Genomic DNA, 56101 nt, shown 5'->3' with positions numbered 1-56101 from the left:
GGCGCCGCGCCCTGCAGCACTTCCTGCAGCGCGTATCCCTCCAGCCTGGCGCCGTGCGAGAGCAGCTGGCGCGCCGCCAGGTTGGCGTAGACGATGGTGCGCTGGGTACGTTCGCCGACAGGTTCGGCCACCAGCAGCATGGCCACCGGCGTGTTCTGCACCATGGTGTCGAGCAGCAATTCGCGCTGGACCAGGTCGAGGCGCTGCGCGCGCAGCACGTCGCCGAGCGCATTGTGGGCGCGCACCAGGTCGGCCAGTTCGTCGTTCTGCGGCCAGTGCAGGCCGAACGAGAAATCGCCGTCGCGGTAGCTGGCCACGGTGCCTTCCAGCGCGCGCAGCAGCGACAGGATCGGCTGGATCTGGGCGCGCAGCGTGATCAGCGCGATCGGCACCACGCACAGCAGCGAGAGGCCGAGCACTAGCGGCGTGCGTCCCGGCAGCAGGCGGTCGAGCGTCAAGGCGATGACGATGCCGAGCGCGAGCAGCGTGCCGACCAGGGCCGACCAGCGCGTGGCCAGGGAAAGGCGCAGACCCTTGCGCCGCCCGGCGTCGCGCTGCGGGCTGCCTGCTTGCGAGCCGCCCGGTGGCAGGCTGCTATCGTCGCCCGCGTTTCCGGCGCGGTTCGTGGTCCCGCTATCGCTCGACCGGGCGTTGGCGCTTGCGCGTGCGCCGGCGCCTGTTTCCCTGTCGCCGCCCGCAGGTTCGCTGTCGCCAGCGTCGCGGCGCGCGTTCATGCCGCGCGTGCGATGCCGAGCCGTTCCATGCGCCGGTACAGCGCCTGGCGCGACAGGCCCAGTTCGGCCGCGGCCTGCGCCACCACGCCGCCGGCGCGCGCCAGCGCCGCCGCGATGGCTTCGCGGTCGGGTTCGGCATCCAGCCCGGCGCCGGCAGTGGAGCCGCCCGCGCCGGATCCGGCGGTGGCGGGCGCCGCGCCGGCCGCCGGCGGCAGCCCGAGGTCGGCCGCGCGGATCACGGCGCCCTGCGCCAGCAGGCCGGCGCGCGCCATCACGTTTTTCAATTCGCGCACGTTGCCGGGCCAGGCATGTGCCAGCAGTGCGCGTTCGGCGTCCGCATGCAGGGTTTTATCCGGCGCCAGCAGGGCCTGCGCCAGCGGCAGGATGTCGCCCGGGCGCGCCGCCAGCGCCGGCAGCTTCAGCTCGATCACGTTCAGGCGATAGAACAAATCTTCGCGGAAGCCGCCGCTGCGGATCATGGCGTGCAGGTCGGCGTTGGTGGCGCTGATCACGCGCACCTTCACCTGCCGCTCGCGGTTCGCGCCGAGCCGCTCGAAGCGGCCGGTTTCCAGCACGCGCAGCAGCTTCATCTGCCCGGCCGGCGGCAGGTTGCCGATCTCGTCGAGGAACAGGGTGCCGCCATCGGCCGCCTCGAACTTGCCCTCGCGCGCGCGGATGGCGCCGGTGTAGGCGCCGGCCTCGGCGCCGAACAGTTCCGCCTCGATCAGTTCCGAGGGCAGGGCGCCGCAGTTGAGCACCACGAAGGGGCCGTTCGCCACCGCCGAATTGGCCTGGATGATCTCGGCGATGCGCTCCTTGCCGCTGCCGTTGGGCCCGGTGATCAGGACCGGCACGTCGGCGCGCGCCACCTGGCAGGCCAGGTGCAACACGCGCTCGGTGGCCGGGTCGGCCCACACCAGGCCGCGCAGGTCGAAACCCTGCTCCAGTTCGCGCCGCGCGCGCCGTTCCTGGCGCAGGCGCCGGTTCAGCGCGCGGTTGGCCTGGCCCAGCTCGATCAGGTTGGTTACCGTCGACAGCAGCCGCTCGTCGTTCCACGGCTTGGGCAGATAGTCGGCGGCCCCGGCCTTGATCAAATCGACGGCCGCGTCCAGGTGGGTCCAGGCGGTCAGCAGGATCACCGGCAAGTCCGGGTGACGCGCGCGGATGGCGCGGAACAGCGCCACCCCTTCCTCGCCCGAGGTCGTATCCGCCGTAAAATTCATGTCCTGGATCACCAGGTCGACGTCCTCGCGTTCCAGCAGCGCCAGGCCTTCGTCGGGCGAGGCCGCGTGCAGGGCGGCGATGTCGTGCAGCGAGAACAGCACGTCGAGCGCGAGCCCGACGGCGGCGTTGTCATCGATGATCAGTACGGTGGGCATGACAATAGCTTAACACCGTATTCAGACGCTGCGCGTGGCCGTGGCCGGCGAGATGGCGGCGGCGCGCGCCGCCGGCCCCCAGGCGGCCAGCACGCCCAGCAGCCAGAACAGCAGGGCGCCGCCGATGAGGTAGCCGGCCGGCAGGCGCGCCATTTCCAGCTTGCTGACCAACAGCTGGTTCAGCGCCAGCCCGAGGGCAGCGCCGCCGAACACGCCGGCGCTGGTGATGACGAGGTTCTCGGCGATGAAGTAGCGCAGGATATCGATCTTGCGCGCACCGAGCGCGCGCCGCACGCCGATCTGCTTGCGGCGCTGCGTGACCCACAGGCTGGCCATGCCGACGATGCCCGAGCAGGTGATCAGGAGCAGCAGCAGGCTGACGGCGACCAGCATCCATTGCAGTGCGACGTCGCTGCGGTAGCGGTCCTTGCGGTCGCGGTCGACGGTGGTGGATTCCAGGATCATCGGCGTGGCCGAAGCAGCGCGCAATGTTCTTTCCGCTTCCTTCATCACGCGCTCGCGTTGGCCCGGCTCGGTGCGGATCGCATACAGGGTGGTGTTGCCGCCGTACAGGCGCGCCGGGATCAGGACCGACAGCTCGCCGTTCTCGTCTATCTGGGCACTTTGCGTCTGCAGGCGTTCTATCACGCCGACCACCCGCATGGGGGTGGCTTCCTCGCCGCGGCCGAAATACATGGCCTTGCCGATTGCGGACGCCCCGGGCCAGAGTTTGTCGGCCAGCACCTTGGTAACGATGACCTGCGGAGGCTGGTCGCGGTCCGCCAGCTCGTTGATGTCGACCCGTTCCTGCGGCAGGAAATCGCGTCCTTCGACAAGGCGCAGGCCGAAGGTCTCGATGACGGAATCGCCCGAGATGTACATCGAGGCCAGTGCGCTCTGGCGTTCCTGGCGGCGGTCGAGCATGACGCTGCTGTTCCAGCCACGCCGCGACAACGGCATCTGCGACACTTGCGCCACCGACGCCACGCCCGGCACGGCACGCAGCATGGCGGTCTCGCGCTTGATGGCCGCCAGGCGCTGTTCGGGGCCATCGCTGTCCAAGGTGCGTGCGGTGATGTAGAAGGTGGCGTGTTCGTCGGACAGGCCGGACGGCCGTGCGACCACGGCGCGCCGCTCGTTGACGATGTACAGGGCATTGGCCAGGATCGCCAGGCTGAGCGCGACCTGCAGCGCCACCAGCAGCGGGCCGGTCTTGTTGCGCAGCAGCGCCGACAGGATGGGACGGATTTCCATGCTCATGACGGTTCTCTCTTTCGACGGATCATTGCGATTTGAGTTGGATGGCCGGCGTCACCTGGCAGGCGCGCCAGGTCGGCAGCAGGCCGGCCAGCAGCGCCGCCGCTACCGACAGCACGAAAGTCATGCCCAGCATCTGCCAGTCCATGCGGGCGAGCGCCGCGGTACTGCTGCCCTGCATGCCGAGCAGCGCCAGCGCACCGAACGACAAGACCAGGCCGAGCACGCCGCCGGCCAGGCCCACCACGGCGGTCTCGACCAGGAACTGGCGGAAGATCTCGCGGCGCGAGGCGCCCAGTGCGCGCCGTACGCCGATCTCGGCGGCGCGCGCCGAAAACTTGGCCAGCAACAGGCCGATGGTATTCACCAGGCACAGCGCCAGGAAGCCGAAGGCCAGCCAGACCGACAGCTTGCTGTCGTTGCCGACGATTTTGAGCTTTTCCATCCACTCCATCACGTCGTACAGCTTGTTCGGCGCGTTGCGCTTGAAACGGCCCAGCTTGCGCTGCTCGCCGGTATAGCCGTCCAGCCAGGACTGCAGTTCGCTGCGGTCGGCCGAACTGGTCTCGAACCAGAATTGCAGCCAGGTACATTCCGAGGCGAGCAGGCTGGCGAAGCCGGGATCGCGCTTGCTGCTGCAGCTGATGCCGCCATTCAGGTCGGCTTCGTGGCGGATCGCGGTGGCAAATGGAATATAGAAATCGTCGGCGTCGCCGAATGTGTCGCCGCCGACCAGCTTGTAGTAGCGCGGGCGTGGATTCCATTTGTCGGCCACGCCGACCACGGTGAACGGCGCGCCCATCATGCGTAGGCGCTGTCCGATGGGGTTGCTATTCCCGAACAGCTTTTCCGCCATCGCGCGGCCGAGCACCATCACATCGGCCCCGCGCGCATCGTCGGCCTCGCTCCAGGCCTGGCCGTGCATCAGCGGCACGTTGAACATGGCGAAGAAATCGCGCGTGACGCCCATGCCGGTGGTATTCAGGGCGGGCAGGTCCTTGCGCGCCGGTTCCAGCGGCGCCGCTACCCCATACACCACCGTGCGCCGTTCGCCCTGGCCGCTTTTCAGCAGGTTGGATGCGTCGATGTAGCTCATCTGCATGTCGCCCGGGTCTACGCCCGGCGTATAGTCCTGCAGCGGTCCGTTGTCGAACTGCGGCACCAGCAGGCGGCTGCTCTTGTCGGGGATCGGATCGCCCGACATCATGTGCAGGATGGTCAGCGTCGACACGCTGGCGGCCACGCCGACGGCCAGCGTCAGCACCATCAGCGCGGTGAGAAAGCGGTTGCGGCGCAGGCTGCGCACGCCGAGCTTGAAGTAGTAGGCGAACATGACGGCAGCCTCAGACGGTGGCGGTGGCGGTGGCCAGCGACGGACCCTTGCGCACCAGGTCCGACACCTGGCCATCGATGATGTGGACGTTGCGCGTGGTGCGCACCGCCAGTTCCGGGTCGTGGGTCACCATCAGGATCGTGGTGCCGGCAGCGTTGATCTGTTCCAGCAGCTCCATCACGCCGCGCGCCATCTGCGTGTCCAGGTTGCCGGTCGGTTCGTCCGCCAGCAGCAGGCGCGGCGAGCCGGCCAGCGCGCGCGCGATCGCCACGCGCTGCTGCTGGCCGCCGGACAGCTCGGCCGGGTAATGCTTCATGCGCGAGGCCAGGCCGACGCGCGCCAGCGCATCCTCGATGCGTTCGCGGCGCTCGGCGGCGTTGAAGCCGCGGTAGCGCAGCGGCACGTCGACGTTGTCGAACAGGTTCAAATCCGGGATCAGATTGAAACCCTGGAAGATGAAGCCGATCTTTTCGTTGCGCAGGCGCGAGCGCGCGTCGTCGTCCAGGCCTTTCACGTTGACGCCGTCCAGCACGTACTCGCCCGCGGTGAATTCCTCCAGCAGTCCGGCGATGTTGAGGAAGCTGGTCTTGCCCGAGCCGGACGGGCCGGTGACGGTGACGAATTCGCCCGGGGCGACGGCGATCTCGAAGCCGCGCAGCGCGTGCGTCTCGATCATGTGGGTGCGGTACACCTTGCTCAGGTTGGTCATGCGCAGCATGGTCGGTCCTTTCAGTTGATTTATTGGTTGATCGAGACGCGCTCGGCCTTGTCGAAGGCGTCGGTGCCGGACACCACGACCCGGTCGCCCGCCTTCAGGCCGGACAGGATCTCCACCGCGGCGATGCTGGTGGCGCCCAGCCGGACCGGCGTTCTGGTGGCGATGCCGTCGCGCACCACGTAGGCATAGCGTCCGCCTTCGTTCTCGACGAAGGAGCCGCGCTGCAGCATCAGCACGTTCGGCTTTTCCTCGATCAAGAGACGCGCCGTCAGGCGCTGGCTCTGGCGCAGGCCGGTCGGCTGTTCGCCGTCGAAACGCACCCGCGCCAGCACCATGTTCTTCACCACTTCCGGCGACAGCGCCGACAGCTTGCCGGTGGCCGTGCCGGTCGGCAGCTGGATCTCGGCATGCATACCCAGCCCCATGTCGGCCACGTAGGTCTCCGGCACTTCCAGCTCGACCTCCAGCTTCGACAGGTCGACCAGCGTCATCAGCGGCGCGTTGGCGGCCACCACCATGCGGTTCTGCACGTTCAGGGTGCCGATGAAGCCGTCCACCGGCGCGCGCACCGTCAGTTCGTCGACGCGGCGCCGGGCCTCGCCCATCGACAGGCGCGCGCGTTCCAGCTCGCTGGTCTTGGTCTTCAAGGCCAGCTGCACGTCGTCGCCTTCCAGCGCCGCCGCCTGGGCCGCGTGGCGCGCGCGGATCTCGGCCGACTGCAGCGCGTCGCGCGCCTTCTGGTAGTCGATCTTGGCGATCACGCCGACCTGCGCCACGCTGTCGTAGCGCTCCAGCGTGCGCTGCGCCGACAGGCGGTCGATCTCGGCGGTGTCCGCATCCTTCTGCGCCAGCAGCTTCTGTTTCCTGGCCAGGATCTGCTGGCGCGCCACCTCGGCTTTCAATTGCTCGTAGGTCGAGGTCTCGCGCTTGAGGGCGTCGGACAGGTCGGGCGATTCCAGCACCGCCAGCGCCTGGCCCCGTTTGACGGTGTCGCCGGCGGCCACCTGCAGATTGACGGTGGCGGCGGCCTTGGCGTACAGCGTCGGGCTGACGGCGGCGACCACGCGGCCGTTGACCGAAGCGTCGCGCACCAGCGTGCCGCGCGTGACCTCGGCGATGCGCAGGCGCGCGGCGCTGACCGAGGCGTCGCTGCTGCGCCAGTTCGACAGCAGTGCGGCGGCCAGCGCGGCCACCAGGACGGCGGCGCCGACCCAGGCAGCGTGGCGTTTCAAGCGCCCGTTCGGCGGTGCGGCGATGGCCGTGTCTTGGTGGGAAGTGTCGCGGATCATGGCGGGAAGGTCGGGTTGTGGACACAGCGGTATTTGCAGGAAGCGTGCCAGATTGCCAAGTGCCTGATTTTTCACGCATATGGGCGGTGGACGTGCTGTCCTCCCCTGTCCGCGAACGCATGTGCGGACACGGGCGGACAGGTGCGGACAGGTGCGGGCGGAGGGCATGGGCATGATGGGCACGCATCATTCGGCCGCGTCCGGGGCTTGATATTCTGGAAATCGAACATCATTTCCTGCCATCATTATCTTGCGTCGGGAACACCGCATGAGTTCGACCGTCTTCCGCTTGTTGGGCGCGTGGCGTCCCGTGCTGTCCCGTCTTGCCGGCTGGCTCAAGCCGGCCGAGCCCGAGCCGCAGGATGTGCCGTTTTCCGAGGCGGACATCGCCCGGCTGTACGGCCTCGGTGCGCAGGACGCCGATGGCCTCGACGACCAGACCTGGCGCGACCTGCTGCTGGACCGCTACGGCGCCATCCTGTTCGAGGAGGTCAGCATCTTCGGGCGCCAGGCGCTGTACCGGCGCCTGCGTATCGGCAGCAGCGAAGCGGACCTCGCCACCCGGCGCGCGCGCATCGAGGCGCTGCTGGCCGACCCGGATGCGGCGGCGCGCCTGCAGCGCATGCTGCGTTCGCTGCGCCATGCGGACAGCGAGGTGGCGGGTCTGCTGTTCGACCCAGGCGAGCGCATGCCGGCGCCGCCCGCGTGGCTGCGCTGGTGGTTCTTGCTGCCCTTGGGCCTGCTCGCCTCGATCGCGGCGGCGCTGCTGGTGTCGCCGGCGGCCTGGCTGTCGACGGCGGCGGTGATGGCCGTGCTGGTGTCGGCCCAGATGCGCCACGGGGATGCGATCGGCGCATGGCAGCGCAAGACCCTGTCCCTGCAGATGCTGCTGCGCACCTGCTCGCTGCTGGATGCCGGGCAGGGCGGCTTCGCGCCTTCCCTGACGGCAGGGTTCGACGGACGCGGCGCCACGGCGGGACGCATCAACCGCAGCCTGCCGCCGTCCATGCTGGGCGGCCAGGTGCCGGGCATGCGCGAATACGGCGACTGGTTCTTGCTGGCCAACGTGCGCCATTTCTACAAGACGCTGGGGATCGTGTTCGCCTGGCGCGACTTCCTGGGCGAGTGCTATTCGCTGTGCGCCGACCTGGAGGCCGACCTGGCGCTGGTGCGGCACCTGCGCGGCCTGGGCGGCCGCGCCTGGTGCTGGGCGCAGCGCAGCGGCGCGCGCGCGCTGGCGCTGGAAGACGGCGTGCATCCGCTGATCGACGGCGGCATGGGCCTGTCGATCGCGCTGGACGGCAAGGGCGCCTTCATCTCCGGCCAGAACGGCGTGGGTAAAAGCACCTTGCTGCGCATGCTGGGCCTGAACCTGGCGGCGGCGCGCGCCTTCGGCTTCTGCTACGCGCGCCGCGCCAGCCTGCCGGCCCTACCGGTCTTTGCCAGCATGCAGAACGAGGATTCGCTGCTGGGCGGGCAGAGCCTGTACATCGCCGAACTGGCGCGCGCCCGCGCGCTGCTGGCGGCGGCGCAGGATGGCCGGCCGGTGGTCTGCCTGGTCGACGAGATTTTCCGCGGCACCAACTACGAGGAATCGGTCTCGGCCGCGGCGGCGGTGCTGGACGAACTGTCGCAGCACGCGCTGGTGGTGGTGTCGTCGCACAACCTGGTGCTGGGACCGCTGCTGGCGCACCGGCTGGCGCCGTGGCGGGTGGCGCGCGATGCCGGCGGCGCGCTGCGATTGGCACCCGGCGTGCTGGGGCGGACCAATGGCGTCGCACTGCTGGCCGACCATGGCTTTGCGGCGGCAGTGTGCGCCAAGGCGGCAAGCGTGGCCGGGTGGATGGCGGGGCAACGGCATGCGGAGGTCGGAGCCGATCTGCTGGCCCGGGCAAGTGGGAAGGGGAATGGCTTGGCGGCGTAGGTGTGGCTGAATATTCGATACAGCCTAATTTGTCACCCCATGTGAATCCGTCGTCCCCGCGCAGGCGCGGACCCATACAAAGTGTCCGAATTCTGGGATACCGGATTCTTTTGCTCGGCATGGGTCCCCGCCTGCGCGGGGACGACGGTTTTTAGGCCAGTAATATTATCTTGGACAGTAGTGTGCCTGCTCGGGGACGACGATTGTCACTTCTGCGGCTTCTGCTTTTGCGCATACGTCCCGACCAATTCCCCCTTGGCCAGCACGTGCCCCTGCATCGCTTCCAGCAGCTGGTCGCGGTCCGCGCCCCAGGGCACGTCCAGCATCCTGTCGAGCGCATACACCTGGAAGTGATAGTGGTGCGGCGCATCGCCCACCGGCGGCTGCGGGCCGCTCCAGCCGGTCGAGCCGTGCGTGTTACGGCCCTGCAGCACGCCGTCCGGCTCGGTCAGGCGCGGCTGCTCCTGCAGGCCCTCGGGCAGGCTGGTGACGGCGGCCGGGACGTTCCAGGCCAGCCAGTGCACCACCGGCGTGATCGGCTTGGCGTCCGGGTCTTCCATGATCACGGCGTAGGACTTGGCGTTCGCCACCGCCGTCCAGGACAGCGGCGGCGCGATGCCGTCGGCATATTCGCTGTACTTGGCCGGCATCGCGCCGTTCTGGCGGAAGCCGGCCGAGCTGACGGTCAGCTTGCCCGGCGACTGCGTCTGCGGGCGGGTGAACGCGACCGGCACGCCGCTGCCCTTGTTGGCCTGCTGCTGCATCGGGCCGGCCGGCGCCTTCAGTTCGCTGGCGGCGCGGCGCGCGTTGCCCGTATAGGCAATGCGGTAGATCACGCCGTTGGCGTCGTCCGCCATCAGCAGCGCGCCATCCTTCGCCGTCGCCAGGCCGACCGGGCGCGCGATGTGGGTCTGGCCGCCTTCGGTGAGGAAACCGGTGACGAAGGGTTCGATCGACTTCGCCTGCCCGCCCTGGAACCGCACGCGCACGATCTCGTAGCCGGACGCCTTCTTGCGGTTCCACGAGCCGCGCATGGTGACGAAGGCGTCGCCCTGGTAGTCGGCCGGGAAGGCGCCGGCCGTGCCGCCGCTGCGGTAGAACACGAACTGCATCGGCGCCGCGTGCGCGGTGTAGCCCAGCACCATCGGCGTGCTGTGCGCCTTCCAATCCTCTTTCTTGATCTCGCCGACCGGGGTGCTCTGCGGGTAGATCTTGCCGTCGGCATACACGTGCGGCCAGCCGTACTGCTTGCCGGTCTCGATCTTGTTGAGCTCTTCCGGCTGGTCGTCGTCGCCGAGGAAGTCGATGCCGTGGTCGAAGCCCCACAATTCCCCGGTCTGCGGCTGCCAGTCGAAGCCGATGGTGTTGCGCAGGCCGGTGGCGACGATGCTGCGGCTGCTGCCGTCCGGTTTTATGCGCAGGATGGTGGCGTTTTCCTGGTTGGTCTCGTTGCAGGTATTGCAGGTGCTGCCGACGCTCATGTACAGCATGCCGTCCGGACCGAAGGCGATGGTGCGGTTGGCGTGCTGGCCGGCGTCGGGCAGGTCGCCGGCCAGCAGCTTCAGCTCGCCCAGGCGGCCGTCGGCCTGGATGTCGGCCACGAACAGTTCGCGCACCGTCGCCAGGTACAGCTTGTTGTCCCTGATCGCCAGGCCGTGCGCGCCGGGGCGGGTGGCGACGATTTCCGGCGCGCCGTCGGCGCGGCCGTCGCCATTGGCGTCGCGCAGCAGCAGCACGTCGCCCTGGTCGCGCCGGCTGACGTAGACGTTGCCATTGGGCGCGACCGCGATGATGCGGGCATTTTTGAGGCCGGTGGCGAACGGCGTCACCGTGAAGCCGGCCGGCGCCTTGATGCCGGCCATGCGCTCGGGGGTCGGCTCGACCTTGTTCGGCTTGAAGATGTTGGCCTGGATGCTGGCCTGGCTGCCGTCGCCTTGCTGGGCCCAGGCGCAACCGACGGCCAGGCACAGCAGGGTCATGCTGATGGGGCGCTTCATCGCGTGCTCGCTTTCGGTAAAGGGAATCGGTGGAGGGGTGACCGGTCCAGCTTCCCAGAAGCGTGCAGTAATGTCTGTTGAATAACACACCAACTTGGGCCGAGGCCACATGCCCGCAAGCTTTTTCCAAAAATCGGGCTCTGACCCCGGTTTGATGGGGATCGTCAGCGGCGCGGGAGGGGTTTGCCTTTGGCGATGATTTCGTGGCAGTCGCCCTTGACGACGGCGTTGTCGTAGTCGGTCCAGCCGTAGCTGTCGACGTAGCGTTTATGGGGCTTGAAGGCGGGGTTGGCGAAGCTCCAGGACGGGCGCTCGTCGGGGAGGCGGATGGCGGCCAGGTCGAGCAGGGTGTGGAACATGTTTTCGGTGGAGAGCCGGGCGCGGCGGTGGCGGCGCAGCTGCTCGACCTTGTCCGGATGCTGTGCGGCGTACGCGTCCGAATACCAGGCGAAGGCGGGCACGTGGAATTCGTACTGGGTGTTGTGGCCGTGGAAGGCCAGCTTGCAACTGCCGTCGTACAGGGTCTGGCCGTGGTCGGCCACGTACAGCATCGCCGCCGGCTCGGACGTGGCCTTCAGCGTTTCCACCACATGGTCGAGGAACCAGTCGGTGTACAGGATCGCGCTGTCGTAGCTGTTGTTCATCGGCACCTTGATGCGCAGGTCGGTCTGGTCCGGCTTGTCGACACCGTACAGCGACGGCAGCCAGGTATCGAACTGCTTCGGGTAGCGGTGGCTGTAGTTCCAGTGGCTGCCCAGCGTGTGCAGCACGATCAGTTTCTTGCGCGCCGGGTCGGCCAGCGCGTGCCCGAGCGGCTGGAACAGCACGTCGTCGTAGGTCGAGCCGCCGGCGAAGCCGCCCAGGTTGAGGAAGTCGACCACGTCGGCTTCCTTGGCGAACACGGAGACCGGCGTATCGAACTTGCCGAACGAAATCTGGTTCGACAGCCAGAAGGTTTTGTAGCCGGCCTCCTTGAAGGCGGTGATGAAGGATTTTTCGGAAAAGCCATCCTTCAGGCTTTGCGTGGCCGGCTTGCGCGAGATGATCACCGGCACCGACAGGCGCGTGGCCGAGACCGAGGTGATCACGTCGGACAAGGGCACCAGGTTGGCCTGGCGCGACAGCAGCGGGTTGGTGTCGCGTGCGTAGCCGTTCAGGCGCCAGCGGTCGTAGCGCGAGGATTCGCCGATGACCATCACCACGACCTGCGGCGCGCCGGCGGGCAGGGCGGAGGTGGCGTGGAAGCGGAAATCGGCGCTGCGCCGGTTCAGGTCGGCCAGATAAGCGCGCTCCTTGTAGAAGTCGACGCCGCGCGCCATCAGGCCGAACGGCCAGGAGTGGGCGAACGCATCCAGGTCGAACGGCAACTGCGCCCAGTGCGGCAGTGGCGGCAGGGCCGGGCGCGGCGGCGCCGGAACCGGGGCGCTCGCCGCCAGCCTTGCCTGCGCCACGCCGGCGGCCGGCGGTGCGACCGGGGCCTTGACCAGCAACGCACGCGCCGGCGCCCCCGTGCGCGCGGCCGGTGCGTCCAGGGAGGGCGGCGCGATGCCGAATGCCAGTCCATAGGCGAACACCGCCGCCGCCGCACCGAGCACACCCAGTACCACCGGACGCGACACGTCGCCCCAGTCCAGGTCGCGCGTTCGCCATGCCGCGGCCCAGGTGGCGGCAAACCAGCCGAGCACGCCGGCGGCCGCGGCCGCCATCAGCCATACCTTGCTGCCCAAAAATTCCAGCGCCTCGGCCGGGCTGGTCTCGGCGATGATGCCGAGGTGGTGGGTCGAGATGCCCTGGCCGTAGAAGGCGTATAGGTACAGCTCGACCGGCAGCGCCAGGAAGGCCGGCAGCAGCAGCACGTGGAAATACGCGGGCCGCTTGCACAACGCCCAGATGGCGGTCCATGCCAGCAGTTCGATGCCGGCGACCTGGCCCGGATGCGCCACCGCGATGCCGAACAGGCGGCCGGCGAAAGGCATGCACGAGAGCAGCACATAGCTCAGCAGCACGGTGACATTGCGTGGACGCAGCAGGAGGGACATCGGATCGGGCGGTGGAATGGCGCAGGCGGATGCAGGCCAGCTATTATCCAGGGTTTGCTAGGTCGAGCGCTATTGCCTATGCACAACGGGAACGATAGGGCGACGGCGGTTTGTGTCGCCACTGCCACAATCCATGGCGGTTTACCATGATTTCGCTGCTGGCGGGCGCCACGATTGGCATGGCGGTTGACCGAGTTGCGCTTCAGGTCTATACTTTCGAGTTCTCGATTTATTCTGCACATCGTATACGTCAAATCGGCCGCTCCAATCGGTGAGCGGCTTTTGGCGCCTGTCATGTGACTGACGCGAGTCCCAGTTTCAGTCCCCGGAAGGTAGAAAGCCGGGTCATCAACGTAGTAACTTTGTTGGATTAAGAACGATGCCAACCATCAATCAACTGATTCGCAAGCCGCGTGAAGCCGCGGTTGTGAAGAGCAAGTCGCCGGCACTGGAAAACTGCCCGCAAAAGCGCGGTGTTTGCACCCGTGTCTACACGACGACCCCGAAGAAGCCGAACTCGGCGCTGCGTAAGGTCGCCAAGGTTCGCCTGACCAACGGTTTCGAAGTCATTTCGTACATCGGCGGCGAAGGCCACAACCTGCAGGAACACTCGGTCGTGCTGATCCGCGGCGGCCGTGTGAAGGACTTGCCGGGTGTGCGTTACCACATGGTCCGCGGTGCACTGGATACCCAGGGCGTCAAGGATCGTAAGCAGGCGCGTTCGAAGTACGGTGCCAAGCGCGCCAAGGCCGCCAAGAAGTAATTTGCCATTGTTGGCTTGATAAACGAGTTGAGCCGGCCGCAAGGCCGAGTAAGTGAAGGGCCATGAGGGCCTTTCGCGAGTGCGGAAAGCGCACTCAACTGAAGACAGGAAGGAATTGAAATGCCACGTCGTCGTGAAGTACCCAAGCGCGAGATTCTGCCGGATCCGAAATTCGGCAACACCGATGTCGCCAAGTTCGTCAACGTTCTGATGCTGTCCGGCAAGAAGTCGGTCGCAGAGAACATCATCTACGGTGCGTTCGAACACATCCAATCGAAGTCGGGCAAGGACCCGCTGGAAGTGTTCACGACCGCGATCAACAACTGCAAGCCGATGGTCGAGGTGAAGTCCCGCCGCGTCGGTGGCGCCAACTACCAGGTGCCAGTGGAAGTGCGTCCGGTCCGTCGTATGGCCCTGTCTATGCGTTGGTTGCGCGAAGCCGCAAACAAGCGTAGCGAAAAGTCCATGCCGCAACGTCTGGGTGGCGAGCTGCTGGAAGCGGCGGAAGGCCGCGGCGGCGCGATGAAGCGTCGTGACGAGGTGCACCGTATGGCTGAAGCGAACAAGGCGTTCTCGCACTTCCGCTTCTAATAAGTGGACAGACCCCAGGGGGAGCGTTCCCCCTGCGTGGGCATGTCCCAGCAGTATCCGTTGTTCAGGCCGGGCTCATTTTGATTTTCATATCCAAAATGCTGCTCGGTTTTGTCCATTCAAAGTTTAGGAAAAATTATGGCACGCAAGACCCCCATTGAGCGCTACCGCAACATCGGTATCTCCGCTCACATCGACGCCGGTAAGACCACCACCACCGAACGCGTCCTGTTCTACACCGGTGTGAACCACAAGATCGGCGAAGTGCACGATGGCGCCGCGACGATGGACTGGATGGAGCAGGAGCAGGAACGCGGCATTACCATTACCTCGGCAGCGACGACCTGCTTCTGGAAGGGTATGGCCAACAACTTCGAGCCGCACCACATCAACATCATCGACACCCCGGGCCACGTCGACTTCACCATCGAGGTGGAGCGTTCGATGCGCGTGCTGGACGGCGCTTGCATGGTCTACTGCGCCGTGGGCGGCGTGCAGCCGCAGTCGGAAACCGTGTGGCGCCAGGCCAACAAGTACAAGGTGCCGCGTCTGGCCTTCGTGAACAAGATGGACCGTACCGGTGCCAACTTCTTCAAGGTCTACGAGCAGATGCGCGCGCGCCTGAAGGCCAACCCGATCCCGCTGCAGATCCCGATCGGCGCCGAAGAGAACTTCCTGGGCGTGGTCGACCTGGTCAAGATGAAGGCGATCATCTGGGACGACGCGTCGCAGGGCATGAAGTTCGACTACCGCGACATCCCGGCCGAGCTGGTGGACACCGCCAACGAGTGGCGCGAGAAGCTGGTCGAGACCGCTGCCGAAGCGAACGAAGACCTGATGAACAAGTACCTGGAAGAAGGCGACCTCTCGGAAGAAGAGATCAAGTCGGCCCTGCGCCAGCGTACCATCGCGTCGGAAATCGTCCCGATGATGTGCGGCACCGCCTTCAAGAACAAGGGCGTGCAGGCCATGCTGGACGCGGTCATCGAGTACCTGCCGTCGCCGGTCGACATTCCGCCGGTCAGCGGTACCGACGAGGACGACCAGCCGGTCACCCGCCAGGCTTCGGACGACGAGAAATTCTCGGCGCTGGCATTCAAGATCATGACCGACCCGTTCGTCGGCCAGCTGATCTTCTTCCGTGTGTACTCGGGCATGATCAAGTCGGGCGATACCGTCTACAACCCGGTCAAGAACAAGAAGGAACGTCTCGGCCGTATCCTGCAGATGCACGCCAACCAGCGTGAAGAGATCAAGGAAGTGCGCGCCGGCGACATCGCCGCCGCCGTCGGCCTGAAGGACGCGACCACCGGCGAAACCCTGTGCGATCCGGCCTCGATCATCACCCTGGAAAAGATGGTGTTCCCGGAGCCGGTGATCCAGCAGGCAGTCGAGCCGAAGACCAAGGCCGACCAGGAAAAGATGGGCCTGGCGCTGAACCGCCTGGCGCAGGAAGATCCGTCGTTCCGCGTGCGTACCGACGAAGAATCGGGCCAGACCATCATCGGTGGTATGGGCGAGCTGCACCTGGAGATCATCGTCGACCGCATGAAGCGTGAATTCGGCGTGGAAGCGACCGTCGGCAAGCCGCAGGTGGCCTACCGCGAGACCATCCGCAAGTCGGTGTCGGACGTCGAAGGCAAGTTCGTCAAGCAGTCGGGCGGCCGCGGCCAGTACGGCCACGCCGTGCTGTCGATCGAACCGCAGGAACCGGGCAAGGGCTTCGAGTTCATCGACGCCATCAAGGGCGGCGTGATCCCGCGCGAATTCATCCCGGCGGTCGAGAAGGGTGTGCGCGAGACCCTGTCGAGCGGCGTGATGGCCGGCTACCCGGTGGTCGACGTCAAGGTGACGCTGACCTTCGGTTCGTACCACGACGTGGACTCGAACGAGAACGCGTTCCGCATGGCCGGTTCGATGGCATTCAAGGACGGCTGCCGCAAGGCCAACCCGGTCATCCTGGAGCCGATGATGGCCGTGGAAGTGGAAACGCCGGAAGACTACGCCGGTACCGTGATGGGCGACCTGTCGTCCCGCCGCGGCATGGTGCAGGGCATGGACGAAATCCCGGGCGGCGGCGGCAAGATCATCAAGGCCGAAGTCCCGCTGTCGGAAATGTTCGGTTACTCGACCGTGCTGCGTTCGGCAACCCAGGGCCGCGCGACCTACACGATGGAATTCAAGCACTATGCTGAAGCGCCGAAGCACGTGATGGACGCGATCGTCACTGCGAAAGCCAAGTAATACTTAGTCAGTTGAGGACAGAGCAAAGGCGATGACTTCTGCTCTGTCCCGCAAATATTGAAACTGCTGTCTCTTAAAGGAAGAATGAAATGGCAAAGGAAAAATTCGAACGGACCAAGCCGCACGTGAACGTCGGCACCATCGGTCACGTTGACCACGGCAAAACCACCCTGACGGCGGCAATCGCGACCGTCCTGGCGAAGAAATTCGGCGGCGAAGCCAAGGCCTACGACCAGATCGACGCGGCTCCGGAAGAAAAAGCACGCGGCATCACCATCAACACCGCGCACGTCGAGTACGAAACCGCGAACCGCCACTACGCGCACGTCGATTGCCCGGGCCACGCCGACTACATCAAGAACATGATCACCGGTGCCGCCCAGATGGACGGCGCGATCCTGGTGTGCTCGGCCGCCGACGGCCCGATGCCGCAGACCCGCGAGCACATCCTGCTGGCGCGTCAGGTTGGCGTTCCGTACATCATCGTGTTCCTGAACAAGTGCGACCTGGTCGACGACGCAGAACTGCTGGAACTGGTCGAAATGGAAGTGCGCGAGCTGCTCTCGAAGTACGAGTTCCCGGGCGACGACCTGCCGATCATCAAGGGTTCGGCACGTATGGCGCTGGAAGGCGCAGCCGGCGAAATGGGCGAAGAGTGCATCATCCGCCTGGCCGAAGCACTGGACACCTACATCCCGACCCCGGAACGTGCCGTCGACGGTACCTTCCTGATGCCGGTGGAAGACGTGTTCTCGATCTCGGGCCGCGGTACCGTGGTGACCGGCCGTGTCGAGCGTGGCGTGATCAAGGTCGGTGAAGAGATCGAGATCGTCGGTATCGTCGACACCGTCAAGACCACCTGCACCGGCGTGGAAATGTTCCGCAAGCTGCTGGACCAGGGCCAAGCCGGCGACAACGTCGGTCTGCTGCTGCGCGGCACCAAGCGTGAAGACGTCCAGCGCGGCCAGGTCCTGGCCAAGCCGGGCTCGATCAAGCCGCACAACCACTTCACCGGCGAGATCTACGTTCTGTCGAAAGACGAAGGCGGCCGTCACACCCCGTTCTTCAACAACTACCGTCCGCAGTTCTACTTCCGTACGACTGACGTGACCGGTTCGATCGAACTGCCGGCCGACAAGGAAATGGTCATGCCGGGCGACAACGTGTCGATCACCGTCAAGCTGATCAGCCCGATCGCGATGGAAGAAGGCCTGCGTTTCGCGATCCGTGAAGGCGGCCGTACCGTCGGCGCCGGCGTGGTTGCCAAGATCATCGCCTGATAGCGATATCGGGAAGCCGGAGCGAGGCACTGCCTCGCTCCGGTGACCGCCTGGAAAGGGACAGAAGCGATTCTGTCCCTTTTTTATGACAGCAGCCGAAATACCGCAAGCATGGCGGTAACGGGCGCCGTTTCGATGTTATACTGCCGTCCCTTCCGCAGTACCGTAGCACCCGCAGTATCTTTACATGATTGCCGGCCCCGTTGCCGGTTCGTTCTTTTTTAAGGAATTAGCATGTCCGCTCCGAACCAGAAAATCCGTATCCGCCTGAAAGCGTTCGACTACAAACTGATCGACCAGTCCGCCCTGGAAATCGTCGACACCGCCAAGCGTACCGGTGCCGTCGTCAAGGGCCCGGTCCCGCTGCCGACCCGCATCCAGCGTTTCGACGTGCTGCGTTCCCCGCACGTCAACAAGACCTCGCGCGACCAGTTCGAAATCCGCACGCACCAGCGCCTGATGGATATCGTGGACCCGACCGACAAGACCGTCGACGCACTGATGAAGCTGGACCTGCCGGCTGGCGTCGACGTCGAAATCAAGCTGCAGTAATCCTGTCGCTGTCGCGGCGAACCCCGTTCGCCGGCGATGAAAAAGGGCCGGTACCGCCATGCGGACCGGCCCTTTGTCTTTTCCTTCTTCTTTTTCGACTCTTTCGATTTTCCTTGCAGGCGCAATGATTTAATGGACAGGCACTACCTGTCCGAAATGCATATATTGGCTTTGCGGCAATCGTTGGTATCATTTTTCGTGAATACCATCGACTGCCATGAAAGCCCAACGTGCCCACACTCCCGCTACCCGCTTACGCCGCGCAATTGCGTCGCCTGTCCTGGACCGACATCGCCAAATCTGCCTGGCTCATCTTCATTTGCGCCACGATCGTCGGCCTGATCCTGCGCCTGGCGCCGTCCGTGCGCGCTGGCCTGCGCCCGCTGATCTTGGCGGCGCCGCTGCTGCCCTTCCTCGCCAAGGACCTGGCGCACTGGCCGGATGCGCGGCGCCGGGTGCGCGCCGTGCTGGCGGCCGGCACGCGCGCCTGGTGGCGCCTGCCGCTGGCCTGCCTGCCGCCTGAACTGCTTGGCCTGTTTCGGCTGGACCGGGCGATGCGCCGGGGCTGCTGGAACTGGCTGCGCCGCCGCCCGCATGCGGCCTTGCCCGACGGCCAGGTATTGACTTATCTGGAGCGCGGTTCCTACCGCACCGCGTTCGCGCTCGTGCTGCTGGCCGTCCTGGTCGAATTCCCACTGGATGGCGTGCTGGTGCAACTGCTGGGCGCGCGCCTGGCGGCGGACCCGGCCAGGCTGCAGGCGCTCCACTGGCTGATGCTGGGAGGCGGCCTGTCGAGCCTGGTCTGGGTGCTGGGCGACCGCTGGCTGGTCGGGCGCGGCTGCCACGTGCTGACCGGCGACGCGCTGCTGCTGCGCGTGGGCGCACGCACGCACGGCAGCGTCCCGCTGGCGGCGATCGCCGCCTGCCGCCGCATCGACGAGACTGCGGCCGCCTGGCGCCGGCGCCACGGTATCGACCATCGGGCCAGCCTGCTGGCCTCGCCCTTCGACAAACCGAATGCCGTCCTGATCCTTCACAGTGAAAACACGGTACGCCTGCACCACATGGGCATCGAGCGCGGCGACCTGGCATGCGTGTTCCTGTACCTGGACCGGCCGGAAGCGCTGGCGCAAGCGCTTGTTGCAAAAATAGAAACCCAGCGCGCATAATCGCGCTGGAAGGAGATCGCGATGGCGACAATGAAGCAGGTAGCGCAGCGCGCCGGGGTGTCGATCTCGACGGTCTCGCATGTGATCAACAACACGCGCATCGTCAGCGCCGACGTGCGCGATCGCGTGCAGGGCGTCATCGACGAGATGCGCTACGTCCCGAGCGCGGTCGCGCGCAGTCTGAAGAACGACAAGACGAATACCATCGGCGTGCTGGTGCCGAACAGCTCGAACCCGTATTTCGCCGAACTGATCCGCTGGATCGAGGAAACCGCGTTCCAGCTCGGCTACCACATCATCCTGTGCAATGCCCATGGCGGCCCGCGCCGCCAGAGCGCCTACCTGCGCCTGCTGATGGAGAAGCGCATCGACGGCCTGCTGCTGGTGGCCAGCGGCGCCGACGACGACCACGGCCTGCTGCCGCACGATGAAGGGGTGCCGATCGTGCAACTGGAGCGCGCCTTGCCCGGCCTGGACGCCGACCTGATCCTGGGCGGCCAGGAAGAGGGCGGCTACCAGGCCACGCGCCACCTGATCGAGCTGGGCCACCGCGCCATTGCCTGCGTGTGCGGACCGGCCGACCTGCCGCGCACGCGCGAACGCGTCGGCGGTTTCCTGCGCGCGATGCGCGAGGCGGGGATTGCCGTGGCGCCGGAGAGCGTGGTGCACGCGGAATTCACCAGCGCCGGCGGCCATGCGGCCTTCAACATGCTGCTGGCCAGGAAACAGCCGCCCAGCGCCGTGTTCGTCGCCAGCGACTTGATGGCCCTCGGTTGCCTGTGCGCGGCCGGCGCCGCCGGGGTGCGCGTGCCCGGCCAGGTATCGGTGATCGGCTACGACGACATCGGCGGCGCCGGTTTTGCCAGCCCGCCGCTGACCACGATCGCGCCGCCCAAGCAGGACATGGCCAGGCTGGCGGTCGAGCAGCTGATCGAGCGCATCAAGGGGGCGCCGGCGCCGCTGCGCAGCACGGCGCTGGCCGGCACCCTGGTCGTGCGTGCCCCCACCGCGCCTTTTCACTGACTCACCGGCGCGGCGCCAGGCCCCGTTCGCCGCGTTCGCCCAGGCGCCGCTCGATCGCGGCGTGGTGCGCCTCGCCGTTGCCGGCGTGGTCGCCGGCGGCCGGCGCGCGGCGCGCATCGTGCAGGTGCAGGGTCTGCCCTGGCAGCGCGAACTCGATGCCTTGCTCGCCGAAGCGCTCCACGATCTCCAGCAGGATGTCCTGCTGGATGTCCATGAACTGGATGTAGTCCGGCGATTCGACGAAGTACACCACCTCGAAGTTCATGGTCGACGGACCGATGCCGCTGAAATGGGCGCGGTCGAAGGTCGCCAGCGGGCGCGCCTTGACGATCTCGGTGAGCATGACGGGAATGGCGCGCAGCGTCGCCGCCGGCGTGTCGTAGGGTACGCTCAGGTTGAACAGCGCGCGCCTTCTCTGCATGCGCGTCATGTTCTGCAGGCGGCTTTTCAGCAGGTCGGCGTTCGAGAACACCAGCTGTTCTCCGCTCAGGCTGCGGATGCGCGTGGTTTTCAGGCCCACGTATTCGATGGTGCCCAGGTACTTGTCGACGATCACGAAGTCGCCGATCACGAACGGCTTGTCGAGCACGATGGAGAGCGAGGCGAACAGGTCGCCCAGGATGTTCTGCACCGCCAGCGCCACCGCGATACCGCCGATGCCCAGGCTGGCCACCAGCGTGGTGATGTTGACGCCCAGGTTTTCCAGGATCATCAGGAACACCACGATCCACAGCACCATGCGCAGGATGAAGCCCACTGCCGCCGCCGAGGTGGCGCGGCCCGGCTCGGTGGCGCGGTTGGCGTAGTACTGCACCAGCCAGGCGCGCAGTGCGTGGTTGCCCCAGATGGCCGCCTGGAACAGGCAGGCGGTGATCACCGTGCGCGTCGCCAGCAGGGTGGCGTGCGGGGTCAAGGCCAGCACCGTGCTGCCCGCGTAAAGGCCGACGATCGCCATGCTCAGCAGCCTGGTCGAGGCCAGCGCGGACACGGCGACGTCGTCCAGCTTGGTCTCGGTACGGGCAGCGATCCGGCCTAGGTGGTGCACGGAGACGACCTTGACCAGGTACAGCGCCAGCGTCACGCCGAGCGCGACGCCGAGGGCGATCACCCAGGCCAGTACCGGGTTGTCGAGAATTACCAGATTCATGTGTCGTCCTTTCCAGGTGCGGATGCGCCCTGCTGCGGCGCACGCGCGCCCGGGCAGCGGGGCCGAGACCGGCGGGCGGGAAAGGCCGGCCGCCGGCGAGGGAAGGGGGCTGGCGGCGAGCGCCGGCGGCCCCGGTGGCGCGCAAAAGTCTAGCATTGCAAAAATGCATCGACAACCGCCGTCCCGATTGCCGGCGCCAGCCTCTGCAGCACGCGCCGGAAAGAATCTGCAATCGGGTCTTGCGCTTTGCTCAATCCGCCTCGTATAATGCGGCTCCTCGGGCGGTTAGTTCAGTTGGTTAGAATACTTGGTCGACATCCAAGGGGTCGCAGGTTCGAATCCTGCACCGCCCACCAACATTCCAGATCGCGGCGCCGCATGGCGCCGTAGAGAAAAGGCGCCGCAGTGTGCCTTTTCTGTGCTGACCAGCTTGGTCAGATTCCTTTCTTCTCCATGACTACTGCGTAAAACGCAACAGGATTCGTCAACGCGATATTCTCTTGTTGCGTCCATTCGTTGCGCGGGCTATACTAGCCGGCTTCGGTGTGGACCTGTCTTTTTTGGTCTGCACTTTTTGGTAGTTAAATTACCCCCGCCCAATCGCAGGTGGGAATGGAGAAAAAATGAGCCTGGGCCTCCTCGGTCGCAAGGTTGGCATGATGCGCATCTTCACGGACGACGGCGATTCGATTCCCGTCACCGTGCTGGACGTGTCGAACAACCGTGTTGCGCAAATCAAAACCCCTGAAACCGACGGTTACTCCGCTGTTCAGGTCGTATTCGGTCAACGTCGCGCCTCGCGCGTGAACAAGGCCGCTGCGGGCCACTACGCCAAAGCTGGCGTGGAAGCCGGTACGCAATTGAAGGAATTCCGCATCGACGCCGCACAAGCCGCTGAATTCAAGGCCGGCGACGCAGTCAATGTTTCCCTGTTCGAAGTCGGCCAGAAAATCGACGTGCAAGGCACCTCGATCGGTAAGGGCTACGCCGGTACCATCAAGCGTCACAACTTCGCCTCGGGTCGCCAGACCCACGGTAACTCGCGTTCGCACAACGTTCCGGGTTCGATCGGTATGGCGCAGGATCCGGGCCGCGTGTTCCCGGGCAAGCGGATGACCGGTCACCTGGGTGACGTCACTGTCACCACCCAGAACCTGGAAATCGCCCGTATCGACGCCGATCGTCAACTGCTGCTGGTCAAGGGTGCCGTTCCTGGCGCCAAGAACGGCCAAGTGGTTGTCAAGCCGGCCGTCAAGACCAAAGCCAAGGGAGCGTAAACGATGGAACTGAAGCTCCTGAATGAGCAAGGCCAAGCCGGCTCGAACGTCAACGCCAACGACGAAGTCTTCGGCCGCGACTACAACGAAGCACTGATCCACCAGGTCGTGGTCGCCTATGCCGCCAATGCGCGCAGCGGCAACCGCAAGCAGAAGGATCGTGAAGAAGTCAGCCACACGACCAAGAAGCCGTGGCGCCAGAAGGGCACCGGCCGCGCTCGTGCCGGTATGTCGTCGTCGCCGCTGTGGCGCGGCGGTGGCCGTATCTTCCCGAACACCCCGGACGAGAACTTCTCGCACAAGGTCAACAAGAAGATGTATCGCGCAGGTATCTGCTCGATCTTCTCGCAACTGGCCCGCGAAGACCGCCTGAGCGTCGTCGAGAACCTGTCGATCGAAGCCCCGAAGACCAAGCTGCTGTCGCAAAAGCTGCAGGGCATGGGCCTGGAATCGGTCCTGGTGATCACCGACACCATCGACGAGAACCTGCTGCTGGCCTCGCGCAACCTGCCGAACGTGCTGGTTGTCGAGCCGAAGCACGCTGACCCGATGTCGCTGGTGTTCTACAAGAAAGTCCTGGTCACCAAAGCTGCTCTGGCCAAGATCGAGGAGATGTACGCATGAGCGCCGCAATCAAATTCAGCGAAGAGCGCCTGATGAAGGTGCTGCTTGCTCCGGTCATTTCCGAAAAGGCGACCTTCGTCGCGGAAAAGAACGAACAGATCGTGTTCAAGGTCCTGCCGGACGCGACCAAGCCGGAAATCAAGGCTGCCGTCGAACTGCTGTTCAAGGTCGAAGTGGAGTCGGTGCAGACCGTCAACCGCGAAGGCAAGCAAAAGCGCTCGGGCCGTTTCACCGGCCGTCGCAACCACACCAAGCGTGCTTTCGTGGCCCTCAAGCCGGGCCAGGAAATCAATTTTGTCGAGGAGGCTAAATAATGGCACTCGTTAAGATGAAGCCAACCTCCCCAGGCCGCCGCGGCATGGTGAAGGTTGTGAACAGCGACCTGTACAAAGGTCGTCCGTTCGCAGCCCTGGTTGAGAAAAAATCGAAGACCGCCGGCCGTAACAACAACGGTCACATCACCACCCGCCACATCGGCGGTGGCCACAAGCAGCACTACCGCCTGGTTGACTTCAAGCGCAACAAGGACGGTATTCCGGCCAAGGTCGAGCGTATCGAATACGACCCGAACCGTACCGCGCACATCGCTCTGCTGTGCTACGCGGACGGCCATCGCGCGTACATCATCGCCACCAAGGGCATGGCTGTGGGCGACACCGTCATGAACGGTTCGGAAGCGTCGATCAAGTCGGGCAACTGCCTGCCGATCCGCAACATCCCGGTCGGTACCGTGATGCACTGCGTCGAAATGCTGCCGGGCAAAGGCGCCCAGATGGCCCGCACCGCCGGCGCCGCCGTCGTGCTGATGGCCCGCGAAGGCACCTACGCCCAGGTTCGCCTGCGTTCGGGTGAAGTGCGCCGCGTGCACATCGAGTGCCGCGCCACCGTCGGCGAAGTCGGCAATGCCGAACACAGCCTGCGCAAGATCGGTAAAGCCGGTGCCATGCGCTGGCGCGGTGTGCGTCCGACCGTCCGTGGTGTGGTCATGAACCCGGTCGACCACCCGCACGGTGGTGGTGAGGGCAAGACCGCAGCTGGTCGTCATCCAGTGTCGCCTTGGGGCCAGCAGACGAAGGGTAAGAAGACGCGTTCGAACAAGCGCACTTCTTCGATGATCGTCTCGCGCCGCGGCAAGAAATAAGGGGTAATTAAATGACTCGTTCATTGAAAAAAGGGCCGTTCATCGATGCCCACCTGGTGAAAAAAGTCGAGACCGCGCAAGCGACCAAAGACAAGAAGCCAGTCAAAACCTGGTCGCGCCGCTCGACGATCAGCCCGGACTTCATCGGCCTGACGATCGCCGTCCACAACGGCAAGGTGCACGTGCCGGTGTACGTCTCCGAGAACATGGTCGGTCACAAGCTGGGCGAATTCGCCCTGACCCGCACGTTCAAGGGCCACGCCGCTGACAAGAAGGCGAAGAAATAATGGAAACCAAAGCTATCCTCAAAGGCGTACGCCTGTCGGAACAAAAGGGTCGCCTGGTTGCTGACCTGATCCGCGGCAAGAAAGTCGATGCTGCGCTGAACATCCTGCAATTCAGCCCGAAGAAGGGCGCCACCATCATCAAGAAGGTGCTGGAGTCCGCGATCGCGAACGCCGAGCACAACGACGGTGCCGACATCGACGAGCTGAAGGTCGTCCAGATCTACGTCGAAAAGGGCCCGATCCTGAAGCGCTTTACGGCTCGCGCCAAAGGCCGCGGTGATCGCATTTCGAAACAATCCTGTCACATCTACGTGACTGTCGGTAACTAAGGAGTCACACGATGGGTCAGAAAATCCACCCAACCGGCTTCCGCCTGGCGGTCACCCGTAACTGGGCGTCGCGCTGGTACGCAGGCAACGGCAATTTCGCCGACATGCTCAAGGAAGACCTGGAAGCCCGCGCTTTCCTGAAGAAGAAGCTGAAGAACGCTTCGGTCGGCCGCATCGTCATCGAGCGTCCTGCCAAGAACGCGCGCTTCACGATCTACTCGTCGCGTCCGGGCGTGGTCATCGGCAAGAAAGGCGAGGACATCGAAGTCCTGAAGACCTCGCTGGCCAAGATCATGGGCGTGCCGGTGCACGTCAATATCGAAGAGATCCGCAAGCCGGAAATCGACTCGCAGCTGATCGCCGATTCGATCTCGCAGCAGCTGGAAAAGCGCATCATGTTCCGCCGCGCCATGAAGCGCGCGATGCAGAACGCCATGCGCCTGGGCGCCGTCGGCATCAAGATCATGTCGTCGGGCCGCCTGAACGGCATCGAGATCGCCCGTACCGAATGGTACCGCGAAGGCCGCGTGCCGCTGCACACCCTGCGCGCCGACATCGACTACGGCACCAGCGAAGCCTCGACCACCTACGGCATCATCGGTGTCAAGGTCTGGGTCTACAAGGGCGACCGTTCGCCGACCGGCGAAGCGCCGGTGATCGACGTCCCGCCGGACGACAAGAAGCCACGCGGCCCGCGTCGTGACGACGGCAAGCCGGGCGGCCGTCCGCGCCCAGGCGCGAAACCAGGTGCCGCTCCAGCCGGCCGCCGCGCTGCAGCCAAGCCGGCCGCAGCTGAGAAAGCAGGAGAATAAGCATGCTGCAGCCATCCCGCAGAAAGTATCGTAAAGAGCAGAAAGGCCGCAACACCGGCATTTCGCACACCCGCGGCACCGCGGTGTCGTTCGGCGAATTCGGCCTGAAGGCGGTTGCCCGCGGCCGTATCACCGCACGCCAGATCGAGGCGGCACGTCGCGCCATGACCCGTCACATCAAGCGTGGCGGCCGTATCTGGATCCGTATCTTCCCGGACAAGCCGATCTCGAACAAGCCGGCCGAAGTCCGTATGGGTAACGGCAAGGGTAATCCGGAGTACTACGTCGCTGAAATCCAGCCAGGCAAGGTCCTGTACGAGATGGACGGCGTCGACGAAGAACTGGCGCGCGAAGCATTCCGCCTGGCCGCTGCCAAACTGCCGCTGGCAACCACCTTCGTGGTGCGCCAAGTCGGCCAATAACAGGAGTTAAGAATGAAAGCAACAGAACTCCGCGGCAAGGACCAGGCAGCTCTGCAACAAGAGCTGAATGAGCTGCTGAAGGCCCAGTTCGGTCTGCGCATGCAAGTCGCAACGCAGCAGCTGACCAACACCGCCCAGCTCAAGAAGGTGCGCCGCGATATCGCGCGTGTCAAGACCGTGATGAACCAGAAGGAAGCCGCCAAATGAACGACACCACTAAAACGGCGCTGAAGCGTACGCTGGTCGGCAAGGTCGTGTCCGACAAGATGGACAAGACGGTGACCGTACTGATCGAGCGTCACGTCAAGCACCCGCTGTACGGCAAGATCATCGTGCGTTCGAACAAGTATCACGCGCACGACGAGACCAACCAGGCCAAGATCGGTGACACGGTCGAGATCTCGGAAGGTCGCCCGATCTCGAAGACGAAGGCTTGGACGCTGACCCGCGTTGTACAGGTAGCACAGGTCCTGTAACGTCTTAAAATTTGTCTTGCGAGGCCCGCTGGTATCTGCGATACTAGCGGGCTTCGTTCATGTGTTGCCGCAGTGTGTCTCCGCGTTTGCGGCGGCCTGTATGAAGTACATTGGAAAGTCCAATCACCCAAACGTATTGCTCCAGCAGGGGCGGTGCGGCGGGACCAAGACTGACCGCAGGCCCACGGTTTCCGTGGGGATTACTACGGCTTAAGTTGGGAAAGAAAATATCATGATTCAAACCGAAAGCCGGCTCGAAGTGGCCGACAATACCGGTGCAAAAGAAGTTCTGTGCATCAAGGTATTGGGCGGCTCCAAGCGCCGTTACGCCAGCATTGGCGACGTGATCAAGGTCACCGTGAAGCAAGCCGCTCCGCGCGGCCGCGTCAAGAAAGGTGAAATCTACAATGCCGTGGTCGTGCGCACCGCCAAGGGTGTGCGCCGCCAGGACGGTTCCCTGGTGAAGTTCGACGGCAACGCCGCCGTCCTGCTGAACGCCAAGCTGGAGCCGATCGGCACCCGTATCTTCGGACCGGTGACGCGCGAGCTGCGTACCGAAAAGTTCATGAAGATCGTGTCCCTGGCACCTGAAGTTCTGTAAGGGGATTCGTAATGTCTAAGATTCGTAAAAACGACGAAGTCATCGTTCTGGCCGGTAAAGACAAGGGCAAGCGCGGCGTGGTCCAGCAGCGCGTGGACGCCGAGCACGTCATCGTCGAAGGCGTCAATGTCGCCAAGAAGGCCGTCAAGCCGAACCCGATGACCGGTGTCACTGGTGGCATCGTCGACAAGACCATGCCGATTCACGTGTCGAACGTCGCGCTGTTCAATGCAGCGACCGGCAAGGCCGACCGCGTGGGCTACAAGGATGTGGACGGCAAAAAAGTCCGCGTCTTCAAGTCGAACGGCGAAGTGGTGAAGGGGTAATAGAGAATGGCACGTCTCCAACAACTGTATAAAGACAAAGTCGTCTCCGAACTGACCGAGAAATTCGGTTACAAGTCGGTGATGGAAGTCCCGCGCCTGACCAAGATCACCCTGAACATGGGTCTGTCGGAAGCTGTCGCCGACAAGAAGATCATCGAGCACGCTACCGGCGACCTGACCAAGATCGCCGGCCAGAAGCCGGTCGTGACCAAGGCCCGCAAGGCAATCGCAGGTTTCAAGATCCGCGAAGGCTACCCGATCGGTACCATGGTGACCCTGCGCGGCAACCGCATGTACGAATTCCTGGACCGCTTCATCACCGTGGCCCTGCCGCGCGTGCGTGACTTCCGCGGTGTCAGCGGGAAATCGTTCGATGGCCGTGGCAACTACAACATCGGCGTCAAGGAACAGATCATTTTCCCGGAAATCGATTACGACAAGATCGATGCGCTGCGTGGCATGAACATCTCGATCACCACCACCGCTAAGAGCGACGAAGAAGCCAAAGCGCTGCTCGCCGCCTTCAAATTCCCGTTCAGGAACTAAGAGCATGGCAAAACTTGCACTGATTAACCGCGAACAGAAGCGTGCAGACCTGGTGGAGAAATTCGCCGCAAAGCGTGCAGCTCTGAAAGCGATCATCGACGATCAATCGAAGACGGAAGAGGAGCGCTACGAAGCGCGTCTGAAGCTGCAGGCCCTGCCGCGCAACTCGGCACCGACCCGTCAGCGCAACCGTTGCGCAATGACCGGCCGTCCGCGTGGCACTTTCCGTAAATTCGGTCTGGCCCGTATTAAACTCCGCGAATTCGCCATGCGTGGCGAGATCCCGGGTATGACCAAAGCTAGCTGGTAATAGGAGACTAAGCAATGAGTATGAGCGATCCTATCGCCGATATGCTGACCCGCATCCGCAACGCACAAGGCGTGCAGAAGACCAACGTGTCGATGCCGTCCTCGAAAGTGAAAGTTGCGATCGCCAACGTCCTGAAGGACGAGGGTTACATCGAAGATTTCGCCGTGTCCACCGAAGGTGGCAAGTCGGAACTGCAAATCGGTTTGAAATATTACGTTGGCCGTCCGGTCATCGAGCGCCTCGAGCGCGTATCCCGTCCTGGCCTGCGCATCTACAAGGGCAAGAACGACATCCCGCAGGTCATGAACGGCCTGGGCGTGGCAATCGTCTCGACCCCGCAGGGCGTGATGACCGACCGCAAAGCACGTGCTACCGGTGTCGGTGGCGAAGTGATTTGCTACGTGGCTTAAGGAGTAGACGATGTCTCGAGTAGCTAAGATGCCGATCGCCGTCCCGGCCGGTACCGATGTCGCGATCAACGCGTCGTCGATCACCGTCAAGGGCCCGCTGGGCACCCTGACCCAGCCGCTGAACGGCCTGGTCAAAGTGGAAAACAACAACGGCACGCTGTCGTTCGACGTCATCGACGATTCGCGCGAATCGAACGCGATGTCGGGCACCCTGCGTGCACTGGTCAACAACATGGTTGTTGGCGTCACCAAAGGTTTCGAAAAGCGCCTGACCCTGGTCGGCGTGGGTTACAAGGCCGCCCTGCAGAACGGCGCCCTGAACCTGTCGCTGGGCTTCTCGCACCCGGTGCTGCATGCGATGCCGGAAGGCGTCACCGCGACCACCCCGACCCCGACCGAGATCCTGATCAAGGGTATCGATCGCCAGAAGGTCGGCCAGGTCGCCGCCGAAGTGCGTGCTTACCGCTCGCCTGAGCCTTACAAGGGCAAGGGTGTCCGTTATGCGGACGAAGTGGTGAAGCTTAAAGAAACCAAGAAGAAATAATCGGAGCTGACGATGGACAAGAAAGAATCGCGTCTGCGTCGCGGACGCCAAACCCGCATCAAGATCGCGCAGTTGGGCGTGAACCGCCTGTCGGTGCACCGCACCAACCTGCATATCTATGCGAACCTGATCAGCCCGGATGCGAAGGTCCTGGTTTCGGCTTCGACGCTGGAAGCAGAAGTGCGCGCCGAACTGGCTGGCAAGACCGGCGCGGGCGGCAACGCCGCCGCCGCTGCCCTGGTTGGCAAGCGCGTCGCAGAGAAGGCACTGCAAGCAGGGATCACCGAGGTCGCATTCGACCGTTCGGGTTTCCGTTATCACGGCCGTGTGAAGGCGCTGGCGGAAGCCGCGCGTGAAGCCGGTCTGAAGTTCTAAGGAAGAATCGTCATGGCAAAAATGCAAGCGAAAATGGCAAGCGACAAGCCGGATGATGGCATGCGCGAGAAAATGATCGCGATCAACCGCGTGACCAAGGTGGTCAAGGGTGGTCGTATCATGGGTTTTGCAGCGCTGACCGTTGTCGGTGACGGCGATGGCCGCATCGGCATGGGCAAGGGCAAGTCGAAGGAAGTTCCGGTCGGCGTGCAGAAAGCGATGGAAGAAGCCCGCCGCAACCTGATCAAGGTGCCCCTCAAGAACGGTACGCTGCAGCACACCGTCACCGGCCGCCACGGCGCCTCGCGCGTCCTGATGTCGCCGGCCAAGCCGGGTACCGGCGTGATCGCCGGTGGCGCCATGCGCGCCATCTTCGAAGTGATGGGCGTGACCGACGTGGTCGCCAAGTCGACCGGTTCGTCGAACCCGTACAACCTGGTGCGCGCGACCCTCGACGGTCTGGCGAAAATGAGTACTCCGGCTGACATCGCTGCCAAGCGCGGCAAGTCGGTGGAAGAGATCCTGGGTTAAGGGGAATTACCATGGCAAACACCGTTAAAGTCAAGCTGGTCAAAGGCCTGATCGGTACCCGTCAGGATCACCGCGCCACCGTGCGCGGCCTGGGTCTGCGTCGTGTGAACTCGGTCTCCGAGCTCCAGGACACCCCATCGGTCCGCGGCATGATCAACAAGGTCAGCTACCTCGTGAAAGTTGTCGACTGAGCCCCGGCCCAGTCGAACGGAGAAAATCAATGCAACTCAATACCATTCAACCAGCAGACGGCGCCAAGCACGCTAAGCGTCGCGTCGGTCGCGGTATCGGCTCGGGCCTGGGCAAGACTGCCGGCCGTGGCCACAAAGGCCAGAAGTCGCGTTCGGGCGGCTTCCACAAGGTCGGTTTTGAAGGCGGCCAGATGCCGCTGCAGCGCCGCCTGCCGAAGCGTGGCTTCAAGTCGCTGAACGCTACCTTCAAGGCCGAAGTGCGCCTGTCCGACCTGAACACCCTGGGCGTCAGCGACATCGACATCCTGGTGCTCAAGCAAGCCGGCGTGCTGCCGGTCGTCGCCCGCGACGTGCGCGTGATCCTGTCGGGTGACATCACCACCGCGGTGAACCTGAAGGGCATCAAGGCGACCGCTGGCGCGAAAGCAGCGATCGAAGCAGCTGGCGGTTCGGTCGCCTAAACGCGGCCGCTGCCTGATCGGAGCAAAAATTGGCGACTAATTCACAACTTGGTAAAAGCGCCGCATCCGGTTTCCCCTGGGGCCGGTTGTGGTTCTTGCTCGGCGCATTGGTCGTGTACCGTATCGGCGCGCACATCCCGGTCCCCGGGATCGATCCGGTCGCCCTGGCGCAGCTGTTCAAGCAGAACGAAGGCGGCATCCTGGGCATGCTCAACATGTTCTCGGGCGGCGCCGTCTCCCGCTTTGCCGTGTTCGCGCTTGGCATCACGCCGTACATTTCGGCTTCGATCATCATGCAGCTGGTGTCGATCGTCTCGCCGCAGATGGAGGCACTGAAGAAGGAAGGCGAGGCCGGCCGTCGCAAGATCACCCAGTACACCCGCTATTTCACGGTGTTCCTGGCGTTGTTCCAGGCGTTCGGCATCGCGGCCATGATGGAAGGGCAGCCGGGCCTCGTGCTCGATCCGGGCCTGGCTTTCCGCTTCGTGACCGTCGTGACCCTGCTGACCGGCACCATGTTCCTGATGTGGCTGGGCGAGCAGATCACCGAGCGCGGTCTCGGCAACGGTATCTCGATCATCATTTTCGCCGGTATCGCAGCCGGTCTGCCGAACGCGCTGGGTAGCTTGTTTACCCTGGTGTCGAACGGTTCGATCAGCAGCTTCGCCGCGATCTTCATCGTGATTCTGGTGGCACTGGTGACCTACGCTGTCGTGTTCGTCGAACGCGGCCAGCGCAAGATCCTGGTGAATTACGCGAAACGCCAGGTCGGCAACAAGATCTACGGTGGCCAGACCAGCCACCTGCCGCTGAAGTTGAACATGGCCGGCGTGATTCCGCCGATCTTCGCTTCGTCGATCATCTTGTTCCCGGCCACGATCGTCGATTGGTTCACCCGTGGCAAGGATACTTCGAACCCGTTCATCGGGTTCCTGAAGGACCTGGCCGCGTCGCTGAGCGCAGGCGAGCCGATCCATGCGTTGCTGTATGCGGTGGCGATCGTGTTCTTCTGCTTCTTCTATACCGCGCTGGTATTCAACAGCAAGGAAACGGCGGACAACTTGAAGAAGAGCGGCGCATTCGTTCCGGGCATCCGTCCGGGCGAGCAGACTGCGCGCTACATCGACAAGATCCTGATGCGCCTGACCCTGGCTGGTGCGGTCTATATCACGCTGGTGTGCCTACTGCCGGAGTTCATGCAGAGCCAGTGGAAAGTGCCTTTCTACTTCGGCGGAACCTCGCTGCTGATCATCGTGGTCGTCACGATGGACTTCATGGCGCAGGTGCAGAACTACGTCATGTCGCAGCAATACGATTCGCTGTTGCGCAAGGCAAATTTCAAGGGCGGCATCCCGTCGCGTTGAACGCGCCAGGGACCAGGAGTGAGCAGACCGAATGGCAAAAGACGACGTCATCCAAATGCAGGGGGAGATTCTCGAGAATCTCCCGAACGCGACCTTTCGCGTGAAGCTGGAAAACGGGCACGTGGTGCTCGGACACATCTCGGGTAAAATGCGCATGAATTACATTCGCATTCTGCCGGGCGACAAGGTAACGGTGGAACTGACCCCTTATGACTTGTCGCGGGCCCGGATCGTGTTCCGCACCAAGTAAAACATTGAAGTAATCGAATCTGGAAGAGAGTCCAAAAATGAAAGTTAACGCTTCAGTCAAGCGGATCTGCCGCAACTGCAAGATCATCAAGCGCAAGGGCGTGGTCCGTGTGATCTGCGTCGAGCCGCGTCACAAGCAGCGTCAAGGTTAATTTCGAGGAATAACGAATGGCACGTATTGCAGGGGTCAACGTCCCCAATCATCAGCACACCGTCATCGGCCTGACGGCGATCTACGGTATCGGTCGCACCCGCTCGCAGCAGATCTGCGCTTCGACTGGCGTTGCAACCAACAAGAAGGTCAAGGATCTGGACGACAACGAACTGGAAAAGCTGCGTGACGCAGTCGGCAAGTTCGTGGTCGAGGGCGATCTGCGCCGTGAGCTGTCCATGAACATTAAGCGTCTGATGGACCTGGGCTGCTACCGAGGCATGCGCCACCGCAAGGGCCTGCCGGTCCGCGGTCAGCGTACCCGTACCAATGCACGTACCCGCAAGGGCCCGCGCAAGGCAGCTCAATCGCTCAAGAAATAATCTAGGAACCGACCATGGCCAAGCAACAAAGCTCTGCGGCAGCTGCACGCATCCGCAAGAAAGTCAAAAAGAACGTCGCCGAAGGCATCGCACACGTCCACGCTTCGTTCAACAACACGATCATCACGATCACCGATCGCCAGGGCAACGCCCTGTCGTGGGCAACCTCCGGTGGCGCCGGCTTCAAGGGCTCGCGCAAGTCGACCCCGTTTGCGGCGCAGGTCGCAGCCGAGGCAGCCGGCAAGGTCGCCCAGGAATACGGCGTGAAGAACCTGGAAGTGCGCATCAAGGGCCCGGGCCCTGGCCGTGAGTCGGCTGTGCGCGCGCTGAACAACCTGGGCATCAAGATCACCGAGATCCAGGACGTGACGCCGGTACCGCACAACGGTTGCCGTCCGCCGAAGCGTCGTCGTATCTAAGCTGAACTGAGCCGCATGGCGGGTTCGCCCGCCTGTGGTAGTTACGCCACGCATTCGTCGTGAAAGAATCGCCGGTGCAGTGAGCCCAGAAATGGGTTATACTGCCCGGCTATTGTCGCCCCGGATCTTCGCGATTCGGGGTTTTGTAAGCCACGTCCGGTCTCGTCGCAGAACCGGACTAGCGCCTGTTGCGGCCTCGTCATGTTCGATGGGTCGTCCGCATCCGGGGCGTGATCATTCAAATAAAGGAAGTTTAACGTGGCACGTTATATCGGACCAAAAGCAAAACTGGCTCGCCGTGAAGGCACCGACCTGTTCCTGAAGAGCGCACGCCGCTCGCTCGATTCGAAGTGCAAACTGGACGTCAAGCCGGGCCAGCACGGCGTCAAGTCGGGCCAGCGTACCTCGGACTACGGTAACCAGCTGCGCGAAAAGCAGAAGGTCAAGCGCATCTACGGCGTGCTGGAGCGCCAGTTCCGCCGCTACTTCGCCGAAGCGTCGCGCCGCAAGGGCAACACTGGTGAAACCCTGCTGAAGCTGCTGGAAGGCCGCCTCGACAACGTCGCCTACCGCATGGGCTTCGGTTCGACCCGTTCGGAAGCACGCCAGCTGGTGAGCCACAAGGCCTTCACTGTCAACGGCCAGGTCGTGAACATCGCTTCGTACCAGGTCAAGACCGGCGACGTGATCGCCGTGCGCGAAAAGGCCAAGAAGCAGACCCGCATCATCGAAGCGCTGTCGCTGGCGGAACAAGTCGGCATGCCGAGCTGGGTGTCGGTCGATTCGAAGAAGATGGAAGGCACCTTCCGTTCGTTCCCGGAGCGTAACGAGATCGCTGCCGACGTCAACGAAGCGCTGATCGTCGAACTGTACTCGCGTTGATGAACGCCGGCGATCGGGCCTGTCCCGATCGTCGTACCCGCGCAGGCGGGTACCCATGCATCGCTGGCCACGGCTGGCATCGTATGGGTTCCCGCCTACGCGGGAACGACGTGGCGGGGCGCGGTCCGATCCGTTCCGATGCGTTCCACCTACACCGAATTCGCCGTACCGCCTGCTCCCCGTAGCAGGCGTTTTCACTGATGCCATCAGCCTTATCGGTGTAACGAGCCGAGGGTATTGAAGAGGACACCCATGCAAAATAGTTTGTTGAAGCCACGTATTATCGATGTCGAAGCGCTCGGCGCCGGCCATGCAAAGGTCGTGATGGAGCCGTTCGAACGTGGTTATGGCCACACGCTGGGTAACGCCCTGCGCCGCGTGCTGCTGTCGTCGATGATCGGCTACGCGCCGACCGAAGTGACGATCGCCGGCGTCGTGCACGAATACTCGTCGCTGGACGGCGTGCAGGAAGACGTGGTCGACCTGCTGCTGAACCTGAAGGGCGTCGTGTTCAAGGTGCACAACCGCGATTCCGTCACCCTGACCCTCAAGAAGGAAGGCGAGGGCGCGGTGCTGGCGTCGGACATCGACCTGCCGCACGACGTCGAACTGATCAACCCGGATCACGTGATCGCTCACCTGACCGCCGGCGGCAAGCTGGACATGCAGATCAAGGTCGAGAAGGGCCGCGGCTACGTGCCGGGCAACGTGCGCCGCCTGTCGGAAGACACGAATAAAACCATCGGCCGCATCATCCTGGACGCCTCGTTCTCGCCGGTGCGCCGCGTGTCGTATGCCGTGGAATCGGCCCGTGTCGAGCAGCGTACCGACCTGGACAAGCTGATCATCAACATCGAGACCAACGGCGTCATCACCCCGGAAGAAGCGATCCGCCAGTCGGCCCGCGTGCTAGTCGACCAGCTGAACGTGTTCGCCGCCCTGGAAGGCACCGAGGCCGCTGCCGAAGCGCCGTCGCGCGCGCCGCTGGTCGATCCGATCCTGCTGCGTCCGGTGGACGACCTGGAACTGACCGTCCGTTCGGCGAACTGCCTGAAGGCCGAGAACATCTATTACATCGGCGACCTGATCCAGCGTTCGGAAAACGAATTGCTCAAGACGCCGAACCTGGGCCGCAAGTCGCTCAACGAGATCAAGGAAGTCCTGGCTTCCCGTGGCCTGACCCTGGGCATGAAGCTCGAGAACTGGCCGCCGGCAGGTCTGGAAAAGTAATTCGCAGTACCCGCCGCCCGTGCAATGTCGCATGGGCGGCTTTCAACCATGTAGAACCGGTCCGCGTTCACGTGCACGAGCACGTGAACGATCGAAGAACTGGATTGTAAAACTCTCGAAAGGATTTACCATGCGTCACCGTCACGGCCTCCGTAAGCTGAACCGTACCTCGTCCCACCGCCTGGCCATGCTGCGCAACATGACCGTTTCGCTGCTGCGTCACGAAGCGATCAAGACCACCGTTCCGAAAGCCAAGGAACTGCGCAAGGTCGTCGAGCCGATCATCACCCTGGGCAAGAACGACAACCTGGCCAACAAGCGCCTGGCGTTCGCCCGCCTGCGTGACCGCGAAATCGTCCAGAAGCTGTTCGCCGAAATCGGTCCGCGTTTCGCGAACCGCAACGGCGGCTACACCCGCATCCTGAAAATGGGCTTCCGCGTTGGCGACAATGCGCCGATGGCCTACGTCGAGCTGGTCGACCGTCCGGAAGTCGGCGTCGACGAAAGCGCACCGACCGCCGAGTAATCGACCGGTTGCGCCGAGCAAGTCGAAAAAACCAGGCCGTGCGCCTGGTTTTTTTTCGCCCAAGCGCGCCCGTGTGCAACGCGGCGGGGCACGGTGTACCATGCTGCTGCGCCAAACCAACAACCACAATCCCATGCCCCGCTTGTTCCCGATGCGATCTTCTTCGATGCGCTTTTCCGAACTGATTTTTCGTTTGTTCCGTTTCGCCAGCCTCCTGCTGCTGGCCTGGGGCGTGCTGTGCGCACCCGCCCGCGCCGACGACGATTTCCTGCCGCCGGAACAGGCGTTCAAGTTTTCGGCGCGTATGCTCGACCCGCATACCGCGGTCGTGAACTATGCCATCGCCGACGGTTACTACATGTACCGCGAGCGCTTCAAGTTCACGGCCACCGGCGCGCAGCTGGGTGCCCCGCAGATCCCGCCGGGCAAGGTGAAATTCGACGAGACCTTCCAGAAGGAGGTCGAGACCTACCACAAAGGCGTCGAGATCCACATTCCCGTCACCGGCAATGGGCCGTTTACGCTGAACGCCACCGGCCAGGGCTGCGCCGACAAGGGCTTGTGCTATCCGCCGCAGGATACCTCGGTCCAGCTGGTGGCAGGCGCGGGCGGCGCCACCGGGCCGCACATCGTCCTGCCGGGCGCGCAGGGCGGCAATCCGGCATTTTCGCTGCCTGGCCAGGCGGCGCCGCAAGCCGGCGCTGAGGCCGGACAGTCGCTGCCACGCAGCCAGTCGTCCTCTGCCAGCCAGGCGGCGCCGGCCGAGGCGGCAGCGAGCGCGGCAACCGGCACGCCGGCAACTGCCGGTACCGTGTCGGCCGCCGCCGCACCGGCCGCCGCGCCGTCCGAACTGGGCGGCATCGCCACCCTGTTGCAGGGCGGCCGTCTGCTGGCCATCGTGCCCGCCTTCATGCTGCTCGGCCTGGGCCTGGCGTTCACGCCGTGCGTGCTGCCGATGGTGCCGATCCTGTCGTCCATCATCGTCGGCGAAGGCAGCCAGGCCGGTCGCGCGCGCGGCTTCGTCCTGTCGCTGGCGTATTCGCTCGGCATGGCGATCGTCTACACCTCGCTGGGCGTGGCCGCCGGCCTGCTGGGTGAAGGCCTGGCGGCGGCGCTGCAGAATCCGTGGGTGCTGTCCGCGTTCGCGCTGCTGATCGCGGCCATGGCCCTGTCCATGTTCGGCGTGTACCAGTTGCAAGTGCCGGCCGCGCTGCAGACGCGCCTGGCCGGGGCGTCCGGGCGCCAATCGTCGGGCAAGCTGGCCGGCGCTTTCGTCATGGGCGCGATCTCGGCCTTGATCGTCGGCCCCTGCGTGGCGGCGCCGCTGGCCGGCGCCCTGGTGTACATCAGCCAGACGCGCGACGTCGTGATCGGCGGCGCCGCCCTGTTCGCGATGGCGCTCGGCATGAGCATTCCGCTGCTGCTGGTCGGCCTGTCGGCCGGTTCGCTGCTGCCGCGCGCCGGCATGTGGATGGAATCCGTGAAACGCTTCTTCGGCGTGCTGATGCTGGCCATGGCGCTGTGGATGGCGGCGCCGGTGCTGCCGGGGCTGGCGCAGATGCTGCTGTGGGCCGCGCTGCTGATCGGCTACGGTTGCTTCCTGTTGCGCAGCCATGGCCACTGGGCCGCGACCGCGTTCGGCGTCGCCTTCGCCGTGCTGGGCGCGACCCAGCTGGTGGGCGTGGCGGCCGGCGGGCGCGACCCGCTGGCGCCGCTGGCGCACCTGGGCCGCGGCGGCGCGCCGGTGCAGCCGCTGGCCTTTACCCGCATCAAGACCGTGGCGCAGCTCGACGCCGCCCTGGCGCAAGGCGGCGGCAAGACCGCGATGCTGGATTTTTATGCGGACTGGTGCGTGTCCTGCAAGGAGATGGAAAAGCTGACCTTCGTCGACCCGGCGGTCAAGGCGCGATTGGCCGACAGCCTGCTGCTGCAGGTGGACGTGACCGCCAATGACCTCGACGACCGCGCCATGCTCAAGCGCTTCGGCCTGTTCGGGCCGCCGGGCATCATCCTGTTCGGCCGCGATGGCCAGGAAATCGCCGACAGCCGCGTGGTCGGCTACCAGGACAGCGCCAAGTTTTTGGGTTCGCTCGGCAAGCTAAGGTAGGGTGGACGGGTCTTCCCGTCCACCCTACGGCATTCAACCCCGCGCGGTATCGCCGCCGCGCTGCCAGCCGCCATGGCGCATGCCGCGGCCTTTGAAATGCCCCGCCTTGTCGTCGAAGGTTTTCTTCTGCTCCGGCGTCAGCACCGCATAAAAGCTGTTGAGCGACGCCAGGCGCTGTTCCATCGCCGCGGTACGCTGTTTCTGCATGTCGATGTGCTTCGCCATGCGCTGCGGCGCACTCAGGCCGGCCCAGGCAGTGCGGTCGGGGCGGGCGCCCTGCGCGGCGCCTTTGCCAGTCCTTGCGAGGGGCTTCATCGACGCCACAAAAGCGTTCCAGGCGTTTTCCTGGGCCGGCGTGATCTTGAGGTCGTCGTGCAGCCTGGCGGTGCGCGCGGCAGCGCGGGCGGCGCGTTGTTCCTGGTTGGCGGCATGGGCGTAGCGGCCGGCCTGCGGCGCGCCTTGCGCCGTGGCGGCCGAAGCGGTTTGCGCCTGGGCGCCGAGCGCGGCCGTGCCCATCGACAGGGCGGCCAGGGCCACGAACAGGGATTTGCGCAGGGTCGTCGAGTTTGCGGTTTTCATCTCTTTTTTCCTAGTCAGGTTGGGCAGCACTGTGCCGCCGTCGGTGCAGCGCATAGCGTGCTGCATGGCTTCCATCATCGGGCAAAGGTGTAAGCGCCGCATGTCGGCTGTCCGACGCTTTGTATCAATTTGTTTCCTCTGCACATCCTTATACAAGCCGATACAAAGTGGCTGTTCAGGGGCGCGCCAAGCCGGGATAATGACGGCATGGACACCGCATCTACCATTCTCATCGTCGACGACGACCGCGACATCCGCTCCCTGCTGGCCGATTACCTGGAAGCGAACGGTTATCGGGCGCTGGCCGCCGCCGACGGCACCGCGATGTGGAAGACACTGGACGAGACACGGCCCGACCTGATCGTGCTCGACCTGAACCTGCCGGGCGACGACGGCCTGACGCTGTGCCGCAAGCTGCGTGCGCACTCGACGCTGCCGGTGATCATGCTGACCGCGAGGAATGAACCGCTGGATCGCATCCTCGGCCTGGAGATGGGCGCCGACGACTACCTGCCGAAACCGTTCGAGCCGCGCGAACTGCTGGCGCGCATCCGCAGCGTGCTGCGCCGCAGCCACGCGATGCCGCCGAACTCGCAGACCGAGAACGTGCAGCAGATGAAATTCTCGGGCTGGACGCTGGACCTGACCGCGCGCCACCTGGTCAATCCGCAGGGCGTGGTCATCATGCTGTCGGGCGCCGAGTTCCGCCTGCTGCGCGTGTTCCTGGAGCACCCGAACCGCGTGCTCAACCGCGACCAGCTGCTGAACCTGACGCAGGGCCGCGACGCCGACCCGTTCGACCGCTCGATTGACATCCAGATCAGCCGCCTGCGCCAGAAGCTCGGCGAAGACGCGCGCATGCCGCAGATCATCAAGACCGTGCGCAACGGCGGCTACGTGCTGGCCGGCCAGGTGAGCGTGGAGCCGGCCGCGTGAAAGCCTTCCTCGGCTCGATGACGGGCCGCGTGTTCGCCACTTTGCTGTTGGGTATCATCCTGACCGCCGCATTGACGCAACTGCTGGCCGATGCCGAGCGCCAGCGCGTGATCGACCAGTTCCGCGAACTGGCCTGGCTGGATCGCGCCGAGCAGCTGATCATGGCCACCGAGATCGTGCCGCAATCGGCGCGCAATGCCTACCTGAAGGTCGCCAACCGCCCCGGCGTGGCGCTGATGGAAGTCGACGGCCACCCGCCGGTGCTGGCGCCGGCCCAGACCGAATTTACGCGCGCCCTGGCGGCGCGGCTGGGGCCGACCTACGTGCTCAGCTCGCTGGCCGAGCGTCCGCCTTCCTGCGAGACCGCACGCGAGCTGCCGGTAGTGTTCGGCCTGCTGCGCCTGAAGTGGCGCGGCACCTGCGAGAGCGTCAGCGTCAAGCTGCGCGACGGTAACGACCTGGTGCTGTCGGTGCTGCCGCCGCGCTCGGCCACCTCGCCCGAACGCACCGATTTCACGCTGACGATCGTGCTGTTCCTGGTCAGCATCGCCAGCCTGGCCTACCTGGTGGCGCGCATGACCACGCGGCCGTTGAAACAGCTGGCGCAGGCTGCCAAGGACCTGGGCAACGACATCAACCACCCGCCGCTGGACCTGGCCGGCGCCGACGAGATCCGGCAAGCCAGCGCCGCCTTCAACGCCATGCAGGCGCGCATCCGCCAGTACATCTTCCAGCGCACCCAGATGCTGGCGGCGATCACGCACGACCTGCAGACGCCGCTCACGCGCCTGCGCCTGCGCCTGGAAAAGGTGGGCGAGCCCGAGCTGCAGGAACGCCTGATCGGCGACCTCTCGGCGATGCAGGCGATGGTCAAGGAAGGCCTCGACCTGGCGCGCAGCATGGACACCAGCGAGACCATGCAGCGGCTCGACCTGGATTCGCTGCTGGACTCGGTGTGCGCCGACGCCACCGACGCCGGCCAGCAGGTGATGTTGAGCGGCCACGCCGGCATGGCGCTGCTGGGCCGCCCGCTCGACCTGCGCCGCTGCCTGGTCAACCTGATCGACAACGCGGTCAAGTACGGCCACGCGGCCGAGGTCGCGGTCGACCGGGTCAAAGGCGCGGCGCGCATCCGCATCCACGATGCCGGCCCCGGCATCCCGCCCGCGGAACTGGGCCGGGTGTTCGATCCGTTCTACCGCATCGAAAGTTCGCGCTCGCGCGAATCCGGCGGCACCGGCCTGGGCCTGACCATCGCCCGCAACATCGCCGAGCAGCACGGCGGCACCATTACGCTGGCGAATCATCCGGAAGGCGGACTCGAAGTCACGCTGATACTTCCGGAATATTACCCAGGAAAATGACGCATCCTTGTCACAAGGCTGTGCGACAATCGCCGGTTACATGTTTTGAATCGCCGTTATTAGAATAAAAGCCGCTTATCCAGCGGCATGACGACAAGCCTCGCACCTCCGGGGCACAGGGAGTGGAATGAACAAGAAGAATGCCGGCATCGTTGCCGCTGCGCTCATCGCCGTGGGCGTGGGCGGATGGTATGTGAACCAACACCATGGCGCCCATGCCGAAGGCGCGGCCGGCGCCGCGGCCGAGGGCCAGGGCGGCGGCAAGAACGGCGGGGCGCAGCCGCCGGCGGTGGTGAATGTGGTATCGCCGCAACGGCAAGACGTGCCGGTGCTTCAGGTCGCCAACGGCACCGTGACTCCGATCCGCACGGTCGACCTGCATCCGCAGACCACCGCCACCATCCGCCAAGTGCACATCAAGGAAGGCCAGTTCGTCAAGGAAGGGCAATTGATGTTCTCGCTGGACGACCGCGCCGACCGCGCCAACCAGGACAAGGCGCAGGCGCAGGTGGAGCGCGACCGCGCCCAGGTGGCCGACCTCGAGCGCCAATACAAGCGCAGCCAGGATCTGTTCGCGCAAAAATTCATCGCCCAGAGCGCGGTGGACACGCTGCGCGCCCAGGTCGACCAGGCGCGCGCCACGCTGCAGGCCGACAGCGCCGCCGCCCGCGCCAGCGGCGTCGCCACCAGCTACACCGCGATCCGCGCGCCGATGAGCGGACGCGTGGGCGGCATCGGCGTGTATCCGGGCAGCCTGGTGCAGCCGGCGACTTCGCTCACCACCGTCACCCAGCTCGATCCGATCGACGTCGCCTTCACCTTGCCCGAATCGAGCCTGGCGGCCCTGCTGGCGGCGCAAAAGCGCGGCAAGGTCGCCGTGCAGGTACTGCCGGGCGCCGGCCTCGCGCCGGTGGACGGCGTGCTCAGTTTCGTGGACAACACGGTCGACCCGGGCGCCGGCACGATCAAGGTGAAGGCGGAGTTCGGCAACCGCGAGACCACGCTGTGGCCCGGCCAGTACGTCAACACCAAGGTCACCGTGCAGACCATCAAGGATGCCGTGGTGGTGCCGCAAAGCGCCATCATCACCAGCGTGCAGGGCACCTTCGTCTACGTATTGGATAAAGACCAGGCGGCGCATCCGGTGCCGGTGCAGCGCCTGCACAGCTTCGGCGTGGACGCCGCCGTGAGCGGCCTGTCGGGCAGCGAGCGCATCATTACCGAAGGCAAGCAGAACGTGCGCCCCGGCGCCCGGGTGCGCCTGGCCTCGGAGGGGGGCAAGGGCACCGGCCACGGCGGCAACCATGGCGACGCCGACGTCGCCAGCAAGGGCTGAACGGCATGAACCTGTCCGAACTGTGCATCCGCCGCCCGATCATGGTCGTGCTGCTGTCGATCAGCCTGATCCTGGTCGGCATCCTGGCGTATTCTCACATCCCGGTGGCGGCGCTGCCCAGCTATAACACGCCGGTCATCAACGTCAATGCCAACCTGTCCGGCGCCAGCCCGGAAACCATGGCCTCGTCGGTGGCGCTGCCGCTCGAAAAGCAGTTCTCGACCATCCCCGGCATCAACCTGATCACCTCGACCAGTACGCAGGGCAATACCTCGCTGACGCTGGAATTCGACACGTCAATCAACATCAACGCCGCCGCGGTCGACGTGCAGGCCGCGCTGCTGGCGGCGCAGCGCCAATTGCCGCAGGAAATGACGGACTTGCCGTCCTACCGCAAGGTCAACCCGGCCGACGCGCCGGTGCTGTTCATGACCATGAACTCGCCGTCGATGAACCTGTCGGAACTCAACGACTACGCCGAGAACCTGGTTTCGCCGGCGATCTCGACGCTGCCGGGCGTGGCGCAGGTGCAGGTGAACGGCGGCAAGAAATTCGCCGTGCGCGTGCGCGCCAAGACCGAGCTCATGAACGCGCGCAACCTCACCATGGACGAACTGGCCACCGCGCTGCGCTCGGCCAATTCGAACTCGGCGCTGGGCGTGCTGGACGGCCCGCAACAGACCTTGACCATCCAGGGCCCGCCGCAGATGATGAAGGCGGCCGACTTCGCCGACCTGATCGTCGCCACCCGCGACGGCCAGCCGGTGCACCTGAAGGACGTGGCCGAGGTCGAGGACAGCTACCAGTCGACCAAGGCCTACGGCGCCTACAACGGCGAGCGCTCGATCGTGCTGCTGGTGCAGCGCCAGCCGGACGCCAACACGGTCGAGGTGGTCGACCGCGTGCGCCACCTGCTGCCGCGCTTCCAGTCGCAACTGCCGGCTTCCATCAAGATCAACCTGGTCAACGACCGCTCGGTGTCGATCCGCGAAGCGCTGCACGACGTGAATTTCACGCTGGCGCTGACCGTGGGACTGGTGGTGATGGTGATCTTCCTGTTCCTGCACCGCGTCTCGGCCACCTTCATCCCGGCCGTCACGATGCCGATCTCGCTGCTGGGCGCACTGTCGCTGCTGTACTGGCTGGGCTACAGCCTGGACAACATCTCGCTGCTCGGCATCACCCTCGCCGTCGGCCTGGTGGTCGACGACGCCATCGTGGTGCTGGAAAACATCGTGCGCCACATCGAGATGGGCAAGAAGCCGCTGCGCGCCGCGCTCGACGGCGCCGGCGAGATGGGGTTCACCATCATCTCGATCTCGGTGTCGCTGATCGCGGTGTTCATCCCGATCTTCTTCATGCCGGGCGTGATCGGCCTGCTGTTCCACGAATTCGCGGTGATCGTCGGCCTGGCGATCCTGGTGTCGGCGGTGGTGTCGCTGACGCTGGTGCCGATGCTGGCGTCGCGCCTGCTGCCTGAGCACGGCCACGACCACACCGAAGAAAAGAGCTTCATCGGCCGCCACTTCGAGGCCGGCTTCACCTGGCTGCGCGACGGCTACGAAAAGACCCTGGACGTGGCGCTGCGCCACCGCTTCGTGGTGCTGGTGGTTGCCTTCGGCACCTTTGCGCTGACGGCGTTGCTGTACACGACCATCCCCAAAGGCTTTTTTCCCGAGGAAGACATCGGCCAGCTGCGCGTGACCACCGAGGCATCGGAAGACATCTCGTCGAGCGCCATGGTGACCCTGCAGACTCAGGTCGCCGCCGCGATCCAGGCCGACCCGGCGGTGCAGGACGTGACCTCGTTCTCGGGCGGCGGCAATGGCGGGCGCATGTTCGTGGTCTTGAAGCCGCGCGAAGGGCGCGACAAGATGCCGCAGGTGCTGGAGCGCCTGCGCAAGTCGACCCGCAAGGTCGCCGGCATCAACGTCTACCTGGCACCGGTGCAGAACCTGCAGCTGGGCGGACGCCAGAGCAAGAGCCGTTACCAGTACACGCTGCAGAGCGTGTCGGGCGCCGACATCAGCCGTTGGGCCAACGAGTTCATGGAGCGCATGCGCAACGACCCGCTGTTCCGCGACGTCACCAGCGACACCCAGGAAAAGGGCTTGCAGGCCACCCTCGACATCGACCGCGACAAGGCCAACCTGCTGGGCGTGCAGTTGGGCGACATCCGCACCGCGCTGTACGCCGCCTTCGGCGAGCGCCAGGTCTCGACCATCTATTCGACCGCGGCCAGCTATTACGTGATCCTGGAAACCGCCACCGAGGACCGCCAGTTCGAGGATGCGCTGTCGCGCCTGTCGGTGCGCAGCAAGAGCGGCCAGCTGGTGCAGCTGTCGAGCGTGGCCAGCGTCAAGCGCACGGTCGGCCCGATCGCCGTCAACCACCAGGGGCAATTGCAGGCGATTACACTGTCGTTCAACCTGGCGCCGGATGCGCCGCTGGGCGAGGCCACCGCCGCGATCGAGCGGATGGGCAACGACATGAAGCTGCCGTCCTCGATCATCACGAAATATGGCGGCGACGCCGCGGTGTTCCAGGATTCGCAGTCGAGCCAGCTGATCCTGATCGTCGCCGCGGTGGGCGTGATCTACGTGCTGCTGGGCGTGCTGTACGAAAGCTTCATCCACCCGATCACGATCCTGGCCGGCCTGCCGTCGGCGGCGGTGGGCGCGCTGCTGACGCTGCGCCTGTTCAACATGGACTTGACCATGATCGCCATGATCGGCATCCTGATGCTGATCGGCATCGTGAAAAAGAACGCCATCATGATGATCGACTTCGCCCTCGACGCCCAGCGCAACCAGGGCATGAAGCCGGAACGGGCGATCCGCGAAGCCTGCATCCTGCGCTTCCGCCCGATCATGATGACGACGCTGGCGGCGCTGATGGGCGCGCTGCCGATCGCCCTCGGCCTGGGCGCCGGCGCCGAGCTGCGCCAGCCGCTCGGCCTGGCGGTGTGCGGCGGCCTGATCTTCTCGCAAGTGATCACGCTGTACATCACGCCGGTGATCTACCTGTACCTGGACAAGTACAGCGGCAAGGGGCCGATGACCGACGCCCACCTGGCCGAGCAGGAAGGTACGCACACGCAGCAGCGTCCCGCGGCGGTGGCGCTGGCCAAGGTCGCCTGAAACGCCGGACCCGTGTGAAGCGGTCCGCCCGGCGCTGGGGCGGGCCGTTCGTGGCGCATACGTGCGCAACGATGGGCAAATCGGGCCGCCGTCATGCAGGCTCCGCCACAACAAGGTATCCTGTACGGACGTTGCACGCTTTCGTTGCAGCGACCGTCTCTCTGCGCAATCTTTGATACACACTGTAACAACCATCAATTTCGTCAGAGGGTAAGCTGTCGGCGACTGTCCAATATACGTGCACGGACGAACCCAACCCTTATATACCGCGGCAGCGGATGCAATCCGGTGCCGCCCCTGGAAAGCCGTACAACCATCTTGCGTGACCATTCCCACATCCCCCTGGAGGTAGACAGCGATGTCTGTGCGCATTGCGGCCAGCCGCTGCCTGGACGGAATGTCGTCACCCCATATGGCCGCCAGGGGCCGAACCGTACCGGCCTGGCCCTCACCATCCTGCTGCACGTGCTGCTGGTGGCGGTCTGGCTGTACCAGCCGAACTCCCATACCAGCGCGCCGGCCAAGGCGGGCCGGGAAGAAGCGGCGATCGTCTGGTTGCCGCCGGAACAGCAGGTGAAGCCCACCCCCAAGCCGACGCCGACGCCCAAGGCGGAGCGCACGCCCGCCAGGCAGTCGAAGCCGACGCCGACCAAGTCGGCGCCGCCCAGGGTGACGCAGGTGCAGCGCTTGCCGAACACCATCACGCTGCCGCAGGAAAAGCCGGCCGAGGTGGCGCCCAAGCCGACCCCGCAGCCGAAGGAGGAAGCACCGCAGGCGGTCGACATGCAGGCCTACATCGACGCGCGCCGGCGCGCGCGCGGGGCCGGAGCGCAGTCCGACCAGCCGGCCGAGGAAAGCGAAGCCGCGCGCGGCACCCGCAACGCGCTGGCGAATATCGCCGCCATCAACGGCCGCGGCGGCCAGGACCCGAACGAGACCGGCGGCGTGTTCAGCGTCACGAATAAATCGTTCAGCTCGGCGGACCTGAAATTCCGCGGCTGGAACCCGAACTTCAAGCGCCGCTGGCTGACCGCCGTGACGGTCGAGCGCGGCAGCGATCCGGACATCGAGACCGCGATCGTCAAGAAGATGATCGAGCTGATCCGCAAGGAAAAGAACGGCGATTTCGAGTGGGATTCGCACCGCCTCAACCGCGTGGTGACGCTCAGTGCGCGGCCGCAGGATACGCAGGAATTGACCGCGTTCCTGTTCAAGGAAATGTTCCCGGAGTACAGGCCGCCGCGTTCTTGAGTGTGGTTGGCGTTGCTGATGTCGATCAGCGCGTCAGCGCAGGACGCTGTTGCGCTTCTTGTTCCGTCGGCTTGGGTCCCCGCCTTCGCGGGGACGACGATGGGTAACCGCTAGTGATGTCCGGCCTGTGCACTCGGCACGTCGTCCCCGCGCAGACGGGGACCCATGCTGAGCAGCAACATAGGAAGAGCAGGCATCGCCCTTCCATGATATCGAAGTGACACAAACAAAAAACCACGCCGCAGCGTGGTTTTTTGTTTGCAGATGACCAGCAATCAAGCAGCCGCCTTGAGCCTGCGCGCCACATCCATCGCGAAATAGGTCAACACCCCATCCGCCCCGGCGCGCTTGAACGACATCATCGTTTCCATGATCACCTTGTCCGGATCCAGCCAGCCGTTCTGGAACGCCGCCTGCAGCATGGCATATTCTCCGCTGACCTGGTAGGCGAAGGTCGGCACCTTGAACTCGTCCTTTACGCGCCGCACCACGTCCAGGTAGGGCATGCCCGGCTTGACCATCACCATGTCGGCGCCTTCGGCGATGTCCAGCGCCACTTCGCGCAGCGCTTCGTCGCTGTTGGCGGGGTCCATCTGGTAGGTGTTCTTGTCGGCCTTGCCCAGGTTGGCGGCCGAGCCGACCGCTTCGCGGAACGGGCCGTAATAGCCGGAGGCGTACTTGGCCGAGTAGGCCATGATGCGGGTATGGATCAGTTCCTTGTCTTCCAGCGCCATGCGGATCGCGCCGATGCGGCCGTCCATCATGTCCGACGGCGCCACGATGTCGACGCCGGCCTCGGCCTGGGCCAGCGCCTGGCGCGTCAGCATGGCGATGGTCTTTTCGTTGACGATGTAGCCGTTTTCGTCCGGCAGGCCGTCCTGGCCGTGGGTGGTGTACGGGTCCAGGGCGACGTCGGTCATCAGGCCCAGCTGCGGGAAATGGCGCTTCAGTTCGCGCACCGCGCGCGGCACCAGGCCTTCCGGGTTGGTCGCTTCGATGCCGTCGTAGGTCTTCAGCGCGGCGTCGACCACCGGGAACAGGGCCAGCACCGGGATGCCCAGGGCGACGGCTTCCTCGGCCACCTTCAGCAGCAGATCGACCGAGACGCGCTCCACGCCCGGCATCGAAGCGACCTGCTGGCGCTGGTTCTGGCCGTCGAGGATGAAGACCGGGTAGATCAGGTCGGACGGGGTGACGGTGTTTTCGCGCATCAGGGCGCGCGAAAACGGGTCGCGGCGCATGCGGCGCAGGCGGACGGCGGGGTATTGGGATGGCGTGATGATCGGCATGGCGATTCCTGCTGTGCTGGTGGGGAGGCCGGTCCGGACCCGCCGCCGGCGAGCGGCAGGCAGGCCGGGCGCTGGTCTCAGGCGGCCGGGCCGGAACGCTGTTCCGGGGCGGCCGGGTGGATGTCCTTGTCGGTCCGGTTGACGTCGTCCGCGCCGCTGCCGGGACCGGCGCCGGGCTCGGTGGCGTCCACCGCATCGGCGACGGCGGCGCCGGAGGGCGCGCTGCCGGCGGCGGCGGTGTCGACCGCCGCGGTATCGACCGCCGCGGTGTCGACCGCCGCATCGGCTTCTTGCTCGTCGAACTGCTGGTCCAGGCCGAGCAGCTCGATGATCTTGTCGTCGGCTTCCTCGATGCCGACTCGCTTGAGGGCCGAGAACAGTTGCACCGTGAACGGAAACCCTTCGCCATCCTCGTCGACGTAGCTGTCCAGCACTTGGCGCGCCTGGCGCAGTACGTTGACCGACTCGTTGCGGTTGAGTTTATCGACCTTGGTCAGGATGCAGTGGATCGGCTTGCCGGTGGGGGCGAACCATTCCAGCATCTGCACGTCGAGCTCGGTGAACGGGCGGCGCGCATCCATGATCAGCACCAGCGCGGCCAGCTGGTCGCGGCGCTGGACGTAGTCGCCCAGCAGGCGCTGCCAGTGCAGCTTGGCGTCGCCCGAGACTTCGGCGTAGCCGTAGCCGGGCAGGTCGACCAGCAGCGCGCGGATCTCGTCGACCTTGGTCGGGTCTTTGCGGTGCATGGCCACGTGGGCGCCGCCGATCGAAAAGAAATTGATGTGCTGGGTGCGGCCGGGCGTCTTGGAGGCGAAGGCCAGGCCCTTCTGGTTGGTGAGGATGTTGATCGCCGTCGATTTGCCCGCATTGGACCGGCCGGCGAAGGCGATTTCCGGCACCTGCGTGCGCGGCAGATCGCGCAGTTGGTTAACGGTCGTAAAGAAACGGGCTTGCCAGAGTTTGGACATGGGGAAGAGGCGAAAAAGACAACGGAAAAAGCAATCCGGAAAGAAAGCCATTGTACAATACCGGGTCATCCCATGCTGCGGCATGCACGCCGTCCGCCGGGGAGTCGAACATGGTCGCTGCACTGTAACTGCAAGATTCCTTTGACTTTTTCAGGGTGCTTGAATGAATCGTGTGTTCCTACCGGCCGCGCGTGCGGCGATCGTACAATCCCTCGCATCGTGCCTGCTCGTCGCCGGCGCGGCCCTGTCCGGCGCCGCCGCCAGCGCCGCCGATGCGGTCCACGGCGCGACCACGGCGGCCAAGGCGGACCCGGCCAAGGGCGGCACCCTGTACGACGGCGGCGACAATGCGCGCGGCTTGCCGGCCTGCGTGTCCTGCCATGGCGCCGGCGGCAATTCGACCATCGTCGCCAATCCCAGGCTGGCCGGCCAGGCCGACACTTATCTCCACAAGCAGCTGGTCGATTTCACCACGCCGAACCGCAACCAGCCGGTGATGACGCTGTACGCCAAGATGCTGTCGGACACCGAGAAGCGCGACATCGCCGCCTGGCTCGCCACCCAGCAACCGAAGCAGGGCGCGGCGCGCAACAAGGAGACCGTGGAGCTCGGCCGCAAGATCTACCGCGGCGGCATCGCCGAGCGCGGCGTGGCCGCCTGCGCCGGCTGCCATGGCGCCACCGGCGCCGGCATTCCGGCCCAGTACCCGCGCCTGGCCGGCCAGCACCAGGATTACACCGTGGCCCAGCTGCAGGCCTTCAAGGCAGGCACGCGCAGCAACAGCGTGCAAATGGGCGCGCTGGCCAAGCGCATGTCGGACGATGAAATGAAGGCTGTCTCCGACTACATCGCCGGCTTGAAATAGGCGCACGGCGCGGCCGCCGCAAAAACCGTCTACAATGACACCGATAGGAGAGGGCGGCCGCGTCAGCAGGCTGCCCTTTTTGTTGTATGCTCGCTCGTTGTCCCGAGCAATCCGCGCCGCGCATGAGAAGATGAATCGATGAGTACCACCGGAATGGAAATCAAGACGCGGCGCCGCGGCCTGGCCGAGGCGGTCGAACTGGTATCGTCGATGCGCTTTGCGATCAGCCTGCTGGTCATCATCGCCATCGCCGCCATCATCGGCACCGTCATGCAGCAGAACCAGCCGATGCCGAACTACGTCAACCAGTTCGGCCCGTTCTGGTTCGCCGTGTTCGACAAGCTCGGCCTGTACGCGGTGTACTCGGCCTGGTGGTTCCTGCTGATCCTGGCCTTCCTGATCGTTTCCACCAGCCTGTGCATCGCGCGCAACGCGCCGCGCATGCTGCGCGACATGCGCAGCTGGCGCGAAAGCGTGCGCGAGGAGTCGCTGCGCAATTTCCACCACAAGGCGGCGTGGACCGCGCCGCTGCTGCCGCTGCCGCTGGCGCAGCAGAGCGCGCAGCGCCTCGCGAATGCCGGCTACAAGGTCAAACTGGTCGACAAGGCCGGCGGCATCCTGGTGGCCGCCAGGAAGGGGGCCGGCAACAAGTTCGGCTATATCTTCGCGCACAGCGCCATCATCGTGATCCTGCTGGGCGGCCTGCTGGATTCGGGCTTGCCGATCCAGTTCCAGGAGTGGTTCCTGGGCAAGACGCCCTTCATGGGCAGCGGCATCATCGCCCGGATTCCCGCGCAACACCGCCTCGGGCTGGGCAATCCGACCTTCCGCGGCAACACCATGATCCCGGAAGGGCAGAGCAGCAACACCGCCATGATCCCGCAGGGCAATGGCGTGCTGGTGCAGGAACTGCCGTTCACGATCCACCTGAACAAGTTCGTCATCGATTTCTATTCGACCGGCATGCCCAAGCTGTTCGCCAGCGAAGTCGTGGTGCGCGACCACGAAACCGGTAAAAGCTTTCCGGCGACGATCAAGGTCAACCAGCCGCTGATCTACCGCGGCGTGGCGGTGTACCAGTCCAGCTTCGAGGATGGCGGCAGCAAGCTGAAACTGACCGGCTATCCGATGCAGGGCAAGGCCGGCGGATCGTTCGCCATCGAGGGCGAGGTCGGCAACACCACCGCGCTGCATAGCGGGAATGACAAGGGTGGCGAACAGTATGCGATCGAATGGTCGGGTTTCCGGCCGTTCAACGTGGAAAACACGGGAACGAACGGCGGCAACGATGCGCGCGCGGTGAGCAAGGACGCTTCCTTCGAGGAGCAGTTCGCGCGCACGTTATCAAAACATTCCGGATCGGCCGCCAAGAACGCCGACAACAAGGACCTCAAGAATGTCGGCCCCAGCGTGCAATACAAGCTGCGCGACAAGACCGGCCAGGCGCGCGAATTCCTGAACTACATGCAGCCGGTGACGCTGGAAGGCGCGCAGGTCTACCTGGCCGGCGTGCGCAGCGATCCGGCGGCGCCGTTCAGCTTCCTGCGCATTCCGGCCGACGACAACCACGGCGTGCGCGAATGGATGCGCCTGCGCGCCGCGCTGGCCGACCCAGTTCTGCGCGAGGAAGCGGCGCGCCGCTATGCCGCGCGTGCGCTGCCGCCCGGCGCGGGCGAGGAGAATGCGGTATTGGCCGGGCAATTGCGCGAATCGGCTGCCAAGACGCTGGCGATCTTCGCCGGCGACGGCATGCAGGCGCCAGGCATCAATGCGGCCGGCGGCAACCCGGTGAATGGCGGCTACCTGGCGGCGTCGAAGTTCCTGGAGCGCATCCCGGCGGCCGAACAGGAAAAGGCGGCGGCGGTATTCATGAAGATGTTGAACGGCACCCTGTGGGAGCTGTGGCAGGCGGCGCGCGCGCGCGCCGGCGAGGCGCCGGTGCAGGCGACCGAAGCGCACGGCCGTTTCCTGCAGCTGGCCACCAACGCGCTGTCGGACAGCTTTTTCTACGACGCGCCGGTGTACCTGGCGCTCGACGAATTCACCGAGGTCAAAGCCTCGGTGCTGCAGGTGACGCGCTCGCCGGGCAAGAAAGTGGTGTATCTCGGCTGCCTGCTGCTGGTGCTGGGCATCTTTGCCATGTTCTACGTGCGCGAGCGCCGCGTCTGGGTCTGGGTCAAGCCGGCAGGCGCCGACGGCGCCGGTAACGGGGCGCAGGCGCTGATGGCGATGAGCACGCAGCGCAAGACGCTGGATTTCGAACGCGAGTTCGAGGAATTGAAGACGGTATTGCCGCAGTCGGCTCGCCAGGAGTGAGTTGCGTCGTCAAATAGGGTAGCAGCCCCAACAGCATCGATCGATCGGCGCCCGGCGCCGGCTGGAGAACATCATGGACATGCCGCAGGCATCGCAACATCCCCCGCTCGGCAAGAATGCCGGCACCGACATCTACGCCCGCCCGCCGGGCTTCTTCAAGCGCTTGAACGTCGTCGACTGGCTGTTCGGCGCCGGCCTGCTGGCGGCGGCGCTGTTCGCGCTGCAGCGCTACGGCGCCTACATGGATGCCTACGAACAGGCGATCCTGGTGCTGGCCGCACCCACCTTCGCGCTGCTCGGCTGGCACTGGAAGCCAGTGCGCTGGCTGATGCCCCTGATCGCCGTGCTGGCGCTGTGGTCGGTCTCGCTGTACGGCGGTTCGCTGGAAGCGGCCAACCAGAAATTTTTCTTGAAATACATGCTGTCGAGCCAGTCGGCGATCCTGTGGATGAGCACCATGTTCGTGTTTTCGACCGTGTTCTATTGGGGTGGGTTGCTGGCGCGTTCGCCGTTCGGCGCCAGCGTCGGCTCCAAGCTGTGCTGGACCGCGGTGGTGCTGGGTTTTACGGGCATGATGGTGCGCTGGTACGAGTCCTACCTGGTCGGGCCGGATGTCGGGCACATCCCGGTGTCGAACCTGTACGAAGTGTTCATCCTGTTCGCCATGATCACCGCGCTGTTCTACCTGTATTACGAGCAGCGCTACGCCACCCGCCAGCTCGGCCCCTTCGTGCTGCTGGTGATCTCGGCCGCGGTCGGCTTCCTGCTGTGGTACACGGTGGCGCGCGACGCCGCCGAGATCCAGCCGCTGGTGCCGGCCCTGCAGAGCTGGTGGATGAAGATCCACGTGCCGGCCAACTTCATCGGCTACGGCACCTTCGCGCTGGCCGCCATGGTCGGCTCGGCCTACCTGCTGAAGTCGCACGGCATCCTGGCCGACCGCCTGCCGCCGTTGGAAGTGCTGGACGACGTGATGTACAAGGCGATCTCGGTCGGCTTCGCCTTCTTCACCGTCGCCACCATCCTGGGCGCGCTGTGGGCGGCGGAAGCCTGGGGCGGCTACTGGTCGTGGGACCCGAAGGAAACCTGGGCGCTGATCGTCTGGCTCAACTACGCGGCCTGGCTGCACATGCGCCTGATGTCCGGCCTGCGCGGACGCGTGGCGGCCTGGTGGGCGCTGGGCGGCCTGCTGGTGACGACCTTCGCCTTCCTCGGCGTGAACATGTTCCTGTCCGGACTGCACTCGTACGGCAAGCTATAAGAACCTATCCCTGCTGGGATAGGTTCTAAGAAGCGCTTGCGTGAACTCGCCCACCGACGCGCGCCCATGAACACGGGAAAATCTGGCTGTCCGGCTGATTCGCAGCAGATAGTGTAAGGTTGGACATGTCAGGCGCGAAATGCGTCATTGTTGTCCAGCCGGAGCCGTCATGCTGATCAAACGTCCTTCGAACGGTAGCAATTTGCCGTTCCCTTCCGAAATCACGCCGCAGGAAGTCTACCTGGAGCGGCGCGCCTTCATTGCCAAAATGGCGGCCACGGCTGCCGTCGGTTCGGGCCTGTGGGAAATGGCCAACCGCGAAGCCTTCGCCCAGGCCGCGCCACTGGCCAAGCTGGCCGCCACCCGCAACGCCGCCCTGTCTACCAACGAAAAACAGACCTCGTTCCAGGACGCCACCCACTACAATAATTTCTACGAGTTCGGCACCGACAAGGCCGACCCGGCCGAGAACGCCCACACGCTGCGCACCCGCCCGTGGACGGTGCAGATCGAGGGCGAGGTCAAAAAGCCGATGACGATCGACATCGACCGGCTGACCAAGCTGGCGCCGCTGGAAGAGCGCATCTACCGCCTGCGCTGCGTCGAGGGCTGGTCGATGGTGATTCCCTGGGTCGGCTATTCGCTGTCCAGCCTGATCAAGCAGGTCGAGCCGACCGGCAACGCCAGGTACGTCGAATTCATCAGCCTGGCCGATCGCTCGCAGATGCCGGGCGTGAAAAGCCGCGTGCTCGACTGGCCGTATGTGGAAGGCTTGCGCATGGACGAAGCCATGCACCCGCTGGCGCTGCTGACGGTCGGCATGTACGGCCAGGTGCTGCCGAACCAGAACGGCGCCCCGGTGCGCATCGTCCTACCCTGGAAGTACGGCTTCAAGTCGGCCAAGTCGATCGTCAAGATCCGCTTCGTGCGCGACCAGCCGAAGACCGCCTGGAACGGCATCGCCTCCAACGAATACGGTTTTTACTCGAACGTGAACCCGAACGTCGACCACCCGCGCTGGTCGCAGGCCAGCGAGCGCCGCATCGGCGAAGGCGGCTTGTTCGCGCCCAAGCGCAAGACGCTGATGTTCAACGGCTACGACGAAGTCGCCCCGCTGTACGCCGGCATGGACCTCAAGAAGTTTTTCTGAAGGCAGCCCGCGCATGGCGATCAATCCTTCCCCGAAACAGCTCACGGCCGTCAAGGCCGTGGTGTTCGTGCTGGCGCTGCTGCCGTTCCTGCGCATCGCTTATCTGGTCGCCATGGGGGTGCCGGTCGATCCGGTCGAATTCATCACCCACGGCAGCGGCGACTGGGCGCTGTATATCCTGTGCGCCACGCTGGCGGTCACGCCGCTACGCCGCTTTACCGGCTGGAACTGGGTGATCCGGCTGCGCCGCATGGTCGGGCTGTTCGCCTTTTTCTATGCCTTCATCCACTTCCTGGCCTTCCTCTGGTTCGACCATGGCTTCGACGTCGCCGCCATGTGGCGCGACGTGCTCAAGCGGCCCTTCATCACGGTCGGCTTCATCGCCTTCGTGCTGCTGGTCCCGCTGGCGGCCACCAGCACGCAGGCCATGATCCGCAAGCTCGGGCGGCGCTGGGCGCAATTGCACAAGCTGATCTATCTCATCGCCCCGCTGGCGATCCTGCATTACTGGTGGATGAAGGCCGGCAAACACAACTTCGAACAACCGATCGTGTGGGGCAGCGTGGTGGCCGTGCTGCTCGCCTTGCGCGTATATTGGAGCTGGAGTCGCGCGCGCACGACGGCCGCTGCCGGCTCGGTGAGATCTTAACGTGATGAAATTGCCCGGAGCGATCATCCTGCTGGTGGTACTGGTCCTCGTGCTGGTGCTGACGGGTTCGCGCGGCAGGTATGCGCCGACCGCCGAGCGCTGCCTGCGCCTGGATGGGCGCTGGAACGAGCAGGCGGCGGCGTGCGCGTCGCAGGCCTGGCCGGAGGATCGTTCGCGCGGGCGGGAGTAAAGCGAACAGGCTGGAAGCCAACGGCTAGCGCAGCGCGACCCGGACGGGGCCCAGGCCCCGTTCAACCTTATCCGACCAGCGATTCCAGCGCGAACAGCTCGGCCGGCTCTTCGCGGCGGCGGATCAGGTGGACGTTCTCTCCGTCGACCAGCACCTCGGCCGCGCGTCCGCGCGTGTTGTAGTTGGAAGACATGGTAAAGCCGTAGGCGCCGGCCGCCATCATCGCCAGCAGGTCGCCCGGCTCGACCACCAGCGCGCGGTCGCGCGCCAGCCAGTCGCCCGATTCGCACACCGGGCCGACCAGGTCGTAGGTCACCGCCTCGCCCTGGCGCGGCGTTACCGGCTGCACATCCATCCAGGCCTGGTACAGGGTCGGACGGGCCATGTCGTTCAT

At 64.8% G+C, this 56101-nt stretch carries 60 protein-coding genes, 1 tRNA gene and 1 pseudogene (2 of these 62 only partly in view); 49 read left to right on the top strand and 13 right to left on the bottom strand.

Going from position 1 to position 56101, the window contains the following annotated elements; translation table 11 throughout:
* The 6 genes in view from HH212_RS06460 to HH212_RS06435 are tightly spaced (at most 22 nt apart) and all read right to left on the bottom strand, a layout consistent with a single transcriptional unit that may run on beyond the window.
* Positions 1-734: the 5' portion of a sensor histidine kinase gene (locus HH212_RS06460; protein WP_229217602.1), read on the bottom strand. The gene continues 799 nt to the left of window position 1, outside the view; the window shows 734 of its 1533 coding nt (coding positions 1-734); it begins with the start codon at positions 732-734; its stop codon lies beyond the left edge, outside the window.
* On the bottom strand, positions 731-2113 hold the full coding sequence (locus HH212_RS06455) for a sigma-54-dependent transcriptional regulator (RefSeq protein ID WP_169434665.1): 1383 nt from the start codon (positions 2111-2113) through the stop codon (positions 731-733). Before HH212_RS06455 ends, HH212_RS06460 begins: the two co-directional genes overlap by 4 nt.
* A 21-nt stretch (positions 2114-2134) precedes the next feature.
* Positions 2135-3373 (bottom strand): ABC transporter permease, encoded by a 1239-nt coding sequence (locus HH212_RS06450; protein WP_229217601.1) that lies wholly within the window; start codon positions 3371-3373, stop codon positions 2135-2137.
* Between the two features lie 22 nt (positions 3374-3395).
* A complete protein-coding gene (locus HH212_RS06445) occupies positions 3396-4703 on the bottom strand; it encodes an ABC transporter permease (protein WP_169434664.1) in 1308 nt (435 codons plus the stop codon).
* 10 nt (positions 4704-4713) lie between these two features.
* Positions 4714-5421: an ABC transporter ATP-binding protein gene (locus tag HH212_RS06440; RefSeq protein WP_169434663.1), complete on the bottom strand. Its 708-nt coding sequence runs from the start codon at positions 5419-5421 to the stop codon at positions 4714-4716.
* 20 nt (positions 5422-5441) lie between these two features.
* Positions 5442-6653 carry an efflux RND transporter periplasmic adaptor subunit gene (locus HH212_RS06435; RefSeq protein ID WP_229217600.1) on the bottom strand — a complete coding sequence of 404 codons (1212 nt, stop codon included), beginning with the start codon at positions 6651-6653 and terminating at the stop codon, positions 5442-5444.
* 325 nt (positions 6654-6978) lie between these two features.
* On the opposite strand from HH212_RS06435, the gene HH212_RS06430 reads away from it, so the two are divergent.
* The gene (locus HH212_RS06430) at positions 6979-8634 is read left to right on the top strand and encodes a MutS-related protein (protein ID WP_169434661.1); all 1656 of its coding nucleotides are present in this window, start codon (positions 6979-6981) and stop codon (positions 8632-8634) included.
* A gap of 206 nt (positions 8635-8840) precedes the next feature.
* Here HH212_RS06430 and HH212_RS06425 read toward each other — a convergent pair whose 3' ends face one another.
* Positions 8841-10631, bottom strand: a complete 1791-nt coding sequence (locus HH212_RS06425) for a YbhB/YbcL family Raf kinase inhibitor-like protein (protein ID WP_169434660.1) — start codon at positions 10629-10631, stop codon at positions 8841-8843.
* Between the two features lie 164 nt (positions 10632-10795).
* Positions 10796-12670, bottom strand: coding sequence for a phosphoethanolamine transferase (locus HH212_RS06420; RefSeq protein WP_169434659.1), 1875 nt, complete (start codon positions 12668-12670; stop codon positions 10796-10798).
* 379 nt (positions 12671-13049) lie between these two features.
* On the opposite strand from HH212_RS06420, the gene rpsL reads away from it, so the two are divergent.
* From rpsL to HH212_RS06385, 7 genes are all read left to right on the top strand, one after another.
* The gene (gene rpsL, locus HH212_RS06415) at positions 13050-13433 is read left to right on the top strand and encodes a 30S ribosomal protein S12 (protein ID WP_036240557.1); all 384 of its coding nucleotides are present in this window, start codon (positions 13050-13052) and stop codon (positions 13431-13433) included.
* A gap of 120 nt (positions 13434-13553) precedes the next feature.
* Positions 13554-14024, top strand: coding sequence for a 30S ribosomal protein S7 (rpsG, locus tag HH212_RS06410; protein ID WP_169434658.1), 471 nt, complete (start codon positions 13554-13556; stop codon positions 14022-14024).
* A 138-nt stretch (positions 14025-14162) separates the two neighbouring features.
* Positions 14163-16268: an elongation factor G gene (gene fusA, locus HH212_RS06405; RefSeq protein WP_169434657.1), complete on the top strand. Its 2106-nt coding sequence runs from the start codon at positions 14163-14165 to the stop codon at positions 16266-16268.
* Between the two features lie 89 nt (positions 16269-16357).
* Complete coding sequence (gene tuf / locus HH212_RS06400; protein WP_169434656.1) at positions 16358-17548, top strand: elongation factor Tu; 1191 nt, start codon at positions 16358-16360, stop codon at positions 17546-17548.
* Positions 17549-17782: 234 nt separating this feature from the next.
* The gene (rpsJ, locus tag HH212_RS06395) at positions 17783-18100 is read left to right on the top strand and encodes a 30S ribosomal protein S10 (protein ID WP_005663509.1); all 318 of its coding nucleotides are present in this window, start codon (positions 17783-17785) and stop codon (positions 18098-18100) included.
* A 230-nt stretch (positions 18101-18330) separates the two neighbouring features.
* Entirely contained in the window at positions 18331-19269 is a 939-nt protein-coding gene (locus HH212_RS06390; RefSeq protein WP_169434655.1) for a hypothetical protein, read from the top strand.
* A 21-nt stretch (positions 19270-19290) separates the two neighbouring features.
* Positions 19291-20292 (top strand): LacI family DNA-binding transcriptional regulator, encoded by a 1002-nt coding sequence (locus tag HH212_RS06385; protein ID WP_229217599.1) that lies wholly within the window; start codon positions 19291-19293, stop codon positions 20290-20292.
* 1 nt (position 20293) lies between these two features.
* Here the strand turns inward: HH212_RS06385 and HH212_RS06380 are convergent, their stop codons facing one another.
* Complete coding sequence (locus HH212_RS06380; RefSeq protein ID WP_169434654.1) at positions 20294-21439, bottom strand: mechanosensitive ion channel family protein; 1146 nt, start codon at positions 21437-21439, stop codon at positions 20294-20296.
* Between the two features lie 279 nt (positions 21440-21718).
* Between HH212_RS06380 and HH212_RS06375 the strand changes: the two genes are divergently transcribed.
* From HH212_RS06375 to dsbD, 30 genes are all read left to right on the top strand, one after another.
* Positions 21719-21795 (top strand) — tRNA-Val (locus tag HH212_RS06375).
* Between the two features lie 267 nt (positions 21796-22062).
* Positions 22063-22716: a 50S ribosomal protein L3 gene (rplC, locus tag HH212_RS06370; RefSeq protein ID WP_169434653.1), complete on the top strand. Its 654-nt coding sequence runs from the start codon at positions 22063-22065 to the stop codon at positions 22714-22716.
* A gap of 3 nt (positions 22717-22719) precedes the next feature.
* Positions 22720-23340 (top strand): 50S ribosomal protein L4, encoded by a 621-nt coding sequence (gene rplD / locus HH212_RS06365; protein ID WP_169434652.1) that lies wholly within the window; start codon positions 22720-22722, stop codon positions 23338-23340.
* Positions 23337-23654: a 50S ribosomal protein L23 gene (rplW, locus tag HH212_RS06360; RefSeq protein WP_036240333.1), complete on the top strand. Its 318-nt coding sequence runs from the start codon at positions 23337-23339 to the stop codon at positions 23652-23654. The genes rplD and rplW overlap by 4 nt, the downstream gene beginning before the upstream one ends.
* Entirely contained in the window at positions 23654-24481 is an 828-nt protein-coding gene (gene rplB / locus HH212_RS06355; RefSeq protein WP_169434651.1) for a 50S ribosomal protein L2, read from the top strand. The genes rplW and rplB overlap by 1 nt, the downstream gene beginning before the upstream one ends.
* A gap of 11 nt (positions 24482-24492) precedes the next feature.
* Positions 24493-24768: a 30S ribosomal protein S19 gene (gene rpsS / locus HH212_RS06350; protein WP_169434650.1), complete on the top strand. Its 276-nt coding sequence runs from the start codon at positions 24493-24495 to the stop codon at positions 24766-24768.
* A complete protein-coding gene (rplV, locus tag HH212_RS06345) occupies positions 24765-25097 on the top strand; it encodes a 50S ribosomal protein L22 (protein WP_171085678.1) in 333 nt (110 codons plus the stop codon). Before rpsS ends, rplV begins: the two co-directional genes overlap by 4 nt.
* A gap of 11 nt (positions 25098-25108) precedes the next feature.
* Complete coding sequence (rpsC, locus tag HH212_RS06340) at positions 25109-25909, top strand: 30S ribosomal protein S3 (RefSeq protein ID WP_169434649.1); 801 nt, start codon at positions 25109-25111, stop codon at positions 25907-25909.
* A gap of 2 nt (positions 25910-25911) precedes the next feature.
* Positions 25912-26331 (top strand): 50S ribosomal protein L16, encoded by a 420-nt coding sequence (rplP, locus tag HH212_RS06335; protein WP_169434648.1) that lies wholly within the window; start codon positions 25912-25914, stop codon positions 26329-26331.
* A 12-nt stretch (positions 26332-26343) separates the two neighbouring features.
* The gene (gene rpmC / locus HH212_RS06330) at positions 26344-26538 is read left to right on the top strand and encodes a 50S ribosomal protein L29 (protein WP_169434647.1); all 195 of its coding nucleotides are present in this window, start codon (positions 26344-26346) and stop codon (positions 26536-26538) included.
* Positions 26535-26807: a 30S ribosomal protein S17 gene (rpsQ, locus tag HH212_RS06325; RefSeq protein ID WP_169434646.1), complete on the top strand. Its 273-nt coding sequence runs from the start codon at positions 26535-26537 to the stop codon at positions 26805-26807. Before rpmC ends, rpsQ begins: the two co-directional genes overlap by 4 nt.
* A 232-nt stretch (positions 26808-27039) precedes the next feature.
* Positions 27040-27408 (top strand): 50S ribosomal protein L14, encoded by a 369-nt coding sequence (gene rplN / locus HH212_RS06320; protein WP_036172202.1) that lies wholly within the window; start codon positions 27040-27042, stop codon positions 27406-27408.
* 11 nt (positions 27409-27419) lie between these two features.
* Positions 27420-27734, top strand: coding sequence for a 50S ribosomal protein L24 (gene rplX, locus HH212_RS06315; RefSeq protein WP_141835689.1), 315 nt, complete (start codon positions 27420-27422; stop codon positions 27732-27734).
* A 6-nt stretch (positions 27735-27740) separates the two neighbouring features.
* Positions 27741-28280 (top strand): 50S ribosomal protein L5, encoded by a 540-nt coding sequence (gene rplE / locus HH212_RS06310; RefSeq protein ID WP_169434645.1) that lies wholly within the window; start codon positions 27741-27743, stop codon positions 28278-28280.
* A 4-nt stretch (positions 28281-28284) separates the two neighbouring features.
* Positions 28285-28590: a 30S ribosomal protein S14 gene (gene rpsN, locus HH212_RS06305; protein WP_169434644.1), complete on the top strand. Its 306-nt coding sequence runs from the start codon at positions 28285-28287 to the stop codon at positions 28588-28590.
* A gap of 14 nt (positions 28591-28604) precedes the next feature.
* Positions 28605-29000, top strand: a complete 396-nt coding sequence (rpsH, locus tag HH212_RS06300; protein ID WP_169434643.1) for a 30S ribosomal protein S8 — start codon at positions 28605-28607, stop codon at positions 28998-29000.
* A 10-nt stretch (positions 29001-29010) separates the two neighbouring features.
* Positions 29011-29544, top strand: coding sequence for a 50S ribosomal protein L6 (rplF, locus tag HH212_RS06295; RefSeq protein WP_169434642.1), 534 nt, complete (start codon positions 29011-29013; stop codon positions 29542-29544).
* A gap of 12 nt (positions 29545-29556) precedes the next feature.
* A complete protein-coding gene (gene rplR / locus HH212_RS06290) occupies positions 29557-29919 on the top strand; it encodes a 50S ribosomal protein L18 (RefSeq protein WP_169434641.1) in 363 nt (120 codons plus the stop codon).
* A gap of 12 nt (positions 29920-29931) precedes the next feature.
* Positions 29932-30450 (top strand): 30S ribosomal protein S5, encoded by a 519-nt coding sequence (gene rpsE, locus HH212_RS06285; RefSeq protein ID WP_036172216.1) that lies wholly within the window; start codon positions 29932-29934, stop codon positions 30448-30450.
* A gap of 11 nt (positions 30451-30461) precedes the next feature.
* Entirely contained in the window at positions 30462-30641 is a 180-nt protein-coding gene (gene rpmD, locus HH212_RS06280) for a 50S ribosomal protein L30 (RefSeq protein WP_169434640.1), read from the top strand.
* Between the two features lie 29 nt (positions 30642-30670).
* A complete protein-coding gene (rplO, locus tag HH212_RS06275) occupies positions 30671-31102 on the top strand; it encodes a 50S ribosomal protein L15 (protein ID WP_169434639.1) in 432 nt (143 codons plus the stop codon).
* A 29-nt stretch (positions 31103-31131) separates the two neighbouring features.
* A complete protein-coding gene (gene secY, locus HH212_RS06270; protein WP_169434638.1) occupies positions 31132-32466 on the top strand; it encodes a preprotein translocase subunit SecY in 1335 nt (444 codons plus the stop codon).
* A 31-nt stretch (positions 32467-32497) separates the two neighbouring features.
* Positions 32498-32716 carry a translation initiation factor IF-1 gene (infA, locus tag HH212_RS06265; RefSeq protein ID WP_005663428.1) on the top strand — a complete coding sequence of 73 codons (219 nt, stop codon included), beginning with the start codon at positions 32498-32500 and terminating at the stop codon, positions 32714-32716.
* Between the two features lie 37 nt (positions 32717-32753).
* Positions 32754-32867 carry a 50S ribosomal protein L36 gene (gene rpmJ / locus HH212_RS06260; protein ID WP_005663407.1) on the top strand — a complete coding sequence of 38 codons (114 nt, stop codon included), beginning with the start codon at positions 32754-32756 and terminating at the stop codon, positions 32865-32867.
* Between the two features lie 16 nt (positions 32868-32883).
* The gene (gene rpsM, locus HH212_RS06255) at positions 32884-33249 is read left to right on the top strand and encodes a 30S ribosomal protein S13 (protein WP_169434637.1); all 366 of its coding nucleotides are present in this window, start codon (positions 32884-32886) and stop codon (positions 33247-33249) included.
* Between the two features lie 14 nt (positions 33250-33263).
* Positions 33264-33668 carry a 30S ribosomal protein S11 gene (gene rpsK / locus HH212_RS06250; protein WP_036172227.1) on the top strand — a complete coding sequence of 135 codons (405 nt, stop codon included), beginning with the start codon at positions 33264-33266 and terminating at the stop codon, positions 33666-33668.
* Positions 33669-33926: 258 nt separating this feature from the next.
* Positions 33927-34550 (top strand): 30S ribosomal protein S4, encoded by a 624-nt coding sequence (rpsD, locus tag HH212_RS06245; RefSeq protein ID WP_169434636.1) that lies wholly within the window; start codon positions 33927-33929, stop codon positions 34548-34550.
* Positions 34551-34802: 252 nt separating this feature from the next.
* The gene (locus HH212_RS06240; RefSeq protein WP_026354946.1) at positions 34803-35780 is read left to right on the top strand and encodes a DNA-directed RNA polymerase subunit alpha; all 978 of its coding nucleotides are present in this window, start codon (positions 34803-34805) and stop codon (positions 35778-35780) included.
* A gap of 130 nt (positions 35781-35910) precedes the next feature.
* Positions 35911-36306 carry a 50S ribosomal protein L17 gene (gene rplQ, locus HH212_RS06235; RefSeq protein ID WP_141835652.1) on the top strand — a complete coding sequence of 132 codons (396 nt, stop codon included), beginning with the start codon at positions 35911-35913 and terminating at the stop codon, positions 36304-36306.
* A gap of 166 nt (positions 36307-36472) precedes the next feature.
* A complete protein-coding gene (gene dsbD / locus HH212_RS06230; RefSeq protein ID WP_169434635.1) occupies positions 36473-38413 on the top strand; it encodes a protein-disulfide reductase DsbD in 1941 nt (646 codons plus the stop codon).
* A gap of 33 nt (positions 38414-38446) precedes the next feature.
* On the opposite strand, the gene HH212_RS06225 is transcribed toward dsbD, so the two are convergent.
* Entirely contained in the window at positions 38447-38992 is a 546-nt protein-coding gene (locus HH212_RS06225) for a Spy/CpxP family protein refolding chaperone (RefSeq protein ID WP_169434634.1), read from the bottom strand.
* 207 nt (positions 38993-39199) lie between these two features.
* Between HH212_RS06225 and HH212_RS06220 the strand changes: the two genes are divergently transcribed.
* From HH212_RS06220 to HH212_RS06200, 5 genes are all read left to right on the top strand, one after another.
* Complete coding sequence (locus HH212_RS06220) at positions 39200-39928, top strand: response regulator (RefSeq protein ID WP_169434633.1); 729 nt, start codon at positions 39200-39202, stop codon at positions 39926-39928.
* Positions 39925-41292: an ATP-binding protein gene (locus HH212_RS06215; RefSeq protein WP_169434632.1), complete on the top strand. Its 1368-nt coding sequence runs from the start codon at positions 39925-39927 to the stop codon at positions 41290-41292. The genes HH212_RS06220 and HH212_RS06215 overlap by 4 nt, the downstream gene beginning before the upstream one ends.
* A gap of 127 nt (positions 41293-41419) precedes the next feature.
* On the top strand, positions 41420-42628 hold the full coding sequence (locus HH212_RS06210; protein WP_169434631.1) for an efflux RND transporter periplasmic adaptor subunit: 1209 nt from the start codon (positions 41420-41422) through the stop codon (positions 42626-42628).
* Positions 42629-42633: 5 nt separating this feature from the next.
* Positions 42634-45768, top strand: coding sequence for an efflux RND transporter permease subunit (locus tag HH212_RS06205; RefSeq protein ID WP_169434630.1), 3135 nt, complete (start codon positions 42634-42636; stop codon positions 45766-45768).
* A 318-nt stretch (positions 45769-46086) separates the two neighbouring features.
* Positions 46087-47019: a hypothetical protein gene (locus tag HH212_RS06200; protein WP_169434629.1), complete on the top strand. Its 933-nt coding sequence runs from the start codon at positions 46087-46089 to the stop codon at positions 47017-47019.
* 275 nt (positions 47020-47294) lie between these two features.
* Here the strand turns inward: HH212_RS06200 and hemB are convergent, their stop codons facing one another.
* The gene (gene hemB / locus HH212_RS06195) at positions 47295-48308 is read right to left on the bottom strand and encodes a porphobilinogen synthase (RefSeq protein ID WP_169434628.1); all 1014 of its coding nucleotides are present in this window, start codon (positions 48306-48308) and stop codon (positions 47295-47297) included.
* 269 nt (positions 48309-48577) lie between these two features.
* A pseudogene (gene yihA, locus HH212_RS06190) lies at positions 48578-49276 on the bottom strand (ribosome biogenesis GTP-binding protein YihA/YsxC); the annotation flags it as partial.
* A gap of 163 nt (positions 49277-49439) precedes the next feature.
* On the opposite strand from yihA, the gene HH212_RS06185 reads away from it, so the two are divergent.
* From HH212_RS06185 to HH212_RS06160, 6 genes are all read left to right on the top strand, one after another.
* Positions 49440-50141 (top strand): c-type cytochrome, encoded by a 702-nt coding sequence (locus HH212_RS06185; RefSeq protein ID WP_169434627.1) that lies wholly within the window; start codon positions 49440-49442, stop codon positions 50139-50141.
* A gap of 138 nt (positions 50142-50279) precedes the next feature.
* Entirely contained in the window at positions 50280-52457 is a 2178-nt protein-coding gene (locus HH212_RS06180) for a cytochrome c biogenesis protein ResB (RefSeq protein ID WP_169434626.1), read from the top strand.
* A gap of 73 nt (positions 52458-52530) precedes the next feature.
* Complete coding sequence (gene ccsB, locus HH212_RS06175; protein WP_229217598.1) at positions 52531-53718, top strand: c-type cytochrome biogenesis protein CcsB; 1188 nt, start codon at positions 52531-52533, stop codon at positions 53716-53718.
* Between the two features lie 169 nt (positions 53719-53887).
* Positions 53888-54868, top strand: a complete 981-nt coding sequence (gene msrP / locus HH212_RS06170; protein WP_169434625.1) for a protein-methionine-sulfoxide reductase catalytic subunit MsrP — start codon at positions 53888-53890, stop codon at positions 54866-54868.
* Between the two features lie 13 nt (positions 54869-54881).
* Positions 54882-55517 carry a protein-methionine-sulfoxide reductase heme-binding subunit MsrQ gene (gene msrQ, locus HH212_RS06165; protein WP_169434624.1) on the top strand — a complete coding sequence of 212 codons (636 nt, stop codon included), beginning with the start codon at positions 54882-54884 and terminating at the stop codon, positions 55515-55517.
* 4 nt (positions 55518-55521) lie between these two features.
* Positions 55522-55707: a hypothetical protein gene (locus tag HH212_RS06160; RefSeq protein ID WP_169434623.1), complete on the top strand. Its 186-nt coding sequence runs from the start codon at positions 55522-55524 to the stop codon at positions 55705-55707.
* Positions 55708-55774: 67 nt separating this feature from the next.
* On the opposite strand, the gene lysA is transcribed toward HH212_RS06160, so the two are convergent.
* Positions 55775-56101, bottom strand: the 3' portion of a protein-coding gene (gene lysA, locus HH212_RS06155) for a diaminopimelate decarboxylase (RefSeq protein ID WP_169434622.1). Its footprint extends 948 nt past the window's final position; 327 of the gene's 1275 nt are visible here — the last part of the coding sequence; the start codon falls outside the window, past its right edge; it ends in the stop codon at positions 55775-55777.

It is taken from the genome of Massilia forsythiae (genome assembly GCF_012849555.1).
GTDB lineage: Bacteria > Pseudomonadota > Gammaproteobacteria > Burkholderiales > Burkholderiaceae_D > Telluria > Telluria forsythiae.
The sequence above is the reverse complement of the archived record's forward strand: the minus strand, read 5'-3'. Positions and strand labels throughout refer to the sequence as shown.

Bases quoted from the DNA above. Each gene is read 5' to 3' on its own strand.
- rpmJ (WP_005663407.1), top strand. From the start codon at position 32,754: ATGAAAGTTAACGCTTCAGTCAAGCGGATCTGCCGCAACTGCAAGATC.
- HH212_RS06185 (WP_169434627.1), top strand. From the start codon at position 49,440: ATGAATCGTGTGTTCCTACCGGCCGCGCGTGCGGCGATCGTACAATCC.
- rplF (WP_169434642.1), top strand. From the start codon at position 29,011: ATGTCTCGAGTAGCTAAGATGCCGATCGCCGTCCCGGCCGGTACCGAT.
- HH212_RS06450 (WP_229217601.1), bottom strand. From the start codon at position 3,373: ATGAGCATGGAAATCCGTCCCATCCTGTCGGCGCTGCTGCGCAACAAG.
- rplW (WP_036240333.1), top strand. From the start codon at position 23,337: ATGAGCGCCGCAATCAAATTCAGCGAAGAGCGCCTGATGAAGGTGCTG.
- infA (WP_005663428.1), top strand. From the start codon at position 32,498: ATGGCAAAAGACGACGTCATCCAAATGCAGGGGGAGATTCTCGAGAAT.
- HH212_RS06445 (WP_169434664.1), bottom strand. From the start codon at position 4,703: ATGTTCGCCTACTACTTCAAGCTCGGCGTGCGCAGCCTGCGCCGCAAC.
- rpsJ (WP_005663509.1), top strand. From the start codon at position 17,783: ATGTCCGCTCCGAACCAGAAAATCCGTATCCGCCTGAAAGCGTTCGAC.
- rpsH (WP_169434643.1), top strand. From the start codon at position 28,605: ATGAGTATGAGCGATCCTATCGCCGATATGCTGACCCGCATCCGCAAC.
- HH212_RS06160 (WP_169434623.1), top strand. From the start codon at position 55,522: ATGAAATTGCCCGGAGCGATCATCCTGCTGGTGGTACTGGTCCTCGTG.
- HH212_RS06440 (WP_169434663.1), bottom strand. From the start codon at position 5,421: ATGCTGCGCATGACCAACCTGAGCAAGGTGTACCGCACCCACATGATC.
- rplQ (WP_141835652.1), top strand. From the start codon at position 35,911: ATGCGTCACCGTCACGGCCTCCGTAAGCTGAACCGTACCTCGTCCCAC.
- msrP (WP_169434625.1), top strand. From the start codon at position 53,888: ATGCTGATCAAACGTCCTTCGAACGGTAGCAATTTGCCGTTCCCTTCC.
- HH212_RS06420 (WP_169434659.1), bottom strand. From the start codon at position 12,670: ATGTCCCTCCTGCTGCGTCCACGCAATGTCACCGTGCTGCTGAGCTAT.
- fusA (WP_169434657.1), top strand. From the start codon at position 14,163: ATGGCACGCAAGACCCCCATTGAGCGCTACCGCAACATCGGTATCTCC.
- rpsL (WP_036240557.1), top strand. From the start codon at position 13,050: ATGCCAACCATCAATCAACTGATTCGCAAGCCGCGTGAAGCCGCGGTT.
- ccsB (WP_229217598.1), top strand. From the start codon at position 52,531: ATGGACATGCCGCAGGCATCGCAACATCCCCCGCTCGGCAAGAATGCC.
- HH212_RS06430 (WP_169434661.1), top strand. From the start codon at position 6,979: ATGAGTTCGACCGTCTTCCGCTTGTTGGGCGCGTGGCGTCCCGTGCTG.
- rpsM (WP_169434637.1), top strand. From the start codon at position 32,884: ATGGCACGTATTGCAGGGGTCAACGTCCCCAATCATCAGCACACCGTC.
- rpmD (WP_169434640.1), top strand. From the start codon at position 30,462: ATGGCAAACACCGTTAAAGTCAAGCTGGTCAAAGGCCTGATCGGTACC.
- tuf (WP_169434656.1), top strand. From the start codon at position 16,358: ATGGCAAAGGAAAAATTCGAACGGACCAAGCCGCACGTGAACGTCGGC.
- rplO (WP_169434639.1), top strand. From the start codon at position 30,671: ATGCAACTCAATACCATTCAACCAGCAGACGGCGCCAAGCACGCTAAG.
- HH212_RS06205 (WP_169434630.1), top strand. From the start codon at position 42,634: ATGAACCTGTCCGAACTGTGCATCCGCCGCCCGATCATGGTCGTGCTG.
- rpsS (WP_169434650.1), top strand. From the start codon at position 24,493: ATGACTCGTTCATTGAAAAAAGGGCCGTTCATCGATGCCCACCTGGTG.
- HH212_RS06180 (WP_169434626.1), top strand. From the start codon at position 50,280: ATGAGTACCACCGGAATGGAAATCAAGACGCGGCGCCGCGGCCTGGCC.
- rpsC (WP_169434649.1), top strand. From the start codon at position 25,109: ATGGGTCAGAAAATCCACCCAACCGGCTTCCGCCTGGCGGTCACCCGT.
- rplR (WP_169434641.1), top strand. From the start codon at position 29,557: ATGGACAAGAAAGAATCGCGTCTGCGTCGCGGACGCCAAACCCGCATC.
- rpsN (WP_169434644.1), top strand. From the start codon at position 28,285: ATGGCAAAACTTGCACTGATTAACCGCGAACAGAAGCGTGCAGACCTG.
- rpsQ (WP_169434646.1), top strand. From the start codon at position 26,535: ATGAACGACACCACTAAAACGGCGCTGAAGCGTACGCTGGTCGGCAAG.
- dsbD (WP_169434635.1), top strand. From the start codon at position 36,473: ATGCGCTTTTCCGAACTGATTTTTCGTTTGTTCCGTTTCGCCAGCCTC.
- HH212_RS06425 (WP_169434660.1), bottom strand. From the start codon at position 10,631: ATGAAGCGCCCCATCAGCATGACCCTGCTGTGCCTGGCCGTCGGTTGC.
- rpmC (WP_169434647.1), top strand. From the start codon at position 26,344: ATGAAAGCAACAGAACTCCGCGGCAAGGACCAGGCAGCTCTGCAACAA.
- rplN (WP_036172202.1), top strand. From the start codon at position 27,040: ATGATTCAAACCGAAAGCCGGCTCGAAGTGGCCGACAATACCGGTGCA.
- rpsK (WP_036172227.1), top strand. From the start codon at position 33,264: ATGGCCAAGCAACAAAGCTCTGCGGCAGCTGCACGCATCCGCAAGAAA.
- HH212_RS06225 (WP_169434634.1), bottom strand. From the start codon at position 38,992: ATGAAAACCGCAAACTCGACGACCCTGCGCAAATCCCTGTTCGTGGCC.
- HH212_RS06455 (WP_169434665.1), bottom strand. From the start codon at position 2,113: ATGCCCACCGTACTGATCATCGATGACAACGCCGCCGTCGGGCTCGCG.
- hemB (WP_169434628.1), bottom strand. From the start codon at position 48,308: ATGCCGATCATCACGCCATCCCAATACCCCGCCGTCCGCCTGCGCCGC.
- rplX (WP_141835689.1), top strand. From the start codon at position 27,420: ATGTCTAAGATTCGTAAAAACGACGAAGTCATCGTTCTGGCCGGTAAA.
- rplB (WP_169434651.1), top strand. From the start codon at position 23,654: ATGGCACTCGTTAAGATGAAGCCAACCTCCCCAGGCCGCCGCGGCATG.
- rplP (WP_169434648.1), top strand. From the start codon at position 25,912: ATGCTGCAGCCATCCCGCAGAAAGTATCGTAAAGAGCAGAAAGGCCGC.
- msrQ (WP_169434624.1), top strand. From the start codon at position 54,882: ATGGCGATCAATCCTTCCCCGAAACAGCTCACGGCCGTCAAGGCCGTG.
- rplC (WP_169434653.1), top strand. From the start codon at position 22,063: ATGAGCCTGGGCCTCCTCGGTCGCAAGGTTGGCATGATGCGCATCTTC.
- rplD (WP_169434652.1), top strand. From the start codon at position 22,720: ATGGAACTGAAGCTCCTGAATGAGCAAGGCCAAGCCGGCTCGAACGTC.
- rpsG (WP_169434658.1), top strand. From the start codon at position 13,554: ATGCCACGTCGTCGTGAAGTACCCAAGCGCGAGATTCTGCCGGATCCG.
- rplE (WP_169434645.1), top strand. From the start codon at position 27,741: ATGGCACGTCTCCAACAACTGTATAAAGACAAAGTCGTCTCCGAACTG.
- HH212_RS06380 (WP_169434654.1), bottom strand. From the start codon at position 21,439: ATGAATCTGGTAATTCTCGACAACCCGGTACTGGCCTGGGTGATCGCC.
- rpsE (WP_036172216.1), top strand. From the start codon at position 29,932: ATGGCAAAAATGCAAGCGAAAATGGCAAGCGACAAGCCGGATGATGGC.
- HH212_RS06210 (WP_169434631.1), top strand. From the start codon at position 41,420: ATGAACAAGAAGAATGCCGGCATCGTTGCCGCTGCGCTCATCGCCGTG.
- HH212_RS06385 (WP_229217599.1), top strand. From the start codon at position 19,291: ATGGCGACAATGAAGCAGGTAGCGCAGCGCGCCGGGGTGTCGATCTCG.
- HH212_RS06220 (WP_169434633.1), top strand. From the start codon at position 39,200: ATGGACACCGCATCTACCATTCTCATCGTCGACGACGACCGCGACATC.
- HH212_RS06240 (WP_026354946.1), top strand. From the start codon at position 34,803: ATGCAAAATAGTTTGTTGAAGCCACGTATTATCGATGTCGAAGCGCTC.